The sequence below is a fragment of the Burkholderia sp. B10 genome, from assembly GCF_004368385.1.
Taxonomy (GTDB): Bacteria; Pseudomonadota; Gammaproteobacteria; order Burkholderiales; family Burkholderiaceae; genus Burkholderia; species Burkholderia vietnamiensis.
In genome coordinates this window covers 1-56,202 of the sequence record NZ_PQMX01000033.1, presented here as the reverse complement: position 1 = coordinate 56,202, position 56,202 = coordinate 1, and the positions used below count along the sequence as shown (strand labels likewise).

51 protein-coding genes and 2 pseudogenes (1 of these 53 only partly in view) are annotated in these 56,202 nt (G+C 67.2%); 26 read left to right on the top strand and 27 right to left on the bottom strand.

Features of this window, described 5'->3' with window-relative positions; genetic code table 11:
- The 3 genes in view from C3Y15_RS17790 to C3Y15_RS17780 are tightly spaced (each overlapping or abutting the next) and all read left to right on the top strand, a layout consistent with a single transcriptional unit that may run on beyond the window.
- A protein-coding gene (locus tag C3Y15_RS17790) for an ABC transporter ATP-binding protein (RefSeq protein ID WP_172820474.1) crosses the window boundary here: on the top strand, positions 1 to 428 show its 3' portion. It extends 277 nt beyond the left edge of the window; only the last 428 of its 705 coding nucleotides appear in the window; its start codon lies beyond the left edge, outside the window; its stop codon occupies positions 426 to 428.
- Positions 425 to 1,510: a biotin/lipoyl-binding protein gene (locus C3Y15_RS17785; protein WP_059461654.1), complete on the top strand. Its 1,086-nt coding sequence runs from the start codon at positions 425 to 427 to the stop codon at positions 1,508 to 1,510. The genes C3Y15_RS17790 and C3Y15_RS17785 overlap by 4 nt, the downstream gene beginning before the upstream one ends.
- Positions 1,488 to 2,990, top strand: a complete 1,503-nt coding sequence (locus tag C3Y15_RS17780) for an efflux transporter outer membrane subunit (RefSeq protein WP_059461655.1) — start codon at positions 1,488 to 1,490, stop codon at positions 2,988 to 2,990. The genes C3Y15_RS17785 and C3Y15_RS17780 overlap by 23 nt, the downstream gene beginning before the upstream one ends.
- Before the next feature lie 44 nt (positions 2,991 to 3,034).
- Here the strand turns inward: C3Y15_RS17780 and C3Y15_RS17775 are convergent, their stop codons facing one another.
- On the bottom strand, positions 3,035 to 3,475 hold the full coding sequence (locus C3Y15_RS17775) for a hypothetical protein (RefSeq protein WP_059461656.1): 441 nt from the start codon (positions 3,473 to 3,475) through the stop codon (positions 3,035 to 3,037).
- A gap of 285 nt (positions 3,476 to 3,760) precedes the next feature.
- On the opposite strand from C3Y15_RS17775, the gene C3Y15_RS17770 reads away from it, so the two are divergent.
- A complete protein-coding gene (locus tag C3Y15_RS17770) occupies positions 3,761 to 5,206 on the top strand; it encodes an MBL fold metallo-hydrolase (protein ID WP_011880383.1) in 1,446 nt (481 codons plus the stop codon).
- A gap of 154 nt (positions 5,207 to 5,360) precedes the next feature.
- Here C3Y15_RS17770 and C3Y15_RS17765 read toward each other — a convergent pair whose 3' ends face one another.
- The 6 genes from C3Y15_RS17765 to C3Y15_RS17740 all read right to left on the bottom strand — a co-directional run bounded on the left by C3Y15_RS17765 (position 5,361) and on the right by C3Y15_RS17740 (position 11,597).
- The gene (locus tag C3Y15_RS17765) at positions 5,361 to 5,672 is read right to left on the bottom strand and encodes a cyclic-phosphate processing receiver domain-containing protein (protein ID WP_011880384.1); all 312 of its coding nucleotides are present in this window, start codon (positions 5,670 to 5,672) and stop codon (positions 5,361 to 5,363) included.
- A complete protein-coding gene (locus C3Y15_RS17760) occupies positions 5,656 to 7,056 on the bottom strand; it encodes a PD-(D/E)XK nuclease family protein (protein WP_059461657.1) in 1,401 nt (466 codons plus the stop codon). The genes C3Y15_RS17765 and C3Y15_RS17760 overlap by 17 nt, the downstream gene beginning before the upstream one ends.
- Before the next feature lie 266 nt (positions 7,057 to 7,322).
- Entirely contained in the window at positions 7,323 to 8,363 is a 1,041-nt protein-coding gene (locus C3Y15_RS17755; RefSeq protein WP_011880386.1) for a zinc-dependent alcohol dehydrogenase family protein, read from the bottom strand.
- A gap of 19 nt (positions 8,364 to 8,382) precedes the next feature.
- Positions 8,383 to 10,197, bottom strand: a complete 1,815-nt coding sequence (locus C3Y15_RS17750; protein WP_011880387.1) for an alpha/beta fold hydrolase — start codon at positions 10,195 to 10,197, stop codon at positions 8,383 to 8,385.
- Positions 10,198 to 10,330: 133 nt separating this feature from the next.
- Positions 10,331 to 11,077: an acetoacetyl-CoA reductase gene (gene phbB / locus C3Y15_RS17745; RefSeq protein ID WP_011880388.1), complete on the bottom strand. Its 747-nt coding sequence runs from the start codon at positions 11,075 to 11,077 to the stop codon at positions 10,331 to 10,333.
- Positions 11,067 to 11,597 (bottom strand): hypothetical protein, encoded by a 531-nt coding sequence (locus C3Y15_RS17740; protein WP_011880389.1) that lies wholly within the window; start codon positions 11,595 to 11,597, stop codon positions 11,067 to 11,069. The genes phbB and C3Y15_RS17740 overlap by 11 nt, the downstream gene beginning before the upstream one ends.
- Positions 11,598 to 11,785: 188 nt before the next feature.
- Here C3Y15_RS17740 and C3Y15_RS17735 point away from each other — a divergent pair, with 188 nt between their 5' ends.
- The 4 genes from C3Y15_RS17735 (at position 11,786) to C3Y15_RS17720 (ending at position 15,236) form a co-directional block, all read left to right on the top strand.
- On the top strand, positions 11,786 to 12,625 hold the full coding sequence (locus C3Y15_RS17735) for a universal stress protein (RefSeq protein ID WP_011880390.1): 840 nt from the start codon (positions 11,786 to 11,788) through the stop codon (positions 12,623 to 12,625).
- A gap of 8 nt (positions 12,626 to 12,633) precedes the next feature.
- On the top strand, positions 12,634 to 13,833 hold the full coding sequence (locus tag C3Y15_RS17730; protein ID WP_011880391.1) for an acetate/propionate family kinase: 1,200 nt from the start codon (positions 12,634 to 12,636) through the stop codon (positions 13,831 to 13,833).
- A gap of 69 nt (positions 13,834 to 13,902) precedes the next feature.
- The gene (locus tag C3Y15_RS17725; protein ID WP_011880392.1) at positions 13,903 to 14,406 is read left to right on the top strand and encodes a universal stress protein; all 504 of its coding nucleotides are present in this window, start codon (positions 13,903 to 13,905) and stop codon (positions 14,404 to 14,406) included.
- On the top strand, positions 14,403 to 15,236 hold the full coding sequence (locus C3Y15_RS17720) for a universal stress protein (RefSeq protein WP_011880393.1): 834 nt from the start codon (positions 14,403 to 14,405) through the stop codon (positions 15,234 to 15,236). Before C3Y15_RS17725 ends, C3Y15_RS17720 begins: the two co-directional genes overlap by 4 nt.
- 60 nt (positions 15,237 to 15,296) lie before the next feature.
- Here the strand turns inward: C3Y15_RS17720 and C3Y15_RS17715 are convergent, their stop codons facing one another.
- A complete protein-coding gene (locus C3Y15_RS17715) occupies positions 15,297 to 15,767 on the bottom strand; it encodes a universal stress protein (protein WP_011880394.1) in 471 nt (156 codons plus the stop codon).
- A gap of 612 nt (positions 15,768 to 16,379) precedes the next feature.
- On the opposite strand from C3Y15_RS17715, the gene C3Y15_RS17710 reads away from it, so the two are divergent.
- Entirely contained in the window at positions 16,380 to 17,027 is a 648-nt protein-coding gene (locus C3Y15_RS17710; RefSeq protein WP_011880395.1) for a response regulator transcription factor, read from the top strand.
- 382 nt (positions 17,028 to 17,409) lie between these two features.
- Entirely contained in the window at positions 17,410 to 18,183 is a 774-nt protein-coding gene (gene fnr, locus C3Y15_RS17705; RefSeq protein WP_011880396.1) for a fumarate/nitrate reduction transcriptional regulator Fnr, read from the top strand.
- 125 nt (positions 18,184 to 18,308) lie between these two features.
- On the opposite strand, the gene C3Y15_RS17700 is transcribed toward fnr, so the two are convergent.
- Positions 18,309 to 19,298 carry a zinc-dependent alcohol dehydrogenase family protein gene (locus C3Y15_RS17700; RefSeq protein ID WP_011880397.1) on the bottom strand — a complete coding sequence of 330 codons (990 nt, stop codon included), beginning with the start codon at positions 19,296 to 19,298 and terminating at the stop codon, positions 18,309 to 18,311.
- 176 nt (positions 19,299 to 19,474) lie between these two features.
- On the opposite strand from C3Y15_RS17700, the gene C3Y15_RS17695 reads away from it, so the two are divergent.
- From C3Y15_RS17695 to C3Y15_RS17670, 6 genes are all read left to right on the top strand, one after another.
- Complete coding sequence (locus C3Y15_RS17695) at positions 19,475 to 20,476, top strand: nitroreductase family protein (RefSeq protein ID WP_059461658.1); 1,002 nt, start codon at positions 19,475 to 19,477, stop codon at positions 20,474 to 20,476.
- Positions 20,477 to 20,495: 19 nt separating this feature from the next.
- Positions 20,496 to 20,831 carry a c-type cytochrome gene (locus tag C3Y15_RS17690; RefSeq protein WP_011880399.1) on the top strand — a complete coding sequence of 112 codons (336 nt, stop codon included), beginning with the start codon at positions 20,496 to 20,498 and terminating at the stop codon, positions 20,829 to 20,831.
- Between the two features lie 70 nt (positions 20,832 to 20,901).
- Positions 20,902 to 21,894, top strand: coding sequence for a TIGR00730 family Rossman fold protein (locus C3Y15_RS17685; RefSeq protein ID WP_059461659.1), 993 nt, complete (start codon positions 20,902 to 20,904; stop codon positions 21,892 to 21,894).
- Between the two features lie 173 nt (positions 21,895 to 22,067).
- On the top strand, positions 22,068 to 22,256 hold the full coding sequence (locus C3Y15_RS17680; RefSeq protein WP_224019903.1) for a hypothetical protein: 189 nt from the start codon (positions 22,068 to 22,070) through the stop codon (positions 22,254 to 22,256).
- Between the two features lie 201 nt (positions 22,257 to 22,457).
- On the top strand, positions 22,458 to 24,215 hold the full coding sequence (locus C3Y15_RS17675; protein ID WP_011880402.1) for a SulP family inorganic anion transporter: 1,758 nt from the start codon (positions 22,458 to 22,460) through the stop codon (positions 24,213 to 24,215).
- A gap of 401 nt (positions 24,216 to 24,616) precedes the next feature.
- On the top strand, positions 24,617 to 25,780 hold the full coding sequence (locus C3Y15_RS17670) for a GGDEF domain-containing protein (RefSeq protein ID WP_011880403.1): 1,164 nt from the start codon (positions 24,617 to 24,619) through the stop codon (positions 25,778 to 25,780).
- Between the two features lie 287 nt (positions 25,781 to 26,067).
- Here the strand turns inward: C3Y15_RS17670 and C3Y15_RS17665 are convergent.
- A pseudogene (locus C3Y15_RS17665) lies at positions 26,068 to 26,355 on the bottom strand (integrase core domain-containing protein); the annotation flags it as partial.
- Positions 26,356 to 26,999: 644 nt separating this feature from the next.
- Here C3Y15_RS17665 and C3Y15_RS17660 point away from each other — a divergent pair.
- Together C3Y15_RS17660 and C3Y15_RS17655 are read left to right on the top strand one after the other, a co-directional pair.
- Positions 27,000 to 27,638 (top strand): response regulator transcription factor, encoded by a 639-nt coding sequence (locus tag C3Y15_RS17660; RefSeq protein ID WP_011880404.1) that lies wholly within the window; start codon positions 27,000 to 27,002, stop codon positions 27,636 to 27,638.
- Positions 27,639 to 28,375: 737 nt separating this feature from the next.
- Positions 28,376 to 28,915 (top strand): annotated as a pseudogene (locus C3Y15_RS17655) (aldo/keto reductase); the annotation flags it as partial.
- A gap of 430 nt (positions 28,916 to 29,345) precedes the next feature.
- Here the strand turns inward: C3Y15_RS17655 and C3Y15_RS17650 are convergent.
- Positions 29,346 to 29,996, bottom strand: coding sequence for a BON domain-containing protein (locus C3Y15_RS17650; protein WP_011880406.1), 651 nt, complete (start codon positions 29,994 to 29,996; stop codon positions 29,346 to 29,348).
- 229 nt (positions 29,997 to 30,225) lie between these two features.
- Between C3Y15_RS17650 and C3Y15_RS17645 the strand changes: the two genes are divergently transcribed.
- Positions 30,226 to 30,891, top strand: a complete 666-nt coding sequence (locus C3Y15_RS17645) for a nitroreductase family protein (protein ID WP_124260130.1) — start codon at positions 30,226 to 30,228, stop codon at positions 30,889 to 30,891.
- 137 nt (positions 30,892 to 31,028) lie between these two features.
- Here C3Y15_RS17645 and C3Y15_RS17640 read toward each other — a convergent pair whose 3' ends face one another.
- The 4 genes from C3Y15_RS17640 to C3Y15_RS17625 all read right to left on the bottom strand — a co-directional run bounded on the left by C3Y15_RS17640 (position 31,029) and on the right by C3Y15_RS17625 (position 33,001).
- Complete coding sequence (locus C3Y15_RS17640; protein WP_011880408.1) at positions 31,029 to 31,463, bottom strand: Hsp20/alpha crystallin family protein; 435 nt, start codon at positions 31,461 to 31,463, stop codon at positions 31,029 to 31,031.
- 181 nt (positions 31,464 to 31,644) lie between these two features.
- Positions 31,645 to 31,920, bottom strand: a complete 276-nt coding sequence (locus tag C3Y15_RS17635) for a DUF1488 domain-containing protein (RefSeq protein ID WP_011880409.1) — start codon at positions 31,918 to 31,920, stop codon at positions 31,645 to 31,647.
- A 41-nt stretch (positions 31,921 to 31,961) separates the two neighbouring features.
- Positions 31,962 to 32,432 (bottom strand): universal stress protein, encoded by a 471-nt coding sequence (locus C3Y15_RS17630; protein ID WP_124260129.1) that lies wholly within the window; start codon positions 32,430 to 32,432, stop codon positions 31,962 to 31,964.
- Positions 32,433 to 32,560: 128 nt separating this feature from the next.
- Positions 32,561 to 33,001 carry a hypothetical protein gene (locus tag C3Y15_RS17625; RefSeq protein WP_011880411.1) on the bottom strand — a complete coding sequence of 147 codons (441 nt, stop codon included), beginning with the start codon at positions 32,999 to 33,001 and terminating at the stop codon, positions 32,561 to 32,563.
- 372 nt (positions 33,002 to 33,373) lie between these two features.
- Here C3Y15_RS17625 and C3Y15_RS17620 point away from each other — a divergent pair, with 372 nt between their 5' ends.
- The gene (locus C3Y15_RS17620) at positions 33,374 to 34,975 is read left to right on the top strand and encodes a bifunctional aminoglycoside phosphotransferase/ATP-binding protein (RefSeq protein WP_011880412.1); all 1,602 of its coding nucleotides are present in this window, start codon (positions 33,374 to 33,376) and stop codon (positions 34,973 to 34,975) included.
- A 46-nt stretch (positions 34,976 to 35,021) separates the two neighbouring features.
- Here C3Y15_RS17620 and C3Y15_RS17615 read toward each other — a convergent pair whose 3' ends face one another.
- The 5 genes from C3Y15_RS17615 to C3Y15_RS17595 form a co-directional block, all read right to left on the bottom strand.
- A complete protein-coding gene (locus C3Y15_RS17615; protein WP_011880413.1) occupies positions 35,022 to 35,471 on the bottom strand; it encodes a CBS domain-containing protein in 450 nt (149 codons plus the stop codon).
- 228 nt (positions 35,472 to 35,699) lie between these two features.
- Positions 35,700 to 36,164 (bottom strand): hypothetical protein, encoded by a 465-nt coding sequence (locus tag C3Y15_RS17610; RefSeq protein ID WP_011880414.1) that lies wholly within the window; start codon positions 36,162 to 36,164, stop codon positions 35,700 to 35,702.
- 147 nt (positions 36,165 to 36,311) lie between these two features.
- Entirely contained in the window at positions 36,312 to 36,863 is a 552-nt protein-coding gene (locus C3Y15_RS17605) for a hypothetical protein (protein WP_124260128.1), read from the bottom strand.
- A 48-nt stretch (positions 36,864 to 36,911) separates the two neighbouring features.
- Entirely contained in the window at positions 36,912 to 37,382 is a 471-nt protein-coding gene (locus C3Y15_RS17600; protein ID WP_224019637.1) for a hypothetical protein, read from the bottom strand.
- A gap of 66 nt (positions 37,383 to 37,448) precedes the next feature.
- A complete protein-coding gene (locus tag C3Y15_RS17595) occupies positions 37,449 to 37,898 on the bottom strand; it encodes a CBS domain-containing protein (RefSeq protein ID WP_011880417.1) in 450 nt (149 codons plus the stop codon).
- A gap of 494 nt (positions 37,899 to 38,392) precedes the next feature.
- Between C3Y15_RS17595 and C3Y15_RS17590 the strand changes: the two genes are divergently transcribed.
- Positions 38,393 to 38,608: a hypothetical protein gene (locus C3Y15_RS17590; RefSeq protein WP_043292689.1), complete on the top strand. Its 216-nt coding sequence runs from the start codon at positions 38,393 to 38,395 to the stop codon at positions 38,606 to 38,608.
- A gap of 286 nt (positions 38,609 to 38,894) precedes the next feature.
- A complete protein-coding gene (locus tag C3Y15_RS17585; RefSeq protein ID WP_011880419.1) occupies positions 38,895 to 39,911 on the top strand; it encodes a Crp/Fnr family transcriptional regulator in 1,017 nt (338 codons plus the stop codon).
- A 19-nt stretch (positions 39,912 to 39,930) separates the two neighbouring features.
- Here C3Y15_RS17585 and C3Y15_RS32320 read toward each other — a convergent pair whose 3' ends face one another.
- The gene (locus tag C3Y15_RS32320) at positions 39,931 to 40,464 is read right to left on the bottom strand and encodes a hypothetical protein (protein ID WP_230945401.1); all 534 of its coding nucleotides are present in this window, start codon (positions 40,462 to 40,464) and stop codon (positions 39,931 to 39,933) included.
- Positions 40,465 to 40,816: 352 nt separating this feature from the next.
- Here C3Y15_RS32320 and C3Y15_RS17575 point away from each other — a divergent pair, with 352 nt between their 5' ends.
- On the top strand, positions 40,817 to 41,803 hold the full coding sequence (locus C3Y15_RS17575; protein WP_224019639.1) for a histidine kinase: 987 nt from the start codon (positions 40,817 to 40,819) through the stop codon (positions 41,801 to 41,803).
- A gap of 88 nt (positions 41,804 to 41,891) precedes the next feature.
- Here C3Y15_RS17575 and C3Y15_RS17570 read toward each other — a convergent pair whose 3' ends face one another.
- Together C3Y15_RS17570 and C3Y15_RS17565 are read right to left on the bottom strand one after the other, a co-directional pair.
- Complete coding sequence (locus C3Y15_RS17570; RefSeq protein WP_011880422.1) at positions 41,892 to 42,782, bottom strand: amino acid ABC transporter substrate-binding protein; 891 nt, start codon at positions 42,780 to 42,782, stop codon at positions 41,892 to 41,894.
- A gap of 307 nt (positions 42,783 to 43,089) precedes the next feature.
- Entirely contained in the window at positions 43,090 to 46,467 is a 3,378-nt protein-coding gene (locus tag C3Y15_RS17565; protein WP_011880423.1) for a YadA-like family protein, read from the bottom strand.
- A gap of 986 nt (positions 46,468 to 47,453) precedes the next feature.
- On the opposite strand from C3Y15_RS17565, the gene C3Y15_RS17560 reads away from it, so the two are divergent.
- The gene (locus C3Y15_RS17560; RefSeq protein ID WP_011880424.1) at positions 47,454 to 48,269 is read left to right on the top strand and encodes a DNA-binding response regulator; all 816 of its coding nucleotides are present in this window, start codon (positions 47,454 to 47,456) and stop codon (positions 48,267 to 48,269) included.
- 328 nt (positions 48,270 to 48,597) lie between these two features.
- Complete coding sequence (locus tag C3Y15_RS17555) at positions 48,598 to 49,506, top strand: LysR family transcriptional regulator (protein WP_011880425.1); 909 nt, start codon at positions 48,598 to 48,600, stop codon at positions 49,504 to 49,506.
- A gap of 360 nt (positions 49,507 to 49,866) precedes the next feature.
- Here C3Y15_RS17555 and C3Y15_RS17550 read toward each other — a convergent pair whose 3' ends face one another.
- The 3 genes from C3Y15_RS17550 to C3Y15_RS17540 form a co-directional block, all read right to left on the bottom strand.
- Positions 49,867 to 50,292: a DoxX family protein gene (locus C3Y15_RS17550; RefSeq protein WP_059548728.1), complete on the bottom strand. Its 426-nt coding sequence runs from the start codon at positions 50,290 to 50,292 to the stop codon at positions 49,867 to 49,869.
- 191 nt (positions 50,293 to 50,483) lie between these two features.
- Positions 50,484 to 52,280: a winged helix-turn-helix domain-containing protein gene (locus tag C3Y15_RS17545; RefSeq protein WP_011880427.1), complete on the bottom strand. Its 1,797-nt coding sequence runs from the start codon at positions 52,278 to 52,280 to the stop codon at positions 50,484 to 50,486.
- 320 nt (positions 52,281 to 52,600) lie between these two features.
- Positions 52,601 to 53,026, bottom strand: coding sequence for a DUF3331 domain-containing protein (locus C3Y15_RS17540; protein WP_059496383.1), 426 nt, complete (start codon positions 53,024 to 53,026; stop codon positions 52,601 to 52,603).
- Positions 53,027 to 53,443: 417 nt separating this feature from the next.
- On the opposite strand from C3Y15_RS17540, the gene C3Y15_RS17535 reads away from it, so the two are divergent.
- Entirely contained in the window at positions 53,444 to 54,424 is a 981-nt protein-coding gene (locus tag C3Y15_RS17535) for an alpha/beta hydrolase (protein WP_011880429.1), read from the top strand.
- 92 nt (positions 54,425 to 54,516) lie between these two features.
- Here C3Y15_RS17535 and C3Y15_RS17530 read toward each other — a convergent pair whose 3' ends face one another.
- Positions 54,517 to 56,094: an MFS transporter gene (locus tag C3Y15_RS17530; RefSeq protein WP_011880430.1), complete on the bottom strand. Its 1,578-nt coding sequence runs from the start codon at positions 56,092 to 56,094 to the stop codon at positions 54,517 to 54,519.
- Between the last annotated feature and the right edge of the window lie 108 nt (positions 56,095 to 56,202).

Below are 56,202 nucleotides of genomic sequence, written 5' to 3'. Positions count from 1 at the left end.
TCGTGTTCCAGGACTATCACCTGTTCCCGCGGCTTACCACCGCCGAGAACGTCGCGATTCCGTTGATCCTGAAGCGCCAGCCGTGGGACGACGCGATCCAGGCCGCGCACACTTATCTGGGCGTGGTCGGTCTCGCCAATCGCGCGCAGCTGCCGCCTGTCAAGCTGTCCGGCGGCGAGCAGCAGCGCGTGGCGATCGCGCGCGCGATTGTCAGCCAGCCCGACCTGCTGATCCTCGACGAGCCGACCGCATCGCTCGACGGCGACACCGGCCGCATGATCATGGAGTTCGTCAAGCACGAGGTGCTGAACGACACGCGCTGCATCGTGATCGTCACGCACGACGCGCGGATCTTCGAATACGCGGATCGCATCCTGCGCATGGAAGACGGCAAGCTGACCGGCATCGAGCGCGGAGGCGTGCGATGAAGCGCCGGCTCGTGTTCGTCGCGGCCGTGCTCGGCTTCCTGGCGAGCGTCGTCGCCGCGTGGCTCTACGGCCGCCAGGAGCCACCGCAGCCGCCGGTGTTCAAGCCGGCCGCCAATCCGTACGCGCGCGGCGTCTATGCGAACGGCATCGTCGAAAGCGAGCAGCCGGCCGGCGCGAACGTGAACGTCTATCCGGACGTGTCGGGAGCGGTGACGCGCATCTACGTGCACGACGGCGATCCGGTGAAGGCCGGCGACGTGCTGCTGACGATCGACGACGCCGTGCAGCGCGCGAGCGCCGCGCAGCTCGCCGCGCAGGCCGATGCGGCGGCTGCGCTGCTCGACGAGTTGAACGCGCAGCCGCGCCGCGAGGTGCTCGACGTGGCCGGTGCGCAGACCCGGGCCGCTCAGGCGAGCCTGAAGCTCGCGCAGGATCAGTACGACAAGCAGCGGAGCGCGTACGACATCGATCCGAAAGCAGTGAGCCGCGACGCGCTCGACACGGCCGCGAACGCGGTGCGCGTCGCGGCCGCCAACCTGGACGTCGTGACGCGCCAGTATCGTCTGACCAAGGCCGGCGCATGGAGCTACGACCTGCGCAACCAGCGTGCGCAGGTCGTCGCGCTGCGGCGCGCGGCCGATGCGGCCGCCGCGCTGCTGGCCCGCTACACGCTGCGCGCGCCGGCGGACGGCACCGTGCTGGCGATGAACGCGGCGCTCGGCTCGTACCTGAGCCCGCAGGGGATCTACGACACCTACACGCGGGCCAGCGCGCCGGTCGCGGTGCTCGGCGCGCCGGTCGACCGGCTGCAGGTGCGCTGCTACATCGACGAGATCCTGATCCCGCAACTGCCCGACATGCATGCGATGAAGGCGCACATGTTCGTGCGCGGCACGTCGGTCGAGGCCGATCTGCAGTTCGTGCGCGTGCAGCCGTACGTGACGCCGAAGATCGAATTGTCTGACCAGCGCACCGAGCGCGTCGACGTGCGCGTGCTGCCGCTGATTTTCCGTATCGTGCCGAACCGCAACGTGCGGCTGTTCCCCGGGCAGATCGTCGATGTGTACGTCGCCGGCAAATGACCGCGCGTGCGGCGGCCGTACGTCGCGGCGCCGAACCGCTGCGCGCTTGGCCGCCGGGCTGCTCGCCGCGCTGCTCGCGGGCGGCTGCACGGTCGGGCCGAACTTCGTGCCACCGCCCGCGCCGCGCGTCGAGCGCTTCATCGCGCCCGACGATCCGCACGCGGCGTCCGGCCCGTGGACCGGCGACGGCCGCACGCAAGCGTTGTCGCCCGACGCGCCGCTCACGCGCGACTGGTGGACGCGCTTCGGCAGCCGCGCGATCGACGCGAGCGTCGACGCCGCGCTGACCGGCAGCCCGACGCTCGCGCTCGCCGAAGCGACGCTGCGGCGCAGCGAGCACGCGTTGCGCGCCGGCCAGGGCGTGTTCTTCCCGCAGATCGACGCGCAGGCCGGCGCGGCGCGCGAGCGCGCGACGCCGTCGCGCGGCCCGGCGCTGCCGGCGTCGATCTTCAACCTGTTTACGCTGTCGGCGACCGTCAGCTACACCCTCGACCTTTGGGGCGGCGAACGGCGCCAGGTGGAGGCGCTGGCCGCCGGCGTCGACGCGCAGCGCCACGCGCTGGCCGGCGCGTATCTGATGCTGAGCGCCAACGTCGTCAACACGATGATCGCGCGCGCCGCGTATCGCGACGAAGCCGCCGCCACGCGCGAGACGATCGGTCTCGTCGACGAGCAGATTCGCCTGACGCGCGCGCAGGTGACGGCCGGCGCGGCGGCCTACGTCGCGGTGCTGACGCTCGAGTCGCAGCGGGCGACGCTGCAGGCAACCTTGCCGGCGCTCGACCAGAAGCGCGCGCAAGCCGACGATCTGCTGGCGCTGCTGGCCGGCCGATATCCGGCCGACTGGCGGACGCCGGAGCTGTCGCTCGCCGCGATCGAACTGCCGGCGAGCCTGCCCGATACCGCGCCGTCGTCGCTGGTGCGCCGCCGTCCGGACATCCAGCAGGCGGAAGCCGAACTGCACGTGGCGAGCGCCCAGGTGGGCGTCGCCACCGCCGCGCTCTACCCGAACCTGACGCTGTCCGCGTCGGGCGGCTTCGACAGCGGCGTCGCGGCCAATCTGTTCTCGCCGGCCGGCCGTGCTTGGAGCGTCGGTGCCGGCGTCACCGCACCGCTGTTTCACGGCGGCACGCTGCTGAACCAGCGGCACGCCGCCCAGGATGCCTACGACGAGGCCGACGCGTCCTACCGGCAGGTCGTGCTGGCCGCGTTCTCCCAGGTGGCCGACGCGCTGCGCGCGCTCGCGAACGACGCCGCGGCGCTCGATGCGCAGGCTCGCGCGATGGCCGCCGCCCGCGATGCGCTGCGGCTCGCGCAGGCCGGCTACGACGCGGGGATCACCGGCTACGTGCCGTTGCTGGTCGCCGACGTGCAATATCACCAGGCCCGCATCGCGTGGCTTCAGGCGCTCGCGCAACGCCTGCAGGATACGGTCGCGTTCTACGTCGCGCTCGGCGGCGGCTGGGGCGAAGCTGGTTGACGGACATGGCGCGGGCGGGCCGGCTGCTCGACGGTGCGATGCGCTCAGGCGATGATGTCGGGCCGTTCCCAGCGCGGCAGTTCGGCCCAGCCGAGCGGCGCGTACACGGTGCCGCCGGCCGCGTCGATCGTTTCGACGAATGCGGCGAGCGTCGCGCCGGCCGGTACCGTGAGCGTGGTCGCATCGACGAAATCCTCGCTGCGCAGCCACGGCGCCGCGCCGCGGTTGATCTGCTGGACGCTCCACGCGTGGCCGTGGCGCCCGGCTTCGGGTGACAACAGCCCGGGCGCGTCGAACGCGACCCGCAGCAATTGCGCGCGCGAATCGCTGTACGGCGGTTTCGCCGCGTTCTGATACGGCACGTCGGCCCAGTTCTCGCCGCATTGCTGATTGAGCGGCAGGCACGTGAACCACGCCCATGGCGAACGAACGAAGCACAACCGGTACAGGTGCGCGGCGCCGTCCAGATTGGCGATCAGCGTCATGATGGATCGATCCCGAGAGACTCGCGATGCCGATGCGCAGCGCGCGCACGGCAGGCGCGGATCATCGAATCATGACACCGCGTCCGCGCGCCGGACCGCCATGCGCGGGCCGACGCGACTGACGATTGATCGTAGTCAAACCGCGCGAGCAGCCTCATTGGGCGGCGCCGGCGGTACGGCCGGCGGGGCATGGAATCCTGCAATTGCTGACTTCGGTCAAGCGGCGCCCGCGCGTTCGCGCTGTAATCGCCTTACCGATCCGTCGATTCCCGGCGAGGCTATCTCATGAAACTGACTTTTCTCGGCGCGACCGAAACCGTGACCGGCTCGAAATACCTGGTCGAGCACGGCAGCCGGCGCATCCTGGTCGATTGCGGCCTGTTCCAGGGCACCAAGAACCTGCGACTGCGCAACTGGCGGACGCTGCCGTTCGCGGCCGACACGCTCGACGCCGTCGTGCTCACGCATGCGCACATCGATCACACCGGCTATCTTCCGGTGCTTGCACGTGAAGGATTTCGCGGGCCCGTGTACTGCACGGCGGCCACGGCCGAACTGTGCGACATCATGCTGCGCGACAGCGCGCGGCTGCAGGAGGAAGAAGCCGACTTCGCGAACCGCCACGGCTATTCCAAGCACCATCCGGCGCAGCCGCTCTATACGCTCGACGATGCGCAGCGCGCGCTGCACCTGCTGAAGCCGGTGGCGTTCGACGAATGCACGTCGCTCGGCGGCGGCGTGTCGTTCCGGCTGCTGCCGGCCGGGCACATCCTCGGCGCGGCGAGCGTCGTGATGCACTGGGATCACAAGGTGCTCGCGTTCTCGGGCGACCTCGGCCGCTACAACGATCCGATCATGCAGCCGCCACGGGCGCCCGCGCATGCCGACTATCTGGTGGTCGAATCCACGTACGGCGACCGGCTGCACCCGGCGTCGGACCCGGAGATCGAACTCGCCGCGATGTTCGACAAGACCTTCGGGCGCGGCGGGGTGGTCGTGATGCCCTGCTTCACCGTCGGCCGCGCGCAGGAAATCCTGCACTACATCGCGCGGCTAAAGGCGTCCGGCCGCATGGCGCGCGTGCCGGTGTTCCTCGACAGCCCGATGGCCACCGACGTGACGGAGATCTATCGCCACCATATCCTCGAACACCGGCTGACCGTTTCGGAAGCGAACGCGCTCGGCCACGCGGCGACGATGATCCGCTCCGTCGACCAGTCAAAGGCGATCTCCGATCACCACGGGCCGATGGTCATCATCGCCGGCAGCGGCATGGCGACCGGCGGACGCGTGCTCCATCACCTCGCCCGCTATGCGCCCGATCCGCGCAACACGATCGCGCTGGTCGGCTATCAGGCCGCCGGCACGCGCGGCGCGGCGCTGGCCGCGCACGAGCCGACGGTGAAGATTCACGGCGAATACGTGCGCGTGCGTGCGCAGATCGAATCGATCACGACGCTGTCGGCTCATGGCGATTACGAGGACGTGCTCAAATGGCTCGGCACGATGCAGGGTGCGCCGGTGCGAACCTTCGTCACACATGGGGAGCCGGCTGCCGCGGATGCGCTGCGTCGGCGCATCGCTGATACGCTGCACTGGACTTGTGAGGTGCCGGTTTATGAGCAGTGTGTCGATTTGAATGAGGGGGATGAGATGGGCGGGCGCGACGAAGGCGGAACCGCAGCCGCGCCGGCCGATGGCACGCAGCAGCCCGCTGCGCGCTCGTCCTGACGCTTAGCGGCGCCGGTGAAGCGCCGCATACGCATGACGCGTATAGGCCGAGACCTGACCGGTCAGTCAACGTCAGGTTAAGTCTCGGACAATACGACTGTTCGTCGCCGTTGGCGGTGATCGACCCGTTGCTGCCGTTGGACCAATTCTCTCGTCAATGACGGCTTTCGGGGGGCACCTTCACAAGCGCCTCTATGGCGCGGATTCCGGCATTCATTCTCACTGCTGCTGCCGCGTTCGCAGAATGAACGAGAATGCGAGGCGGCCTAAAACCCCGAAGCGCCACTGCCTCTTCGATCCACAAAATGACGTCGTAACCTGTCCCTCGCTCGTCGTCGCCGAGATCATGATCGAGACTCAGTTCTTCGACCGCGCCTGTCTCCAGCAAGCGAATAACGTCGGCTGGCCAGTAAGCCCTCACCCATCCAACCGGTGTCGGACGCAGGTCGTCAAGAAAGACCTTCATGTTCCATCTTCGGTTGTCGCGCGAGTGAAGCACTCCCATGGAGTATATGTTCCAAAAGTCCTTTGGTGACGGTCTCCTGCCGGCTTCCCGGAAACCTGGCCAGATTCTCGATCTCGTCCTCGAGAGGGACTGCCCAAGAGACCAAGCCTGGAAGAACCTTGTTTATCGGTGCGTGCCGTCTGAATTCGAAAACCTGATTGGCGAGGACTAGCTTGAACTCGTTGATGCCTTGCGACTTATCGAGTTCAACGACACCTACACCGCTAACTCGAACGGGCAGAACACCAATATGCAGATTCCTGGCGCCAAACAGCACAGCTAGCGCGACTGAGTTTGACAATGGTCCCGCTAAGATGCGCCAAAACCTGCCCTTGTCCTTGACGTCTCTGCCGATTTTTTCAGCAAAGAATAGATCGGCATGCTGCCGCGCAAATTGGAAACGCTCAAGCTCCTTACCATCACCAGCGGTAATCGGGGCCAGGAGCCCCTTGTCTATGTCTTCGCCCAGCAAGTTGATCAAGCCTTCCTCGAACATACTTGCTAGCCAGTTTGCCTTGATCAAGGGAATCTTCTTGGCGATCTCAAGCGCGTGGCGGATACGCGAACGGCTGTCCAACTCCTGAGAGTCTTCCAGCAAAAAAGCTTCGAGGCTCATGACGCGACTCTTATATGTTTTTGTAACTCGTTCAACGACGAGACGATACTCCGTGAATGCGTTGTGCAAGTTCGTGATGTCACGGACCACATCGAGGCACGTCGAAATCCACGACAAGACGTGATGGCGATAATGAGCATTCACGAAGCGAGCGAGCTTCCGCTGCCCTTCGTCCACAACGTATAACCCGGAGGGCGACGCGCATATCTTGTACGGGTGCAGACTTGTCCGCGTCGGAGCCGCCCGTCCGTTGGAAAGGTATACAAACAAGATGTCGTCGGACTCCGTCGGCATCTCGCGCTCGTCATTTACTGCCCTGACCCAGTCGATATATCGGCGAACTTGACCATGTTGGTCGTTCGCGTTGAGCTTGTTTTCGACGAGTACATGACGCTTTCCGTCAGTGAGGTAGATGTCGACGTAGTTGTACTCGCGAAAGACGCGTACCTTGGACCAGTCCAGCCAATCTGGGTATCCAAGTGCCAACATAAACGCTTCGCCGAAGGCGCTATTTCGGAAATGCTGTCCAGCTGGATTGAGCATCGAGAACAGGAAGCGCGAATGCAAGCGTACTTCGTCGCTAAAGCGCAGCACGGAGCCAAGAAGGCTGTAATCGTTCAATCCGATGTACTTTTGATTTTTTCGCTGCCGGTCGAAGCTTTCAAAATGCTCGAAGAAAGTCGACCACGCACCGTCCCGGGACGAATTCCCGGTGTTTTGTGTGACCATGGGCTAGCCGTATGTCGTCAATTTCGACCAATTATGTCGTTTCTCGTTGCTCGCGTCGATGGTACGCAGCGGGCGTACCCGGGAAGAGTGACTTTCACTGGTGAAGCGGACACACGAACGTCTCGTTTCAGCGCGACGCAACGCCCGCTCCTGGCCGAACGGAGTCAGCCAACCCGCCACTGCTCGTTTAATCCAGTCCAAGCGCTTTCCGCATGCGCCCTACGACCCGGCGCAAGCACCGGCTCGTATCGCACCCAGCCCCGTCCTCAACTAACCTCAATAATCACCTTCAACGCATGCGTTTGCGCCGCGCGCCCGAACGTGTCATAAGCGCCCTCGACATCATCGAGCGCGAACCGGTGCGTAATGAGTTGCGCCGGATCGAGGCGCCCCGCCCGCACCGTTTTCAGCAGCATCGGCGTGCTGACCGTATCAACGAGCCGCGTCGTGATCGCGATGTTGCGATCCCACAGCTTCTCCAGATGCAGATCGGCCTTGACGCCATGCACGCCCACGTTCGCCACGACGCCGCCCGGCGCCACGATCGACGTGCACAGCTCGAACGTCGCCGGAATGCCGACCGCCTCGATCGCGCAATCCACGCCGATGCCGTCGGTCAGCTTCATCACGTCCGCCGCCGCGTCGCCGCTGCGGCCGTCGACGCAGTCCGTCGCACCGAAGCGCCGCGCGATGTCGAGCCGGTTGCTGTCCGGGTCGATCATGATGATCTGCCCCGGCGAATAGAACTGCGCCGTCAGCAGCGCGGCAAGCCCGATCGGCCCGGCGCCCACGATCGCCACCGAGCAGCCCGGCTGCACCTTGCCGTTCAGCACGCCGCACTCGAAGCCGGTCGGCAGGATGTCGGACAGCATCACGAGCGCGTCCTCGTCGGCGCCGGCCGGGATCGGATAGAGGCTCGTCTGCGCATGCGGAATGCGCACGTACTCGGCCTGCGTGCCGTCGATCCGGTTGCCGAGAATCCAGCCCCCGGTGGTGCAGTGCGAATACAGGCCGCGCCGGCAGTATTCGCAGCGGCCGCACGACGAAATGCAGGAAATCAGCACGCGGTCGCCCGGCTTCAGCGCATCGACCGCAGCGCCAACCTGCTCGACGACCCCCACCCCTTCGTGGCCGAGCACGCGCCCCGGTTCGCAGGTCGGCACGTCGCCTTTCAGGATGTGCAGGTCGGTGCCGCAGATCGTCGTGCGCGTCACGCGGACGATCGCATCGGTCGGCGACTGCAGCTCGGGTTTCGGACGTTGTTCGAGCGCCATGCGCCCAGGGCCGTGATAGACGAGTGCTTTCATCGGTGTTCCTCCATGGAAATCAGGTTTCTAGCACGTATGCGCCAGGCGCCGCCGCGAAGCCGGCGGCCGGCACGCGGGCCGGCACGTCGCCCGACGAATGCGTGCGCAACCAGCCGCTCCAGCAGGTCCACCACGAACCTTCTACGGGCGGCGTGTCGCGCACGAAGTCGTGCCCGCTGCGGTAAGGCGCGCCGTGCTCGCGCGTCGCGCAGCGGTAGTGGCGGCCGGGATGGCCCGGTTCGGACACGATGCCGGCGTTGTGGCCGCCCGACGTCAGCACGAACGTCAGCGCGTGGTGCGTCATCAGATGGAGCTTGTACACGGAACGCCACGGCGACACGTGATCGCGTTCGGTGCCGACCACGAACGTCGGCACGTCGAGATCCGACAGCGCGACCGGCCGCCCGTCGACGCAGTAGCGGCCGGCCGCGAGATCGTTGTCGAGAAAGAGCCGCGTCAGGTATTCGGTATGCATCCGGTACGGCATGCGCGTGGTGTCGGCGTTCCACGACATCAGGTCGTTCGGCTTGGTGCGCGTGCCGAGCAGGTATTCGCTCATCATGCGCGACCAGATCAGGTCTCGCGCATTCAGCAACTGGAACGTCGCGGCCATCTGCGCGCCGTCCAGATAGCCCTGCCGCCACATCAGCGCATCGAGCGCGGAGAGCTCGCTCGCGTCGATGAACAGGCCCAGCTCGCCGGGTTCGCTGAAATCGGTCTGCGCGGCCAGCAACGACACCGAGCGCAACGCTTCGTGCTGCCGGCCGTCACGCGCGAGCGCGGCCGCGGCGATCGCGAGCAGCGTGCCGCCGAGGCAATAGCCGACCGCATGCACGGCCTCGCCGCAGATCGACCGCGCGGCGTCGAGCGCGGCCATGCAGCCGTCGCGCAGATAATCGTCGAGCCCGAGCCCGCGCGCTTCGGCGCCAGGGTTGTGCCACGACACGGCGAACACCGTGTAGCCGGAATCGACCAGGAAGCGGATCAGCGAATTGTGCGGCTGCAGGTCGAGGATGTAGTACTTCATGATCCACGACGGCACGATCAGGATCGGCTCGCGTGCGACGTCGGTGGTCGTCGGGTCGTATTGCAGCAGCTCGCACAACGCGTTGCGCCACACGACGCGGCCCGGCGTGACCGCGACGTCGCGGCCCGGCAGATAGGGACGCGCATCGTGCGCGCGCTGCTCGCCGGTGTGCTCGAACAACGCGCGCGCGTCGTCGGCCCAGTGCCGCAGACCAGTCGCCAGATTCGCCCCGCCGCTGCGCATCGTAGTGTCGAGCACGACCGGATTGGTCGCGAGAAAGTTACCGGGCGAGCACGCATCGAGCCACTGCCGCGCGGCGAACCCGACCAGCTCCTCGTGATGGCGCTCGACGCCCGGCACGCCGCTGGTCGCGTCGCGCCACCAGCGCTGAATCGCCAGGAAATTGTCGCGATAGACGTGAAACGGCCAGGCGTCCCACGCGGGCGCGGCGAACCGCGGATCGGCGTCGCCCGCGTGCACGGCCAGGCCGCCGGGGTCGGCCGCAGCGGCGTCGCGCACCTGCGACGACGGCGCGACGGCCGCCTGCCACGCCTGTGCCGCAAGCTCGAAGCACTTGCCGGGCGCGACCGCGAGATGCGCGCCCCAGTCGAGCATCGCGAGCGCCATCGACACCGGAGACAGGCCGAGCGTCAGCGCGGCCACGTTCGCGTGCGCCGCGCGATTCCATTGTTCGGCCGGCGTCGCATCGGCCGGCGCAGTGGCGAGCGCACACGGCGCCGGTTCGTTCGGCTGCGGCAGCCGTATCGCTTCCTGCGCGAGCGGCGCGCGCATCGCGGGTGCATTCATCAGATTTGCTCCGGGAAACCGGCCTGCCGGTCGCAAGACGCGTGCAGTGGAGCGCGTATCGCGCCGGACCTTCAACGCGGCGCACGCGCATCGCCGGATGAGGAAAGCCTGCGTCCGCGGACGCAGGCACACGTCAATGCATGTGCATCCCGCCGTTGACGTCGAATTCCGCGCCGGTCGAGAAAGCGCCGGCGTCGGAGCACAGAAACGCAATGAGCTCGGCGATCTCGTCCGGGTGGCCGAGCCGGCCGACCGGAATCTGCGGCAGGATCTTGGAGTCGAGCACTTCCTTCGGCACCGACTCGAGCATCGCGGTCGCCAGATAGCCGGGCGCGACCGTGTTGACCGTGATCCCGTGGCGGGCCAGCTCGAGCGCCAGCGCCTTCGTGAAGCCGTGAATGCCGGCCTTCGCGGCCGCATAGTTGGCCTGCCCGAACGCGCCGCGCGAGCCGTTCACCGAGCCGATGTTCACGATCCGCCCGAAGCCGGCCGCGATCATGCCGGGCACGAACGGCTTGGTCATGTTGAACATGCTGTCGAGATTGGTGCGCAGCACCGCATCCCACATGGTCTTGGTCATCTTCACGAACGTCGCGTCGCGCGTGATGCCCGCGTTGTTGACCAGCACGTCGACGTGCCCGAACTCCGCCAGCATGCGCGCCGCGCAGTGCTGACACGAATCGTAGTCGGCCACGTCGACCTCGAACGCATGAAACGTGCGGCCCGCCTCGCGCTCGCGTGCGATCCACGTCGCGAGTTGAGCGTCGCCGTTCATGTACGACACGGCCACGGTGATGCCGGCATCGTGCAGGCGCCGCGCGATGGCGGTGCCGAGGCCACCCGTCCCGCCGGTGACGAACGCGACTCGTTCAGCGCCCATGGCCGTTCTCCGGTGCGTCGACCTTGCCCTTCAGGCGGCGTACGGCAGTCGGTGCGCCGTCGGTCGCGTCCTCGATCCCGTGCTCGAGCGCCGTCATCCATTCCGCCCACGGCATGCTCGCTTCGTTGACGGCGGCGAGCCGCTCCAGGTCAGGCAGCCAGTCGGTCTGACTGCGCGACAGCACACCCGCGCCGTATTCGCGCAGCCAGGTACGCCACACGCCGGCATGCTCGAACTGCGCACGCATCGACAGCTCGCTGGCGTCCTGCCACAGCGCGACGCTCGCGAGCGCGTAATCGCTCATCACCTGCCGGCTCGCTTCGCCGAACGCGGTCCATTCGCCGCTGCCGGCGAGCGCCTGCTGCAACCGGCGCACCGCGTCGCGGTCGCGCTCGATGCCCCGGCCCGCCAGTGCGTGCCATTCGTGCTGCCAGTCGCGGTTCAGCGCCGCCATCCGCAGCGCGAGATCGCAGCTCGCGCGGCAAACGTCAATCGGTGTCGTCAAAGCGTAGGTGCTCATCGGCTTCCCTCGTTCGGTCCGGTCAATCGGTTGGCATGCGCCCGGTGCCCGTACGTGGCCTCGGCGGCGCGACCGCCTAACTGTGCGGGCAAGCCGCGCAGCGCCCGTTGATCTGAGTCAAGCACGCGGAAAGCCCGCTCCGTAGACTGGATTGCACTGGCGGATCACCCGTCGATGGAGCGATTCCGATGAGCTACAAGAGCATAGTCGTGCACCTCGATACGAGCGTCCGTGCGCATGCGCGCCTCGAGTTCGCACTGCGCGTCGCGCGGCGCTTCGGTGCCCATCTGACGGGCCTGTTCTCGGTCTACACGGCCGAGCCGCATTCGTTCTACGTGATGGCCGGGTCCGCCGATTACTTCCGCGAGCATCGCGCGCAGCGCGACGAACGCCGCGCCGCGCTGGAGCGGCTGTTCCATGCCGAGACCGCGCGCGCGAAGGTGCACGCCGCGTGGGTCGAGGCGGACGCGCGCGCCAACGTCGCGGTGCCGCGCGCCGCGCGCGTGGCCGATCTCGTGATCGTCGGCCAGAGCGACCCGAACGATCCCGAGAGCTTCGTCGACAACCAGTTTCCGGAGAGCCTCGTGTTGTCGGCCGGCCGCCCGGTGCTGTTCGTGCCGTATGCCGGCGCCTTCACGTCGATCGGCGAGCGCGTGTTCGTCGCGTGGGACGGCAGCCGCGAAGCGGTCCGCGCCGCGCACGACGCGATCCCGTTTCTCGCTCATGCGAAGCGCACGACGGTCGCCGCGGTGGTCGACGGCAATTCGGCGGCGGCGGCCATGCGCATTCCGGCCGCCGATGCCGCGCTGATGCTCGCGCGCCATGCCCGCGACGTGAGCGTGCTCGACATCGATGCGGGCGACGGCCGCGCGATCGGCGACACGTTGCTGTCGCGCGCGTACGAGACGGGCTCCGACCTGCTCGTGATGGGCGCGTACGGCCATCCGCGCTGGCACGAGCTCGTGATGGGCGGCGCGACGCGCACGGTGCTCGCGTCGATGACCGTGCCGGTCCTGATGTCGCACTGAGCCGGCCGATGCGCACGCTTGCGTTGCTCGTCGTCAACGCCGGTTCGTCGAGCGTGAAGTTCGCGCTCTTCGCGTATCCGCCGCACGGCGATCCCGCGCGGCGGCCGCTGCACGACGGCGAGGCTGTCGCGGCCGGCAACGGCATCGCGATCCGCTTCGACGCCAATCGGGACGGCACGCTGCCGCTCAGCGCCGGCGACCCGTACCGCGCCGTGCTGGCGCAGGTCGCGATGTGGATCCGCGTACGCTTGCCGCACGTCACGCTCGCCGCAATCGCGCATCGCGTCGTGCACGGCGGCGCGCGCTTCGCGGAGCCGGTGCTCGTCGACAACGACGTGCTGGACGCGCTGCGCACGCTGACGCCGCTCGCGCCGCTGCATCAGCCGCACAGCATCGAAGCGATCGACGCGCTGCGCGATGCGTTCCCCGACGTGCCGCAAGTCGCCGTATTCGACACGGCGTTTCATCGCACGCTGCCGCGCACCGAGCAACTGCTGCCGTTGCCGCACGAATGGTTCGACCGCGGCGTGCGCCGCTACGGATTCCATGGGCTGTCGTACGAATATCTGTCCGTCGCGCTCGATGAAGCGTTCGGCGCGCAGGCGCACGGGCGCGTCATTGCGGCGCACCTCGGCAGCGGCGCGAGCCTGTGCGCGATGCGCGACTGCCGCAGCGTCGCGACGACGATGGGCTTCTCCGCGCTCGACGGGCTGATGATGAGCACGCGCTGCGGCACGCTCGACCCCGGCGTCGTGCTGCACCTGCTCGATGCCGGCCAGTTGTCCGGCGACGCGCTCGGTCAGCTGCTCTATCACGAGTCGGGGCTCAAGGGCGTGTCGGGCGCGTCCGGCGATCCGCGCGTGCTGCTCGCATGCGAGGCGGCCGGCGACGCGCGGGCGCACGACGCGCTCGCGCTGTACGTCCACCGCATCGTGCGCGAAGTCGGCGCACTCACTGCGCTGCTCGGCGGGCTCGACATGCTGGTTTTCACGGCCGGCATCGGCGAACACGCGGCGGTGCTGCGCGAGCGGATCTGCGCGGCGCTCGGCTGGCTCGGCGTCGAGCTGGACACGCGCGCGAATGCGGCCCATGCGCAGGTGGTGTCGACGGCGGCGAGCGCGGTCACGGTCGTGGTCGAGCCGACCAACGAGGCGTGGGTCGCGGCGCGCGCGGCGGTGCGCGTGCTGCGCGGCAATCGCGACGGTTGATCCAGATCAGCGCGACCGGCGTGCATGCGCCGATGATGATTGCATCGATCTCCGTTCAAGGAAAACGCCATGTACTCGAACATCCTGGTTGCGCTCGACGGCAGCGACACGTCGTCCCGCGCGCTCGACGCCGCCCTGGATCTCGCGGCGCAAACGGGTGCGCGGCTGACGCCGGTCTACGTCGTCGATTTCCTGGTGCCCGCGTACGACACCTACGGCTACGATCCGTCGATCCTGGTCGACGCGTTCCGTGAAGAAGGACTGCGCGTCACCGACGACGCAGCGCGGCGCATGAAGGCGCGCAACGTGGCCGGCACGCCGCAGATCTCGAACGTCGCGCCCGAGGGCGACGATATCCCGCAGCGGATCGTGACGGTCGCCGGCGAGATCGGCGCCGATCTGATCGTGCTCGGCACGCATGGCCGGCGCGGCTTTCGCCGGCTCGTGCTGGGCAGCGTCGCCGAGCGCGTGCTGCGCCACGCGAAAACCCCGGTTCTGATGATTCCGGCCGGTTGCATGTCGAACCACCCGGCCGAAACCGCCACCGCATCGACCGAAAAGGAGCCGTCATGAGCTACAAGACCCTGCTCGTCCATCTCGACGATAGCGCGCGCTGCGCGACGCGCGTCGACCTCGCGCTCGAACTCGCGGGACGCTGGAACGCGCATCTGATTGGGCTCTACGTCGTCTGCCAGGATCTGTTCGAGCCGCTGCGGCGGCCCGACGAGCCGCTGAAGCTGGCCGTCTACGAGCGCCTGTGCGAGGAGCGCCGCAAGGAAGCCGAGCAGCGCTTTCTGACGGCCGCCGAACGCGCCGGGCGCAGCGTCGAATGGCAGGCGCCGACCGGCAACGCGACCGAAGCCGCGATCCTGCATGCGCGCCACGCCGATCTGCTGGTCCTCGGCCAGGTCGATCCGGACGATCGTCTGACCTATGTCGCGCGTAATTTCGTCGAGGATGTGGTGATGGGCAGCGGGCGCCCCGCGATCGTCGTGCCTTACGCGGGCGACGTGCGCACGCTCGGCGAGAACGTGCTGATCGGCTGGGACGGCGGGCGCGAAGCCGCGCGCGCCGTGGCCGACGCCGTGCCGCTGCTCACCCGCGCGCGCTTCGTCAACGTCGAGACCGTCAGCCACGGGCAGCCCGCTACCGACGAGACGCCCGCCGGCGTGGACGTCGCCGCCTATCTCGAACGGCACGGCGTGCGCGCGTCGTTCTCGACGACGCCGCGCGAACCGTCGGTCGGCGTCGGCGCGACGCTGCTGAACCGCGCGACCGATCTGCATGCGGATCTGCTCGTGATGGGCCTGTACAGCCATACGCGCATGCACGAGCGCGTGCTCGGCGGCGCGACGCGCACGATCCTCGAGACGATGACGGTGCCGGTTCTGCTGTCGCACTGAGCGGGTCTACCGGGCGGCCGTCTGCTGGCCGCCCGTCTCTCCTTTGACGAAGCGTCGCCGTCACAGCATGCCGGCGCCCGCACCCGGCCCTTCCCGTACCACCAGCACCGGCCGGTCCGCGTCGCGCAGCAATGCTTCCGCGACGCTGCCGAGCACCGCCCGACGCACGCCGCGACGGCCGTGCGTGCCCATCACGATCAGATCCGCATCGCATTCGGCGGCCGCGCGCGCCAACACATCCGAGATGTCCTGGCCGTTCGCTTCGACCGTTTGCGCGATGCCGCGCACGCCGGACAGCTGAAACGCCGTTTCGGCGTCCGCGACCGCGATCGCGGCCTTGTCCGCATCCAGCCCGGCCGGGTCGCGCTGCTCGACATAGCCGCTGTCGACGTCGGTCAGCCGCGGCGCATCCGACACCACGCACATCGCGATGACGAGGCCGCCCGACTCGCGCGCGAGCGAAATCGCCTCGTCGAGCGCGAGCCGCGAGCCGCGGCTGCCGTCGAGCGCCGCGAAAATTCTTCGATACATGGTGCCTCCCTGCCGTCATGCGGATTCGATGGATTCGTGGAGCCAGTCTGATCGCGGCCGGCGGCGCGCGATTGACGCCGGTCAAGCAGATACGGCGGCGCCCGTATCCGTCGGTCCCGATTGGCGAACGTCACCGTCACGCGCATAATTCCGACGACATCGCAGTTCCGGGCGGTGCCGCGTGTCGTGCCACGCGCCGCCAGCCCGCCGACGACCCGCTCCGTCAGGATGAACGGCAATGACAGTGAATCCCCGCGCCTTCAGGGCCGGACCGGTTATGCCCGGTGCCCGGCCCGCCCGACGTGCCGCGACGGCCATGCCCCGTACTCTCGCGGCGCGCCATCTTCAATTCACGCGCCGCCGCGCTGCTGCCGTATCGGGCGGCGGCACGCGTGCTTCCGCGTTGCCGCCTGTCGGGCCGCGATCCGGGGCCGCATCACGTAGCCGGTTTATGAGTCTCACGTCGGATGACCGGCGCGCGATTGTCCACATCGGCACTTCGCAGCCGGGCGATGCGCCCGACGCTCAGTCAATGCGGCGGCAGCCACGCACGGCGCGAACGCGGCCGGCGGCGCCGGCCGCAAACGATATCCGGCAGGAGGACGCGCCGACATGATCACGGTACTCATCGCCGACGACCACGCCCTCGTCAGGGACGGCCTGCGGCACATCCTGAAGAGCGCCAGCGACTTCGAGGTGGTCGGCGAAGCGCGGGACAGCGCGTCGACGATCGCGCTGGTGCGCGACCGCGACGCGGACGTACTCGTGCTCGACCTGTCGATGCCCGGCCGCAACGGCGTCGAACTCATCAAGCAGATCAAGGACGAGAAGCCGGCGCTGCATATCTTGGTGCTGACGATGCACGCGGAGCAGCAATACGCGGTGCGCGCGTTCCGCGCGGGCGCGGCCGGCTACATGACGAAGGAAAGCGCGAGCGCCGAACTGGTCGCGGCGCTGACCAAGATCGCGGCCGGCGGCGTCTACGTGAGCCTGACGATGGCCGAGCAGTTCGCGCAGAGCCTGAACGAGCCGACCGATCTGCTGCCGCACCAGCGCCTGTCGGACCGCGAATTCGACGTGTTCCGGCGCGTGACGACCGGCGAGTCGATTTCTGAAATCGCGCACGCGCTCAACGTCAGCGTGAAGACCGTCAGCACCTACAAGATGCGGATCCTCGAGAAGATGCAGATGGCGAACGACACGGCGCTCGTGCGCTACGCGATGCGCCACAAGCTGTTCGACGACCCCGACGAACTCTGACAGGCGGCGCCGGCCGCCCGCGCCGGCGCGCGCCTTCCGCCACGGCGCCGCTCCCGAGGCCGCGGCGGCGACCCGCGCGGCAACGCGCCGCGCGCGTGTAGGAAACGCCCTACACGGCTTCCATCTTGCCTACCGCAACTTCAATTCCGGCTGATTTCCTTGACGTCGCGCAACATCCATACTCCATTCCAACAAAAACACTGAACGTGCCTCGCCGAGCATGGGCGGCATCGAGGAGACCGGCGTAGCGGTCTCCCGGCTCGCCGGACGCGTCAGCGGGGCATCCCCCACAGGAAGGCGGCAGAAACCAAGGCCGCCGGTACAACGGTCAGCGCGAGTCCGCCCGATGGCGGGCCGACGCTGCCCCCAACTGGAGCCGATCATGCAAACCATTGCGAATGTTGCGACGAACCTGCCGTCCCGCCCGTTCATCCCGCTGCACCGCGTCGAGCCTGCCGACCAGCCGAAGCGCGCCACGTCCCGCTGCTCGTCGTGCGCATTGCGCACCGTCTGCATGCCGGCCGATCTGTCGACCGAAGAATTCGCGCGCATCGACGCGATGATCTGCACGACGCGCAACGTCAAGCGCGGCGAGACGCTGTTCCGCGCCGGCGATGCGTTCAACAGCATCTATGCGGTGAGAACCGGTTCGTTCAAGACGATCGTCATGCATCGCGACGGCGACGAGCAGATCACCGGCTTCCAGATCGTCGGCGAATCGCTGGGGCTCGACGGCCTACACGCGGGGCAGCACAACGGCGACGCGATCGCGCTCGAAGACAGCACGGTCTGCATCATCCCGTTCGGCCAGCTCGAGCAGATGTGCCGCGAAGTCCGGCCGATGCAGCACCACCTGTACCAAATGATGAGCGGCGAAATCGTGCGCGAATCGTCGCAGATGCTGCTGCTCGGCACGATGAGCGCCGAACAGCGCGTGGCCGCGTTCCTGCTGAACCTGTCGGCCCGCTTCAAGGCGCGCGGCTACTCGGCCGCCGAATTCGTGCTGCGGATGACGCGTGACGAGATCGGCGAATATCTCGGGATGAAGCTCGAGACCGTCAGCCGCATGCTGTCGAAGTTCCAGCACAAGGGGCTCGTCGCCGCGCAAGGCAAGCAGATCCGGATCGTCGATTCGGCGGGCCTCGGGCAAATCTGAGCGCGCGGCGCCAAACGGATCCACGAGGATCCCAACGGCGCCGAACCACTCGGAGCGGACCGAAACGGCGCGCGCGGCGCCGTTCAACCAATCGGCCCACTCGGCCCATTCGGCCACTCAACCGCTTACCCGCCCATCCCGAGCACGGCCGCGCCCGACACGCGGCCGGCGCGCAGATCGTCGAGCGCGCGGTTCGCATCGGTCAATGCATAGCGCACGGCCTCGACGCGCAGCGGCATCGCGTCGGCGAGCCGCATGAATTCCACCGCATCCACACGCGTGAGGTTCGCCACCGACGCGATCCGGCGCTCGCCCCACAGCCACGCGTACGGAAAGCTGGGGATGTCGCTCATGTGAATGCCGCCGCACACGACGATCCCGCCCTTGTCCACCGCGCGCAGTGCTGCCGGCACCAGCGCGCCGACCGGCGCGAAGATCAGCGCGGCATCGAGCGGCTCGGGCGGCATTTCGTCACTGCCGCCGGCCCACACCGCGCCGAGCGACAGCGCGAGCTGCTGCGCCGCGGCATCGCCGGGGCGCGTCAACGCGAACACCTTGCGTCCTTCGAAAAACGCGACCTGCGCGACCAGATGAGCGGCCGCCCCGAAGCCGTAGATGCCGATGCGCTGGGCGTTGCCGGCCATGCGCAGCGTGCGGTAGCCGATCAGCCCCGCGCACAGCAGCGGCGCGGCTTCGAGGTCGGAATAGCGCCGCGGCAGATGCACGCAATACCGATGGTCGGCCACGGTGCGTTCCGCATAGCCGCCGTCGATCGTATAGCCGGTGAAGCCGGGGCTGTCGCACAGGTTTTCGCGGCCGGACGCGCAATACACGCAGTGTCCGCACGTCGCGCCGAGCCAGGGCACGCCCACGCGATCGCCGACGGCGAAGCCCGTGACGCCCGCGCCCAGCGCGCGCACCGTGCCGACGATCTCGTGCCCGGGAATCAGCGGCCGCTTCGGATGCGCGAGTTCACCGTCGACCACATGCAGATCGGTCCGGCATACGCCGCACGCATGGACGTCAATCAGCAACTGGCCGGCTGCAGGCACCGGGTCCGGCACGCGCGCCTCGCGCAGCGTGGGCGTCGTGCCGTCGAACATCATCGCAAGCATGCTTTTCTCCTTCGCGCGAATCGCTTTCGCGCGCTTCGTGTTGCAACGCTAATCGCAGCGCAGCCGGTCTGCACGGCGCGGTGACGCGCGCTTGACGTGGGTCAACGGGCACCCGCCCGTTCCTGACACGATGAAGTGGCGTGACGCCGCCCGAGCGACGCGTTGGAGATGACCGAATGATATCCGTTCCCCCCCTTGCCGCGAGCGCCCATCCCGAAGACCAGCTGAAGGCGCTGCTGGCCTATGCGGTGCTGGCCCCGTCGAGCCACAACTCGCAGCCGTGGCGCTTCGTCGTCAACGGCGCGACGATCTTGGTGTGCGCCGATCGCATGCGTGCGTTGCCGGTGGTCGATCCGTTCGACCGCGAGCTGATCATCAGTTGCGGCGCGGCGCTGCTCAATCTACGCGTCGCGCTCGACCACGCCGGCCTCGCGCACACGATCACGACGTTTCCGTCGGAAGTCGATCCCGATCTGCTGGCGCTCGTGCGCGTGTGCGACGACGGCTATTCGGACGCCGCGCTCGGCGCGCTGTTCGAGGCGATCCCCGAGCGCGTGACGACGCGTGCGCCGTTCGAAGCGAGCGCAGTGCCCGACGACCTGCAGCAAGCGCTGATCGCGGCCGGCGTCGCGGAAGGCGCCGAGGTCGCGTGCATCGATGCGCTCGCGAATCGCGCCCGAGTGGCCGAGCTGGTCGCCGAAGCCGATCGTCAGCAGTTCGCCGATCCGCGCTTTCGCCGCGAGCTGGCGAGCTGGATCGATCCGCGCCGGCATACCGACGGGATGCCGGCCTTCGCCGCGGGCGTACCGACCTTGCTCGACTTCGCCGCGCCGGTCGTCACGATGGCCGTGCGGACCTTCGATATCGGCAACGGCCTCGCCGCGCTGCATCACCAGCTCGTCGACGCGTCGCCGTTGATCGTCTGCATCGCGACCGCGCGCGACGACCGCGACGCGTGGCTCGCCGCAGGACAGGCGCTCGAGCGGATCCTGCTGGTCGCGACGCGCGCCGGCTACACGGCGTCGTACCTGAACCAGCCGATCGAGACGCCCGCTTTGCGCGCGCACCTGTGCCACGTGCTGGGGCTGCACGGCGAGCCGCAATTGCTGCTGCGCGTCGGGCGCGGCCCGCAGGCGCCGCGTTCACCGCGCCGCCCGCTCGACGAAGTGATCTCCTGATTCCTGCAAGGACCACCAGATGAAACTCCTGCGTAGCGCAGCGTTGTGCGCGTTCGCCGCGACGGCCGGCCTGGCCGCCGCGCAGACGGCCGTGCCCGAGCCGACCGAGCTGGTCGAAGCGCAGCACTGCATGTTCTGCCACACGGGCGACATGGCGTTCCTCGGGCCGTCGTTCCACGCGATCGCCGAGCGCTACCGCGACGATCCGCACGCCGCCGCCGAACTCGAACGCAAACTGCGCGTCGGCGGCCGCGCGCATTGGGGCGACACGCCCATGCCGTCGGCGATCGATCGCGGCGGCCCGCTGTCCGCGGACGACGCGCATCGGCTCGTGCAATGGGTGCTGAGCCAGTGACCTTCGCATTGCCTTTCCGCTCATGTCGACCGTAGTCAAACCCCCGCTCAAACGCGGGTCCGCCGCTGCCGTGCAGAGCAAGACCGCGCGCCGCACGCCGCGCGACCGGCCTGCCGCGAAGGCGCGCCGCAAACGCGCATGCCGGCGCCCCGGCGCGCTGGTCGGCCACGACGATCGGCTCGGCATCGCGCGCCAGGTCCGGCGCATCACGAAGCGCGCGGCGCGTACGCCCGTGGAAGATGACGCGACGCTGCTGCAAGGCGCCGGCATGCGCGGCATCCGGCTGCAGCTCGACTACTGGAAAGCCGAGGAGCGGCTGCAGATGGAGCGCATCGGCCATGCAGTCGTGATCTACGGCAGCACGCGCATCGTCGCGCCGTCGGTCGCGAACGCGCGGCTCGACGACGCGAACCGGCTGCTCGCGGCACGCCCGCACGACGCCGTCCGGCGCCGCGCGGTGACGGCCGCCAGCCGGCTCGTCGAACACAGCGCGTACTACGGCGTCGCCCGCGAATTCGGACGCATCGTCGCCCATGCGGACCGGTGCGCGCGCAGCGCACGGCTCGCGATCGTCACCGGCGGCGGCCCCGGTATCATGGAGGCCGCCAATCGCGGCGCGTACGAGCGCGGCGCGCCGAGCATAGGCTTCAATATCGAGCTGCCGCGCGAGCAGAGGCCGAATCCGTACATCACGCCGTCACTCTGCTTCAGCTTCCACTATTTCGCGATTCGCAAGCTGCACCTGCTCGAGCGTGCGAAGGCCGCGGTGTTCTTTCCGGGCGGCTACGGCACGTTCGACGAGCTGTTCGAGGTGCTCACGCTGCTGCAGACGCGCAAGATCGCGCCGCTGCCGGTGATTCTCGTCGGCGAGGCGTACTGGCGTCGCGCGGTCGACCTGCCGTTCCTCGCCGACGAAGGCATGATCGATCGCCGTGATCTCGAGCTGTTCACCTACTGCGAGACTGCGCCCGAGATCTGGCATGCGATCGGCAACTGGTACGCGCAGCGCAGGCCGACACGCGCGGTGCGGCGCAGGGCTGCGCCGAAGCCGCGGGCCGTGTAGGAATCGGCCGACGCGCCGGGCACGATTCCTACCGCGACTTCGGGGCGCGCTGATTGAATCGCGCACGCGCGGCGCCGATACTGAATTCAAGGATACCGGCCGCCCGGCACCCCGCTCGCACGGCAACCAGGAGAGACGCCATGTCTTACGCCGACTATCGTTCCGATTCTGCGATGCAGGCCGACACGCGCGCGGCTGCACTCGACACGGCCGCGCTCGTCGCGCTCGCGCGCGACGCCGGCATGCTCGTGACGCTCGACGGACAGATCGGGCGCGAGCGCTACGAAAGCGTGACGGGTTCGATCGCGACGCTGGCGCGCTTCGCGCAGGCGCTGCGGCAGTCGGTGCTCGAGGCGACGTGATGCCGCGCTTCACGCTGCCGCGCCGCGGCCTCCACGACCCGCGCGATGGCGCCGCGCGCCACGTGCGTGCGCGCACGCGTCGACCTGCGCGCGGAAGCTGGCGCCGGCTCCGCTGCGCGGTGCGGGCCGCGTCGCGCTGATGCGACTGCCCGTCGGAGCACGTATCCCATTGCACGCCCATCCCTGCCCGTCGAACCCGCGATGAACCGGCCTTGGTCCGCGCGCGTCGCGCGCATGCTCCCCGGCATCGCACTGCTTACCCACTACCAGCGTGCGTGGCTGTCGCGCGACCTGTACGCGGGCCTCGCGCTGTCGGCCGTGCTGCTGCCGGTCGGCATGAGCTACGCGCAGGCGGCCGGCCTGCCCGCCATCACCGGGCTCTACGCGTCGATCGCCGCGCTGCTCGCGTATGCGTTGTTCGGCCCGAGCCGCATCCTCGTGCTGGGGCCCGATTCCGCGCTGGCCGCGCTGATCGCCAGCGCGATCACGCCGCTCGCCGCTCACGATCCGCAGCGCGCGATCGCGCTGGCCGGCGCGCTGGCGCTGTCGGCCGGGACGATCTGCATCCTGCTCGGTGCGCTCGGGCTCGGCTTCGTCACCGATCTGCTGTCGCGCCCGATCCAGTACGGCTACCTGAACGGCATCGCCATCGCGCTCGCGATCGGCCGATTGCCGGAGCTGCTCGGCATGCAAACGTCGGGCGGCGACGTGTTCGCCGGCGTGCAGCACATCGCGCATGCGCTCGTCGATGGCCGGTTTTCCGTCGCGGCGGGGCTGCTCGGCGCCGGCGTGCTGGCGGCCATTTTCCTGATGAAGCGCGCGCTGCCGCGCTGGCCCGGCGTGCTGCTCGCCGTGATCGGCGCGACGATCGCGACGCGGCTGTGGCCGCTGCCCGGCGTCGCGACGATCGGCGCGTTGCCGGCCGGCATCCCCGCGCCGCGCCTTCCGGCCGTGTCGCTCGCGGACCTCGGCGCACTGGCGTCCGGCGCGTTCGCCGTCGCGCTGGTGTCGTTCGCTGACATTAGCATGCTGTCGCGCGCGCTGTCCGCCCGCGCGGGCGACACGCCGGACCGCAACCAGGAGCTGATCGCGCTCGGCGCGGCCAACCTGCTGACCGGCGTGACGCAGGGCTGCGCGGTCAGCAGCAGCGCGTCGCGCACGCCGGTCGCGATCGCCGCAGGCGCGCAAAGCCAGCTGACGAACGTCGTCGCGGCGGCGTGCATCGCGATCCTGCTGCTCGCCGCGCCGACGCTGCTCGCGTACGTGCCGCGCACCGCGCTGGCCGCCGTGGTGATCTACGCGGCATGCGGGATCGCCGACTTCCGCAGCGTCGTGCGGCTGTACCGGATGCGCCGCGGCGAATGTCTGATCTCGGTGCTGTGCTTTGCCGGCGTGATCGCGATCGGCGTCGTGCCGGGCATTCTGCTCGCGAGCGGGCTGTCGCTGCTGTCGTTCGTGTGGCGCGCGTGGCACCCGTACGATGCGGTGCTCGGGCGGCTGACCGGCGTGCGCGGCTATCACGATGTCGGCCGGCATCCCGACGCGGCGCAGACGCCGGGGCTCGTGCTGTTCCGCTGGGATGCGCCGCTGTTCTACGCGAACGTCGAGATCTTCTGCGAACACCTGCACGCCGCAATCACGCGCTCGGCGAGCCCGGTCACGCGCATCGTGGTGGCCGCCGAGCCGGTTACCGACATCGACGTGAGCGCCGCCGACCGCCTCGTCGCGCTGCACGCCGAACTGGCGGAGCAACGCATCGAACTCGATTTCGCGGAGATGAAGGGGCCGGTGAAGGATCGGCTGCGCGCTTACGGGCTGTTCGACGTGTTCGGCGCCGCGAGCTTCTTTCCGACCGTCACCGATGCGGTTGCCCGGCACGTTCAGCGAACCGAGGGGCATGCGCGCGCGTGCAAGAAGAAACGCGCGATGCGCAAGCGTGCGGCGCGGAAGGCGCGTTAGGGTGCTGGAGGTGTCGGCTGCGTCGAACATGATCTGCGTAAGGGAAGACTCGATCTCTCGGTCAGCGGGAGCTCAGGTCCGGGATTGCCTGGTCGTCACTTCGTCACGGGCCGCGATCGACCCGGCGCCGCCGTTCGACTCGAGCACAAGCGATCACTCGAAGGCTGCTAAAAACCGGATCGCGCGATGCCTGATTCTGCCCCGGACCGGGAACGCGACTCCAGCGATGGCAATGCCCGCGCATGATCCATACATGCTTTTCAGACCCGCACATGCGATACGATGCGCACTCGCCGCCGCAGCGGTGCCATCGAGTCGATTCGTTTTCGTATGACTTTCATTCGTCGAGCGCCGTCTCGTTTATCCTGCTGCGTCCTTCTCTTGTCACCTGCCCCGATCTCATGCTCACCCCGCTCGCTCTGATAGGTATCGTGATCCTGTCTTGCCTGATGAGCGTCGCCGTCCTTGGTTCGCTGCTCCGGACTGCGGTGCCGGGCATAGGCCGCTGGTGCGTGGCTCACGCGCTGCTTACCGCTGCATCGTCGTGGGTGTTCATCGCAGGCGCTCAGCCTGGACAGATCGTGACCCTCGGCGCTGCGCTCATCACGCTTGTGGCGGTGCTGCTGCTCGTGCAGGGGATGCGTCAGTTTTTCGGCAAGGATCCGGCGTGGCATGTAGAGTCGGCGACGTTCGCCATCGTCTGCGTCGCTTTGGTGTACTTCACGTGCGTGTCGCCGAACATCGACGCGAAGGTCGCGCTCACATCGAGCCTCCTCGCCTATGCAAGGATCGCCGTGGGTACGTTGGCGCTGCGTCACGCGCCGCGTGACGGAGCGCGCTACCCCTATCGCTTCGTCGCCGCCGCCGCTTATCTGGGTGCGTTGTTCCACGTCACGCGAGCCGTCGCGGCCGCCTTCGGCATGCCGCACATGGCCTTTCCGCAACCGTCGCCCTGGAATGTCCTGTTTCTTGGGCTTGCGATCGTCACGTTGCCGTGCATGTCGACCGGCATGGTGATGCTCGCGCACGATCGGCTCGTCCGAAAAATGGAACAGTTCGCGAGTATCGACGAACTGACCGGCGTACTCATGCGGCGTGCGTTCATGGCGAGGGCGAGCGTCCTGCTTCGCGAAGCGCCGGAAAAGGGCAAGCCGTTGTCGATCGCCATTCTGGACATCGACAAGTTCAAGGCCGTCAACGACGGCTTTGGCCATGCGGTCGGCGACCGAATCCTCAGACATGTCACGTCGGTGGTGTCCGCACGGCTGCGGTCGTGCGACCTTTTCGGGCGTCTGGGTGGAGAGGAGTTCGCGATCGTGTTCGTGGACGCAGGCATGGCCGACGCAGCGGCGTTGACGAACGAACTGCGGCTTGCGGTCGAACGATCGCCAAACGAAGGCGTGCGCTGCACGTTCAGCGCGGGGGTCGAATGCGTCACGCCCGGCGATACGCTGGCGGGCGCCCTGGCGCGGGCGGACGCGGCGCTTTACATGGCAAAGGCAACAGGGCGCAATCGAGTCGTGACGGCGTCCGAGGTCGACGAGCGCGACCTCGAAACGCATTGAACCACAGCCACGTCAAAACCAATCCACCCCGTTATTATCGCTGCGGCGGACTGAAGAGCCAGATTTGCGCGAATCTGGCCGCGTCAGTTCAATGAGTGGTTGTGGCCGACAGCCGCCGGCGGCGATCCGCGGCAACTGGCCGAACGGCGAACTTCGCGCTTTTCGGTCGGGGCTTCAAGTACGCTGGTTTCCAGCTGCGTTGCCGATACACCGAATTGCATCGCGTGTTCGAAAAAACTGCGTAGCGGGGTAATCCCCCCGCTTTTAACGCGAGTCAGAAGTAGAGACTATGCCGCGGCCATGAGCCGCTGTTTCGGCGTCACGCCGCCAAGGCCCATGTTAGGGCGCCCGTGATTGTATTGCCACATCCACTCGGTTGCGAAGTGCTGCACGTGCGCGAGGTCGTCCCAGTAGTACTGCGACAGCCATTCATAGCGCACTGTCCGGTTGAATCGCTCCACGTAGGCGTTCTGCTGCGGCTTGCCAGGCTGGATGTAGTTCAATGCAATGCCCTGTCTGGTGGCCCACTGCGTCATCGCATCGCTCAAATACTCTGGACCGTTGTCGCAGCGTAACGCCATCGGGCTGGCCACCCCATTACAGCCCATAGGCTCTTTTTGAAACCATCTCTTAGTACAGAACCGCGCTCGGAGCTACGCCGAGACCTACGCGCCCCCTCTGGGGTGGGACCGATACCGACCGAGGCTGTGTAAAACGTGTGCCGGAGCCGGCCAACAGAGAAGGCGACCCATCAGAATGCTCGGTACCGGCCTCGTGGGCCTTCGCGAGGGATAAAGTGGCACCCGAAAACCGACGAATTTCGCGTTTTGACACAGCCTCGCCCCGAACCGACCAGTCAGCAGACCGCAAAGCCGAAGGCTGTTGCTCTGGATCACTGAACGAGAACGACCGTGCGTTCTGAACACGCCATACGAGCGACGCGGTCTGTTTGCAATTTGTCAAACTGATAAACTATAGTGGAAATCGGCACGTCTTCTGCGAGGAGATATGCTTGACTTGCGGTTTCACGTACCACAACAGTGCCAGTCATGCAAAACCGCCTGACAACACTGCGAGTAAGCTTCCTTGACGAGCTTCCCTTCAGGTACTCGGGGACCAAAAATGCCGCGTGCCGCTACGGTATGACGACAATCCTGCGCATGCAAATTGATGTGCTCGGTTGCGGCAAGCGTATGAGAAAACGCTACGAGGCTTGAGTATGAAGAAAGTACTTCTCGCAGAACGCCATGCGATTACGCGTGACGGGATTCGGTACATTCTTCAAAGGACCGGTGAGTATCAGGTTGTGCGCGAATTGTCTGACGGCGACGCATTGATTGTGGCAGCAAAAAATGAATCGTTCGACGTTGCGATTGTGGACCTCACTAGCCTCGGCAACAGATCCATTGAACTGATCAGCCAACTGGTCGCCTGCGCCCCCAAGATGCGAATACTCGCGCTATGCAGCAAGGCTGAACCGACTCGCGCAAAATCAGTGTTCTGCGCCGGTGCCTCTGGCTTCGTCACGAAAGACAGCACCGCGGCCGAATTGGTACAGGCGATACACGCCGTGCTAGCCGGGCACAAGTACATGAGCGCGCAGGTGGCAGAGTGCATCGTGCGTACGATAGACATCCCTCCCGATGCGCCGTTGCACACGCGCCTGACCGAACGAGAGGGTGAAGTGCTCAAACGTCTCGCATACGGTGACGGAATATCCGATATTGCGAAGGATCTGGGCCTCAATTCCAAGACCATCAGTACATACAAGGCACGCCTGCTCGCAAAGCTAGACTTACGAAATGACGCCGCGCTGATCCGTTACGCAATTGAGCAACAAATAATCGAACCGGACTGACAATGCTGCCTTCCGACCTGCGCAGTCATCGGACGCTGAACTCCCAAAGTGCAGTCGGAAATAACTTTTTTAGTCAAATCAAGTGTGCCGACCAAGCGTCGTTGCACGATTGAAGAAAATGCACTCGGGGTAGATATGTACTGGTACAACAGTCTCGAAAAAGAACTTGATCATGTGCAAAACGCTCTTCAAATCCTCGGAGGAAAGCGGGACCAATTTCCACCCGGAACCGTAGTCTGCAATCCAAAGTACTGGAGCACGAGACTGAAGGACATTCGTGAGAGGGCCGAGCGGAATAACCAGAAACCGCTCAAAGCCCGAGCGGACGAGTTGCTTGCCGAGGTCGAAAAGCTTCAGCGTTAAGGCGCGCATGAGTATGGCTTTGCACAAGATTCCCTGCGCGCCCTCTCGCACAGCTCGTTGAGGAACCACTCACGTTTGAATCTGGACGACCAGCACGAACGGTAGTAGTAGCGGCGACGGCGGCTCAGTGATTGAAGTTGGGTAATGGGCAATTCACCGGTACTGTGAGCGGGTTCGACGTCCGAATGTATGGTCAACGCTGCGGGCGAATGTCGCGTCTCGGCCGGTAATCGCCAGCTTGACTGCTGGAAACTGGCCAGAGAGCGAACTTCGTGCGACCCGGTCCGGCCCACTGTTAAACTCGGGCGGCCAAAGCAACTTTTTACGGTCACATGAGCACGCAACCCGCAGCATCACCTGCAACCGTCACCCCAATGATCCATCAGCCGTTTTCGGAAGTTTACGGCGCATGGCGAGCTATGGAGGAAGCGTATCGCGCTGGCAAACTGCGGGCGATAGGCGTGAGCAACTTCCAGCTGGATTGACTCATGGACATCACCGCGTTCGACGAGGTCACGCCGGCCGTCAATCAGATCGAGGTAAATCCTTTTCACCAGCAGGCCGATAGCGTCGAATTCATGCGTGGGCTCGGCATCTAGCCGGAGGCTTGGGCACCCTTCGCCGAAGCACGGAACAACTTGTTCCAGAACGAGCGACTGGTGTCGATTGCCGAGCGTGACGGCAAGACCGTGGGACAAGTCGTACTTCGTTGGCTGGTTCAACGCAGCATCGTCGCTCTTGCGAAGTCTGTGCGGAAGGAGCGCATGCTGGAGACCCTGGCCGTTTTCGACTTCGAGCTGTCTGATGACGATATGAAAGCCGTCGCGACGCTGGAGACGGGCGCGCGCAGCTTCTTCTCGCATCGTGACCCCGCGATCGTCAAGTGGATGAGCGAAAGAAGGCTTGACCTCTGAGGCCGGGTTGAAGCAGTGCTACAGGAAATCTGCTTACCGGAAACCAGCCATTGACACGGAGTGGAAGATACCTTGGCTCATTAAATTGGATTGCGACCTCGATCGGCGGCCCCCTAGCCGAAATGAATCAGACGATCTGGCACTGTCTGTTTGGTCTACTCCGGCCATATACACATGATCCGACGTGACAATCGGCGCAGCGTGCCGATTGCCGCTCCGCACTCGTTGCGCTCAGTGTGTCTTCCGCAAGCATTGGCTCTCAAGAGCCACCATCCGATCCGATCATGATGGATATTCCGCAGCGGAAACCGCCCGCTTCGGTCGCGATGGTGTCCATCGCGACCGACCGGCTCACATGCCGCCTACGCACGAAAGCATCATCCGTCCGACGTAACGTCTCGCCGCGAGCTACCTTTCACCAGTGCGCGCATTACTCGACCACCAGATCGTCGACGACCGCACGCACGCCGCGCGCCGACCACGCAGCGCCGCGCACGGCTTTGCGCTCGGAAAACGAGCCAACCTTGCCGGACAGCCGCACGGTGCCGTCGTGCACGTCGATCGAGATGTGCTTCGCCTCACGCTCGGCGTGGCGCATGATCGCGCGCTTGATGTTGCCGCCGATGTCGTCCGCGCCGACCGTGCCCAGCACCACGATGTGGTCGGTCACGCCCGTCACGCTGCGCATCTGCGAGATCGCACGCACGGCCAGATGGCTCTGGTAGGCCCAGTCGACCGTGCCCGACAGCGTGATCCAGCCGCGCTCGACCTGCACCTTGATTGCGTCGTCGTGCACCCCGACCGTCCAGTGCAACACCGACCGCACCGCCTTCGCGATGTCCTCGTCAGTGCGCACGTCGTCGTCTAGCAGGTGCACGGTCATGTCGACGACGAGCGCCTTCACGCCGGCCACGCGATTCGCTGCACGTTCGATTGCCAGCTTCTCCGCGTAGCTCGGCGGATGCCCCGAAAGCGTCACGATCCGGTCGGCCACCTCGACGCCGACGCGTGTCGCATCGATCGACGGGTCTGACTCTAGTTCGTCCTGGACGTCCTGCTTCAACTGCTTGTCGGTTTTCATCGTTGCTCTCCTGTGAGCCGCGGCGCGCCTGTTCGCCGCACTTAGCCAGATTTGCACACGCGCGGCGGCGCCTCGCTGACGCAGGTCAACGGATGCGTCGCGCGTCTTCGTGCGCCGGGCCGGCGCGTCGGTTGACGGAGGTCAACGCGCCGCGGCGCCGCCGCCGTATCGTGAAATCGAAAATGCGCGCCGTTCCGGGCACGCGCACTCACGCCTGAAGGAGACTCGAATGACCGAACCGCAACGATTGGCCTACTCGCCGGCGCCCGCTGCACTGCCGGCCTCCGCGCACGGAGAGTCGCCGGAGATCATCGATCTGCCGAGCCCGATGCTCGACAACGACGTGCCGCTGATGGCGGCGCTCGCCACCCGGATGAGTTCCCGCGAATTCGCGGCCGCGCCGCTGCCGCCCGCGACGCTCGGCACGATGCTGTGGGCCGCGAACGGAATCAACCGTCCTGCGAGCGGCGGCCGCACGGCGCCGTCCGCGCACGCGTTCAATGAAATCGACGTGTACGTCGCGCTGCCGTACGGCGTCTATCGCTACGACGTGCCCGCGCACCGCCTCGTGCTGAAGCACGCGGTCGATGCGCGCAACCTGACCGGTTATCAGGACTTCGTCGGCCGAGCGCCGCTCGACCTCATCTATGTCGTGCGCACTTCCGCGATTCGCGACATGCCGCCGCAGCAACGCGACGTGTTCGCGGCAGTCGCGGCCGGCGCCATCTCGCAGAACGTGTCGCTGTATTGCGCGTCGGCCGGCCTCGGCACGGTCGTGCGCGGCTGGATCAACCACCGCGCGCTCGCCGATGCGCTGCGGCTCAACGAGGACGAGCTGCCGATCCTCGCGCAGACGGTCGGCTTCCACGTCGGCAACACGGCGATGCACGGCTGACGCATGCGTCGGCCGCCGCAACGAAAATGAAATGAAAAACGGCGCACGGATCGCTCCGTGCGCCGCTTCTCGTTGCTCGTTGCTCGTTGCTCGCGACGGGCGATGCGCAGATGCACCCTCCCGCCACGCGCTTGCGCTCAGCTGATCGCGAGCTTCTTCTGCCCGACCGGCGCCTTCTTCGGCAACGTCAGCGACAGCACACCATCCTGGTACGTCGCCGTCGCATTCGCGTCGTCGATGTCCGCGGCCAGCGAGAACGAGCGACTGATCGCACCGCTATAGCGTTCGCGCCGGATCACGCGCTCGCCGTCCTTCTGTTCGTTGTTGCGTTCGACCTTCGCGTTGATCGAGACGGTATTGCCGGTCACCTGGACGTCGATGTCGTCCTTCGCCACGCCGGGCAGCTCCGCCTTGACCATGTACGCGCCGTCGTTCTCGGTGACGTCGATCTTCATCGACGCCAGGTCGGGCTGGTCGGCAAGCGTCATGCCGCGCAACGGCCTGAACAGCCCATGGAACAGGTCGGAAACGGGCTCGATCGAAAACGGATCGTAACGGGTCATATTGCTCATGGTTCGTAACTCCTGAGACAGTTGACGTGCGGCCGAAGCTTGCGTCCCGACAGGCTCGGCCGCGCTGAAGATCGAATAGCGCGACAACGCTGCCGCGCACGGGACGAATGATCGTTCGAAACGCAACGTACCGGACCGCCGCCGCGCGCGCTCGAAGCGCGCCGACGGCGGCGGCCGGCACTCATCTGCAGAACCTGAAATAGCCGCTATGCAGCAGGATCGGCCGCCCGTCCATCTCCTCGAGCAGCGCGCGCGCGGCGCGCTCGATCGCGGGACGATGGCGCGCGAACGCGTCGACCAGATCCTGCTCGCGCGGCGAGGCCGCGCGAAAGTGATCTTCCAGCGCTTCCGCGGTGATCGCGCAGCGCACACGCCGGCCTTCGACGAGCGCCGGGAAGCTCAGCGCGGGATCGAGGCCGGAATACGTCGGATGTTCGGATGGAAACGAGATCTGCATGATGGTGACCTGACCAGGTAGCGCGCAGTTCGTCGCGGCCGCTAGCCGGCCGTCTTGGCCGGCGCGGGATCGTCGCTGCGCAGCAGCAGGACCGGGCAACTCGAGCCGCGCAGGAAGCGCTCGGCGACACTGCCGAGGAACAAGCGCCGGACCCCGCGTCGCCCGTGCGTGCCGATGACCGCGAGGTCGATCGCGTGCTCGGCGACATAGCGTTGCAGCCGCTCGGCGACGTCCTGCCCGAGTTCCGTCTCGATGAGCTCCGTGTCGCCGTTGACGGCCGCATGCGAAATCGCGCGTTCCGCGTCGTGCAGCACGGCCGTGCCGTCGCGGCGCACGTCGTCGAGCAGCGCGTCGGGATCGATGCGCCCGCCGTACGCGAGCAGGATCGACTTGTCGACGGCGAACACCGCGAACAGGCGCGCGCCGCACGACGCAGCGACCTTGAGCGCTTCGTCGAGCGCCCGTTTCGAAGACGGACTGCCGTCCACGGCGACCATGACGTTCTTGTACATACCGACCTCGCTGGGAGAACCGACGCGCCTGTGGCGTTCGGTGCAATTCCATCATCGGCGCTTGCCGCCGGCGGGCGTTGACCGAAGTCAACGGTTTGGAAGCGTGAAGCGATCGGCGGCGCGGCGCGTTAGCCGGGCAGATTCCCGTCCGCGCGGAAGCCGCGCTCGATGTCGAGAATTTTCCGTGCGCATGCGTCGTATTGCCATCCGGGGCCGCCGGCGCTGTCGTACATGCCCTTGCACATCGCCTTGAGCCGGATCACCGACGCGCCGTCGCCCGCGGCGGTGCGCGATGCCCACAGATAGACTTCGCCGGCCAGATGCGGCTGCGCCGTTTCGATCCTGTCGGCGCTCGCGCGCGTGATCCGCGTCGCCGAATGGGTTTCGATGTAGCGCCGCACGCGAGTCCACTCGCGGTCGCATTCGGATGCCGTCGAACATTGCACCGCGGCGGACTGACGCGCGGCCAGCAGTTGCGTCTCCGACTTCCTGAACACGGTCGCCTGCTCCGTGTCCGCACACGCGGCCAACGCGAGCAGCATGCCGATCGCCAATACCCGTCGCTTCATCGCCAACGCCTCTCCATACCAGGAATTCCGCGCACGCTCGCGCGGCGTGAACGCGTACGGCCGCGGCCGTGACGCAACGCACATGCCGCCGGCGTGCACGCTCGCGCATCGCTGCGCGACTACTGGCACCGACTGTATTGCCGCCGCGCGGAATGCGGTTGACCTGCATCAAGCGTGCCTCTGCACGGCGGCGTTGACCCGTATCAAGCCGGATCGCGCGCCGATCGGCTGCAATAGCGAGGTCGCGCGCCGGTCGCCCGATGTCGATCGAACCGGCCACGTCCATCCGACACGAGCACGCTGCGGCTTGCGTGCGAATTCCACCCGCGAGGCGTCGACGAACACGCGCCTCGTCCGACCGATCCGTTCACCATGTCCCGAACGCGTCACGTATCGTTCTCGCTGGGCCGCGCCAACGCACGACGCAAGGCGATCCAGTTCGATCGCGCATTGCGCCGCCCGGCAACCTATCCGCACCCCGCAGGCCGCATCGAGCGGATCGAAACGCATCTGTCCGTCGTCTATCTGGCCGGACGCTACGCGTACAAACGCATCAAGCCGGTGCGCTTCGCGTTCGTCGATCTCGTGCGCCCCGCGCAGCGGCGCCGTTGCGCGCTCGCGGAATACACGCTCAATCGCGCGCTCGCCGGTCCGCTGTACCTCGGCGTCTGGCCGCTCGTCGCGCGCGGCCGCCGCTGCGCTTTCGGCGAGCCGTTGCAGACCGGCGCGCGCCGGCAACGGCAGCCAACGCCCGGCGAGTACCTCGTACGCATGCGCCGGTTCGACGCGCACGCGATGCTGTCGATTCGCAGCGCGGCGCACGACGCCGGCCTCGCGGATGCCGATGCGCTCGCCGCCACGCTGGCCCGCCATCATCTGCACGCGCCGCGCTGCGCCCCGCGCAGCCACTTCGGCAGCGCGGCGAGCGTGGCCGCGCAGTGCCGGCCGCTGCTCGATACGCTCGACGTCGCGGTGCCGCGCGAAGCCGCGCTGCACGCGTGGTACGAAGCGGAACTGACGCGCATCGCACCGCTGCTCGCCGAGCGGCACACGCAGGGCTTCGTGCGCGCATGCCACGGCGATCTGCATCTCGACAACATCGTGCGCTGGCGCAACCGCATCCTGATGTTCGACTGCATCGAATTCGACGACGCGCTGCGCTGGATCGACGTGGCGAGCGACCTCGCGTTTGCGTTGATGGACTTCTCCGCGCACGGCCGAGACGATTGCGCGCACCGCTTGCTGTCCGGGTGGCTCGCGCGCACCGGCGACTACGCGGCGCTCGGCGTGTTGCCATGCTATGTCGTCTATCGCGCGCTAGTGCGCGCGCTGACCGCGCGACTGCGCGGCGACGACGCGGCACACGAGCTCTATCTGCGCATTGCAGCGGCGATGGCCGACGCACGTCGCGATGCACAACCGCTGCTGCTCCTGTGTCATGGCGTATCGGGCTCGGGTAAATCGCTGGCCAGCCGCGCGCTGGCCGAGCGGCTCGGCGCGATCCGGCTGTCCAGCGACGTCGAGCGCAAGCGGCGCGCGGGCGTACCGGACGAAACGCACCTGTCGGCCGGCGCCTATTCGGACGCGGCGATCGAACGGATCTACGAACGGCTGCTGGCAGCGGCCGCGACCGTCATCGACAGCGGCTACACGGCGATCGTCGATGCGACGTTCCTGCGCGAAGCCGATCGCGCGGCGTTCGTGTCGCTCGCCGCACGGCGCGGTGTGCGCATCGCGATTCTGGATTTCACCGCGAGCCCGGCCACGCTCGCCGCACGCGTGGCCGCAAGGGCGGCACGCGGGAACGACCCTTCCGATGCCGACACCGCCGTGCTGGCGCAGCAGCTCGAGCATGCGGACGCGCTGACCGACGCGGAGACCGCGATCGCGATTCGCTTCGACACCGACTGCGATGCCGCGGCATACGAAAGCCGCGAGTTCTGGGCGCCGTTGTTCGAGGCGCTGCACGCGTAAAAGCGGGCGGCGCGGGCCGCGCGCCGCCGCAAGGTTTACGCCTGGCTCACGTGCGGAACCGGTGCTCCTCGATCTGCTGCAGCTTGCCGACTTCCGCGACGCCGCCGAGCAATCCGGCGAGATGCTCGACGAGGTCGTCGAGCGTCACGATGCCGACGAGGCGGCCTGCGTCGTCGACGACCGGCAGCCGGCGGATGCCGGACCGGCGCATCTCCTCGAGCGCGACGCCGATCTCGTCGGTCTCCGCCACCACGACCAGACCGCGCGACATGATCTGCCCGGCCGTCACGTCGGCCGGATCGTCGCCGCGCGCCATCACCTCGACCACCAGATCGCGGTCGGTCACCAGACCGATCGGGATGGCCTCGCCGTTTCGGTACTCGATCACGACGATATCGCCGACATGCCCGTGCCGCATCCGGTCGGCCAGTTCGAACGCGCTGCATTCGGCCGTGCACGACTCGACCGGCTGGGTACAGATTCTTCCGATGTGCATGATGACGCTCCCGTTGCCCGATGCATGGACGATCCCCGCGCCGCGACGACGCGTGCCCACGAATTCAGAGTAAGCGCGACACCCGCGGCCGGGTTGACTCACGTCAACGTGCGTCCGGCGTGCGGGTTTTGGCGGGGTTCGGGTGGCGATGCGGCGCCGGCTCCGCCTCGCGTGACGAGTGTGCGCGGCGTGTGTCGTCGACCACGTACGCGCTCCGCCCGGTGCGGCCTAGATGCTGAGATAGCCCTGGAATAGCCACGGAGGGCCGCTTCGCTCGCCTGTCGCGCGGCCGCTGGCTGTCGGTGCGCAGATTCCCGAGAAGCCCGGTGAACCGTCCTGCCAGAACGTCGGCACGAACGAAAACTCGCCGTTGACGGTCATCACGAAGTCGGAGTTGAACGGCGACGGCGCGAAGATCGTCACCTCATGGAAGAACGATGCGGTGTCGTCTCGCGCCGTGCTGCGCGCGGCGAACAGCCCGCGTGCGTCGTAGCGCGCCGGCAGCGTATAGATATTGCCGTCGCGCTCGACCGTTTCGCCCGGCGTATACACGAGTTCGACGCCCGGATAGGGCAACCGGTACGGCTCGCGACAGACCGGGCCGTCCGGCCCGAGCGCGAGCGGCGGATGCGCCCACATGGAAAGCGCCAGCGGGCTCGTGCGCTGCGCGAAGTATTCGGCAAGCCAGTTCATGATCATTCCTCCCGTAGGCGGTTATTGGAATCGGATGACGCGGATGACGCGCCGTCGTCGAACGATGCAGTGAGGCTCGCGTGCATCGACGCTTCGGGCATCGGGAAGCGGCGTTCGAACGCGCTGCAACGGCGTATCTGTACCTACTCATCCTTGCGTCTCTCTTCGTTGCTCTCGCGCTTTTCGCTGCGGATCGATGCGGCCGGCATTCATGATGCGCAGTTCCACCGTGACCTCATATGCGTATGCGGTTTCGGCCCGACATGTCGAGCGGGTGTCTGAACGAAGCCGTCGACGAACGCTCGGCGCGGGCCGCCGTCGGCTGCGTTGGCAGGAACCGCACATGTCGCCGCTACTGCGCGAGAACGCTGTGATCATTCTCGATCGCGCTGCGCGATGGGGGTTGACGGAGGTCAATGTACCGACCCGCATGCCGCGCGCGTGTTCGAACGCGCTGGAACGCGCGTGCCGATGCGTTACAACGTGAAGGCGTCGGACTTCTTCGTCTCGCACCACGTCATGCAGTTGCGCAAGGTCTTCAGCGCCGCGCTCGGCCTTGAATATCGGTGACGTGTCGTACTTGCCGTTTGGCGTGGGACGCATCACACGGATGCGGCAGCGATAACGTCCCGCCCCGACGATGCTCGTCTCGATCGCCATCAAGCAATGCGCGTCGTGCAATTCAGCTGAAATCGTCACGGTCGTTCCGGCGTTCGTGCCGTCTGGCCGATGCCACAGCGGCGATGCTCACGTATCGATACCTGCGCCGCGATCAAAACGCCGCAGCCACCGCCGGATCAGCATGACCGTCCCCGCGACGACGACCAGAATCGTCGCGCACAGCAACAGCACATAGCCGACCAGATACCGGAATTCGGCGATGCGCTGCTGGAGTACCCACGTGCGGTACGACGCGACGTCGCTCGCGGCGTCCGGATACGACGCGCGATACACGAACAACGGCATGCACAAGTCATTTTCCGGAAGCGGTGTGGTCAGCAGCGAGCCGGCCGGGCGCACGCCCACGCGCGCACATTCCGACGCGTTCATGCCGGCGACGACACCTTCGCGTACAGGATGGTCGTAGATCGCACCGAGCCATGTGATGGCCGCCGACAGCAGCACGCAGAGACCGACGCAGCCGAGCCACCAGCGCAGCCGGGCGGGCGTAGCGGTATCGGCCTCCGTATCGGGATCGCGCGTCATCGCATCGCGCACGCACGGTCGATGAGGCGCGCCGTTATCGAGCCGGCTGCTGCGCCGCACACCGCGCACCGCCCCCGCTCACCCACGCTGCTTCTCCTCGAAATACACCTGACGCGCAGCGACGAGACGCAATTCATCGAGCAGCGCCGCGGCCGCGCGCAGCATGTCGTCGAGCGACACGACGCCGACCAGTTCCCCATCGGCGCCGACGACCGGCAAGCGACGCACGCCGTGCTGGCGCATCCGCTTCGCGAGCAACCAGATGTCGTCGTCGGCGTTCGCGAGCGCGACGGGCGCCGACATCACGTCGCCGACGAACAGCGCGCCGGGCGCCGCGTCGGCGCGCACCACGGTCAGCACGATGTCGCGATCGGTGACCATCCCGACCGGCACGAGCTTCCCGTCCTGTTCGCTCACGACCACGAGATCGCCCGCGTGGGCGTCGCGCATCATCGCGGCCGCGTCGACGACGGTAGCCTGCGTCGTACACGTGGCGACATCGCGGGTGCAAAGCATCGCGGCATTCATGTCGATTCTCCGTCAGCAGTTCAGCGCAACACCGGTCGATGCCCGTCGCGACGCGCTGTCGCAATTCACGGCCACCGGCTCGTGTCCGCATCGGATACGAACAACGGTACGTGCGGCGTCGGAACGCAAAATCGTCGGGCGATTCGGCACATTCGCGTGCAACGCGCGCACGATCCATGCCGCCTCGTCGAGGTGCATGGGAAGACGGCACCCGACATGCCGACGCGCATCGCGATCGACATGCGGGAACGTCGATCTTCGCTCCGGCGTGCCGATCGACCTTGACGCAGGTCATCCGGCGAGCTTCGGCGATCGAAGCGATCCAAGCCATCAACGGATCCGACGCGACGACAGCCGAGCACTGCGGCGATGCAGCATGCCGATTCGGCTGAACGTCGCCGCGAAAAATCGGATGAATCTCTGCGTTGAGCGGCATCAAGACACGACGGCGTCGCGAGGCTCAGCATGCACCGGTCAACCTCGGGAGACCACGAATGAACTGGTACTGCGACGTCGAACGCGAGCTGTCCCATATCGAAGGTTCCATTCGTCTGCTCGAGCAGACACGCTCCTACTTCCCGAGCAGCGCATCGGTGAGCGATCCTGCGTACTGGCGCGCGAGGCTGCATGCGGTCAGAGAGAGCGCCGAGCGCAACAACGCGCTGCTGCGCCGCACCGACGAGATCTTCGCGCTGCTCGACCGGCTTTGAGCGTGACGCGCGAGTCGGGCACGACGTCGCCGTCCGGCGTTTGCGCAACGCGCGTACGCGCACTGCGAAAGCCGTGTGAAAGACACATGAAAGCCGGTAGCGACGCACGGTGGAACGAAGCCGCCCCCGGCCCGACGCTGCCATCACGCGATTCGCGTCCCGGTCGACCGCGCGGACCATTCGCGCGCGCGCGATCGCGGATTCATGCGTCATTTATGCTATAAATGGGCGCCTGATCCGATTCCCTGTTGCCCTCGCGACGGGACTGCGTCGCAGGCTGAACATCGTGCACGACTGGTATGCATTATTCGACGAAGTAAAGAAGCTGGGCGGCTATCCCAGCGACGCCCAACTCGCGGAGGCGCTCGCGTTGACCCGCGCCCAGATATCTGCGTGGCGCACCGGTAAGAGCGACCTCGGCACGCTGTCGAAGCTGCGCATCCTCGATGCGCTCGGTCAGGACGACGTGCGCTCCGCGGTCCTGAGTCTCCTGCCGGAAAGCAACCGCGACATCCTGATCCGTCAGCATCTCGAACTCGTCGCGCGCGTGGCGCAAGGCACACAGTCCGATCGCGGCAGTCGCGACGGCGCGCGCGCAACCGGTGCCGCGCCTTCGGACAACCGGCTGCTGCGTGCGCTGCCGGCCAACGAACTCGACCGGCTAGCACCGCATCTCGTACCGGTGGATCTCGCGCCCGGACAAGTGCTCCACAAGCAAGGCGACAGCCTGAGCCACCTGTATCTGCCGACCACCGCGGCCTGCGTCGTCTTCCATTCGACGAAAGCGAGCGCACCGCTCGGCCTGGCCATGATCGGCAACGACGGGCTCGTGGGCTTGTCTGCATGTATCGGCGAGCCGCGCGCGGCCAACCGCGTGGTCGTCCAGGGCGCGGGCCATGCATACCGGCTCGACGCCGACGTCGCCAAACAGGAATTCTCGCTCGGCGGCACGTTCCAGCGACTGCTGCTGCGCTATACGCAGGCATTGCTCGCGCAGATGTCGCAACTCACCGTGTGCGGGCATCACCATTCGCCGCTGGAGCAGCTGTGCCGCTGGCTGCTGCAAACGCTCGACCGGCTGGACGGCAACGCGATCCAGTTCAGCAGGAAAGTCTTTCCGGGGGTCCTGGCGTTCGACGGCGCGCTCGCCCGCAATACGCTGCGCAAACTGGGGACCGACGGCGCGATCCGCTATCGTCCCGGCCTAATCACGATCGTCGATCGCGACGCGATCGAGCACCACGCGTGCGAGTGCCACCGCATCCTGTGTCGCAACGACGCACGCGTGTTCGCCGTGCGCTGACCGAAGACGGAAAACGCGTTCAGGCGGGCGGCGTGTCGCGCACCGCACTGTGCCCGCGTGCCGCGAACACCGCGTCGATGATCTGCTGCAGCCGCATCAGGCAGCCTTGAGCATCGCCCGGGGAGTTCAGTTCGAGCGCTTCGAGCACGTTGACGATGCCGGCCAGGAAGGCGTCCCCGACCGGGTCCTCGCGGCCGCACGCGCGCAGATACTCGGCGCGCCCGTACAGCGAACAGATGAAATCGACCTGATGGGCCGCAAACGATTCATCGTCCTGCGCGTCGACCTCGAAACGCTCGTGCGCGTGTCCCTGCAGCGCGATGGGCAGACGAAAAAACATGTTCATACCACTGGCCTCGAATGAGAAGGGACCGCTAGGCCGGAGCGCCTGCGACACCCCTCTCTGCCATTGAAACTTTCGCCGGACCCCGCCGGCTCGCCATTTTTCTTCCGCGGCGATCCCTTCGTCAAGTATATTTGACACTCGGAGACTCGCGAAGATGATGCACAACGATTCGATGGACGTATTGACCGTCGCCGGGCTGTTCGTCACGCTCGGAACCTGGGCCTGGGTTTTCTGCAAAATGCAGCGCGTCGCCGCCACGGACCATCAGACGAATGCCGCGTGCGATACGCCCGTCGCGTCCAGCAATCGCGATCACGTCGTTCTGTTCAATCCGGCAGCCGAGCGCATGGTCGGACGCAGCGCGCGCATGCCGGCCCACCCTACCATCGCGACGTGTCGATCCGCTGAAACAGAGCACGCGCGCCGTATCGAACCGGACTCGGCACCGCTCGCAAACGCCGCCGGCATCGCGACGTGCGTTCGCGCCATCGACGCATCGCCTGCGCGCGCCGCGCACCCGCGCGCATGTGCCGAACACAACCCCGTTGCGACGTGGCTGATGCGCGACGGCGTGATCGTCGGGGTGAACGACGCATGCCTCGCGCTGCTCGGCGCGCTCGCGCCGGCAGACGTGATCGCCACAGCGGCATCCGCGTGGCTCGACGCGGACGGCCTGAAAGGCGTGCGGCGGCAACTGGCGATGGCGCCAGTCGCGCCGCACGGGCGGACCGAGCCGACGGCTGGCGTCCTCACGCGCCGCGACGGTCGGACCCGCGACGTCGACGTGTTGGCGACCGTATCGAGCGACGCAGTTCATGCGCCGGTGCTGTTGACGTTCCACGACGTCACGCGACGCAATGCGACCGAGCGCGAGCTGCGCGAATCGCGCCATGCGTTGCGCGAACTCGCGCGCGGCGTGCAGCGTGAGCGCGAAGCCGAATTCGCACGCGTTGCCCGCGAGCTTCACGAAGGGCTCGCACAACCGCTCGACGCGTTGAAGATCGAGATCGCCGCGCTGAACGCACGTTATGCTCAGTTGATGCAGCAAGACGGAACCGCGAACGAAGCCAGCCGGAAGATCGACGCGCATCTGGACCATCTCGCCGCACACGTGCGGCAACTCACCGCCGACCTCAGGCCGCCGATGCTCGACGAGCTCGGGCTCGCCGCCACGCTCGAGTGGCTCGCGCAAGATCTGTTCGCCCGATACGGCGTGAAGATCGACACCGACCTCAGCGCGACCGTGGTGGACGATGCGGCCGCGTCGGTGCTTTATCGGATCGCACGCGATGCGCTCGAATCCGCGCGGCTGCGCGTGCCCGTTGCGCGCATCGGCGTGCAGTTGCGGCAGGCCAGCGGTTTCGTCAGGTTGACGATCCGGGAGGACGGCGCGCTCGACGACGCCTTCGTCGACCGGCAGCGCCCTCCGGCGCTGTTCGCGATACGCGAGCAGGTCGCGACGATCGGCGGCGACGCCGACTGGAAGACGCTCGCCACCGGCGGGCAGGAACTCGTCGTGCACTTGTCGTCGTTGTCGCGCCGCTAGCGCACACCGGAGGCCGTTCATGACGGTGAGGCGAGCGTAGCGGCAGTTGCGCGTTCGACCGCTGCGCGCACGTCGCCTTCGTCGTCGATCATTGGGCCGGCCGATCGCTGCGCGTGACGAGATTCGCCTTCAGCGCCGCGCTCATCGGCATGTCGAGATTCGCGCCGCGCGGCGGAATCGGCGATTCGAACCACTTCGCATAGAGCCGCGCGAACTCGCCGCTTCTGATGAGCCGCGTGAGCGTGCCGTCGACGAGCCGCTTGAACGCCGGATCGTCCTTGCGCACCATGCATGCGTAAGGCTCGACCTGCAGCGCGTCGCCGGCGACGACCCAACTGCCGGGATCGTCGGCATTCGCCCGCAGTCCGTACAGCAGAACGTCGTCGAGCGCGAGCGCGGCGACCTTGTCGGTCGCGACCATCTGCAGTGCATCCGCATAGTCCTTCGCGAGCACCACGTCGGCATCGATGTGCCGCGCGGCGAGTTCGCGCCGCAACGTCTTCTCGTTCGTGCTTCCGGCAACCGTCGCGACGGCCTGGTGCGCAAGGTCCGCGTAGTCGCCGATGTGCGACGCGCGCTTCGCCATCAGCCGCGTGCCGGCATAGAAGTAGTTGATCGAGAACGCGACGTCCTTGCCGCGCGCCGACGTATTGGTCGTCGATCCGCATTCGAGGTCGTAGCTGCCATCGACCAGCAGCGGAATGCGGTTCTGTCCGGTCACCGGCACGTAGGCGACCCGCAGGTCGGGCCTGCGCAGCGTCTTGCGGACGTCGTCGACGATGGCTTCGGTCACGTCGACCGAAAAGCCGACGGCCTTGTGCGGCGTCAGCAGATAGCTGAACGGCACCGCGGCTTCGCGGTACGACACGACGATCCGGCCGGACCGCGAAATCTTGTCGAGCGTCTGCGCGCATGCGGCCGTCGACGCGACGCACGCCGCGAGCAATGTGGCGAGCACGGCAAAGGACCGATGTCTCATGACTCCCCCTTTCCACGATGGGCACCCCGCGGGCGCGGTGTCGCGAGCCGTCGCGGCCACGGGCGGAACGCATTCCGCATCCGTCGCCGCGCGTGTTCGAGACCCGACGTGAATTCACTGTAGGCGCCGCCCCTCGCGTGCCCTTGACGCAAGTCAACGGCGCGGCGGCGCCATGGCGCAGGGCCGTCCGGATTTTCCCGATCGACAATGCAAACGGCCCGAGGTCGATCGACGACCTCGGGCCGCGCACGCGCCGGGCATCCCGCCTGCCCGCCGCGCGCCGCCGTTCAACGGGCTCGCGCCCGCATCAGAACTGGTAGCCGGCGCCCACGACCGCACCGAAGTCGGAGCGCGTATTGCCCGTCACCGACGCCTTGACGACCCAGCGGTTGCTCTCCGTCACGTACGAATAACCGGCCGCGAACCCTTGCTGCCCGTGATAGTTTGACGTCGCCGCCGACACCATCGAGCGGCCCGCGCCGGTCGGCTGCGGCAAGCCGGCCACGGCCATCGCCGAGGCAACGCCGCCGTACATGTCTTTCTTCAGATCGTTGAACGCGTTGTACACCTGTCCGACGCGCTGATCGGTGTAGCCCTTCGCCTGCGTCGACGCAGCGTTCAGGTTGTCGTTCAGCTGCTGCACGTTCACCGCGTCGGTCGGCGCCGTGCCGGCCGCGACGTTGGTGATCTGCCGCTCGTTGCCCTGCGCGCCGACCGAGAACGAATTGTCGCGATCGGCCACCGAGCCCTGCCCGACCGCCACCGCGTTCTTGCCGGTCGCGGTCGCCGTCGAGCCGATCGAACCGGCATCGGCGCGCGCGATCCACGTGGTGTTCGCATCGGTCGCCGCCGCACGGATCCGGTCGTTGGCCGCCGCGGTGTTCAGCGCGCTGTTGAACTGCGCCATGTTGACCGCGTCGTTCGCGTTCACGCCGGCCGCGACGCCGCTCAGCACGCGGTCGCCCGACGTGCCGGCGAAGTTCACGCTCGTGCCGCCCGAGTCCTTGCCAACCGTGATCGCGCCGTTCGCGTCCTGCTGTTGCACGAGCCCGGCCCGGCCGTTCGCGATGTTGGTCACGTTGCTCTGCAGGTTCGAGATGTCGGTCGTGTTCTGTGCGACCTGCTGGTTCGTCGCGTACAGTTGCGAGCCGTTCACCGCGTCGGTGCTGGTCGCATTGAGCGCGCCGGCCTTCACGTTGGTGATGCGCGTGCCGCCCGCGCCGCCGAGCGTGATCGAGCTCTTCGACGCATCGTCGTACTGCACCGCGAGCGCGCCGAGCTGGTCGAGGTTCGACTGCACCGACTTCAGCTGCTTCACGTTCACCGCATCCGTATCGTCGGTGCCCGCCGCGACGTTCTTCAGCACGACCGCCGCGTTGGCGTTGCCGCCGACCAGCGACACCGAGTTCAGCCGGTTGCCGTTGCCGTCGACGTCGTACTTGACGACGTTCTTCACGGCCTCGCCGGTCTGGTTCGACACCTGGGTGATCTGCTGCTCGAGATCGGTCTTCACGCCGTACAGCTGGCCACCGTTGACCGCATCCGTGCTGCCGGCCGCGATCCGGCCGTCGGCGACGTTGGTCAGCTGCGTCGGCGCGCCGTCGCGTGCGGCGCTGTAGGCGCCGAGCGTCGGGTCGAACTGCAGCGCGTCCTTCTGCAACCCGGCGATCGCGGTCGTATTGCCGGCGATATGGGTTTCGGCGTCGCCGAGGCGCGTTTCGTGATTCTCGAGCGTCGTCGTGTTGCTGCCGACGCGGCCGTCGAGGTTCGTCAGCGCGTCGCCGACGTTGTTGAACGCGTCGCCGCCGACCCGGTACGACGGCGCGCCGAGCGAGCCGTCGGCATTCGCCGTTGCACCGCCGCCGAGCGCGGCCGCCGTGGCGTCGGTCGCGCGGCGCAACTGCGCGCCGTTGACCGCGTCCGTGCTGCCGGCCGACACGCTGCCTTCCGCGACGTTGGTCACGCGCACCGGCACGCCGCCGTTGCCCGCGCCGAGCGACACCTGGCGCTTGCTCGCATCGTCGTACTTCACCGCGAGCGCGTCGAGCTGGCTCGTGCCGTCGTGGATCGCCGCATTCAGCTGGTCGACGTTCACCGCATCGGTGCCGTCTCGGCCGGCCGCGAGGTTGCCGATGCGCTGCGGCCCGTTGCCGCCGTGGCTCGCGTCATAGGTGCCGAGGCCCGCGTTCCATTGCAGCGCGTCCTGTTGCAGCGCGGCGATATTACCGGTGTTCACGTTCACCTGATCGCCGAGCTTCGTCACGCTGTTGCCGACGTTGGCGATCGACTGGTTCAGCGTATCGGTCGCCTTGCCGAGCTGGCCGACGTTGACCGCGTCGTTCGCGGCCACGCCGTCCGCGACGTTGTGCAGCGTCGTGCCGTTCGGGCCGGCGAACGTGACCGAATCGAAGCCGCTCGCGCCGTCGTACTTCACGTTGCGCGCGTCGGCCGCCTGCAGGCCGCCGATGTTCGACGCCGCGGTGCTCAGCGACGCGCTCAGGCCGGTCACGTTGTTCTGCAGGTTCGTGATGTTCCCGACCGCGGTCGACAGCGACGTCTGCAGCGGCGCGACGGTGCCCTTCAGTTGCCCGACGTTCACCGCGTCGGTATCGGCAACGCCGGCCGCGAGCCCGCTGATCGTCGTGCCGCTCGCGCCGTCGAGCGCGATCGCCGCATGCGAATCGTCGGTGTATTTGACGACGTTCTGCGTCGCGGTGACGATGCTGGTGCTCAGGCTGTTGCCGACATTGGTCACGCGCTGGTCGACGCTGGCGATCGACGTCGACAGCGTATTGCCGACGGAGGTCACGCGCGCATCGACGTTCGCGATGCCGGTGCTCAGCGTACCGTTGACGTTCTTCAGCTGCTCGACGTTCACCGCGTCCGTATCGGCCGCACCGGCCGCGACGTTGCGGATCTGCCGTTCATGGCCGACCGAACCGAACGACACCGCACCGCCGACCGGCGCAGCGGTGCCGCCGAACACGGGCGTACCGCCGTTGTTCGCGCCGATGCTGCCGGAGCCAATGGCCACCTGGTTGTTGTCGTTCGTCTGCGCGCCCGCGCCGATCGCGACCGACTGCGTGCCGCCCGCACGTGTCTGCGTCGCCGCGTCGTAGGAAGCGCCGTTCGAGACGCCGTCGCTGGTGGTCGGATTCGCGCCGCCGATCGCAATCGAACGATCGCCGCTCGCCAGCGCCGAGTGACCGAGCGCGATGGAGCTCGTGCCGTGCGCGTCGGCGACGTTGCCCAGCGCCATCGAGTAGTCGCCGATCGCGGCCGACTGGCGGCCCATCGCGAGCGCCGTGTTGCCTTGCGCGAGCGCCACCGTGCCGATCGCGGTCGCCGAGTTCGCGAGCGCCTGCGCGCCGACGCCGATCGCAATACCGCCGCCGCTGCTCGAGCCGCCCTGGCTGCCGGCGTTCGACTGGTCGCCGATCGCGATGCCGCTGGAACCGGCCTTCGCGTTCGCGCCCGACGTGAAGTTCGTGCTGCTGGTCGCGACGTACGTGCCGCTCTTCGTCGCGACGCACAACGGGTTCGTGCCGTCGATGCATTGCCCGGTCAACGCGTTGTCCGGATTGCCGCGGTCGACGAAGTTGTCGGCGTGGGCAGCCCCCGCGACCAGCACACCTGCGCTTGCGAACATGGCGGCGACGAGCGCCGAGATCTGGTTCCTCTGCATTTTCTGCTCCGTTATGTGGCTTATGGTTTATGGACTACTTACGTTCATTCACACCGTCGAATCCGACTTCTCGTTGCTCGGGCGGCGCACCGGTCTGTGTTTCACCCTTTACCAGAACATCAGTAATGCGAAGTTCAGGTTATGGACGAGTTCGTCCCGGCCGATTCTCGCGATTCAGCCTGCTGCAATTGACAATCCGAATGGGACGCACCGCGCGGCGCGACTAACCCCGTATTTTCTATTTCATCCGTCGCGCCCCGACCGACTGCTTTACGCGACACATTGTTACCAAGGCAATTCGTTCTGCACCGCTAATGCAGATGCGAAGATTGCCGCGCCGAATATGTATCGCGGTACACACCGATTAGCGGAACCGATTTGGTTTCCTCAGCGCCGGACTCCTTTACCAGACCGACCGACCCGGTGAATCGATTCGCCATCCAAAGTTCGGACGAATTATGGGACAGCACCTTGCGTTCGAGAAGATGCCATTCTTTATAAAATGACAAATCCTTAATTTTCAATGCCTTACGTTACAAAAACGGCATGCGCAAACGATTGCGCATTTCCGCGATCAATAAAAATGTTTTCTGAAGCGGACAAATACTTTGCCAGAGCGAATCCGAGGGAAACGCAATCAAGTTAAAAAACGTAAAACCGAAAGACCTTCCTGCGGCACTTTCGCTACGCGTCCGAATAATCCATGCCGTTACTCTGGTGAGGATTCGAATCTCCCCCTACAATTCCATTCGCATCGATTCAGGTCGCGACCATGATCTGCCGCTTTATCGCGTCAGCAATAGAAAGAGACAACGCCGGGTATTGGGCCGAGATACTGCCTGCCGTGCAGACCGGCCGATTCTGTTTGTCGATGCGCGCGTGCCGCGCCCGTTCGTGAAGCCATGTCGCAGCTTCCGACGATTTTCCCGCAGTGGAATCGATACGCACGGCAACGCAGCCCGCGGCACTTCCCGAACAGGTAAACGATGCAGCCCTCGACATCCGTATTGAGCAATGCCCATATCCTGATCGCCGACGATCAGCCCGACCAGTTGCGCTTGCTGGTCGACCTTCTGCGCGACACCGGGTGCCGGATCAGCATCGCGCACGACGGCGTGCAGGCGTGCCAGCGCGCGCAGGCGCTGTTGCCCGATCTCGTGCTGATGGACGTGCGGATGCCGCGCATGGACGGGTTCACCGCGTGCCGGCGGCTGGCGGCCGACCCGCTGACGAGCGCGATCCCGGTGATCTTCCTGACGGTGGCCGGCGAACTGCACGAGCGCATCGAAGGGCTCGAGATCGGCGGCGTCGATTACATCGTCAAGCCGTTCGAGCCCGCCGAAGTCATCGCGCGGATCCGCGTGCAGCTGATGCGGATGCGGCGCCCGCTGCCGGGCGAGGCATCGGCCGCGCCCACCGTGGCTGCGGCCGGCAGGGACGACGGCATCATCGTGCGCGCGGCGATCCGCCACCTGTCGCGCTCACTGCACGAGCCGCCGACGGTGGAGCAACTGGCGCGCGCGGTCGGCACGCACGAGAAGCGCCTGTCGCGCGCGTTTCGCGACAATCTCGGGCAAACGGTGTTCGAATACGTGCGCCACGAGCGGCTGCGCGTCGCGCGCGATCTGCTGGATTCGACGTCGCTCAGCATCGCCAGCATCGCGAAGGAGATCGGCTTTGCGACGCCCGCGAATTTCGCCACCGCGTTCCGCGAACGGTTCGGCATCACGCCGACCGAATGGCGCAGGCAGCGCGTCGCGGCAGCGCCCGCGACCGGCCGCAAGCGGGAACGCGACGCGTAACCGCGGCAGCAACGACGGCCGCGGCTGCCCGCCCTGTTTCGCCCTTGGCAGCCCGTGCGTGCATTGCCGAATCCCCACACCGCGAACGAGTGATAGCCGCTCACGACGAGACGCGCGAACAAGTTGGCGACTTTCATCGCGAAGCGCCGTTGGCATAGCTCGTAGTGCACACCTGCGCCCGCCATCGGCCGAATGAAGTCGTATGAAGAAGTGTCCGATCAAGCGAGCCGAAGACGGCGCGCACCAGCCCCATGAATCACGACGCCCGATGCTGCCCGCGCCGCGCTGGCGCTGGTACCATACGCCAGCCTCTCTACCGGAACCCGCGATGAAGCTGTCATTCGAAGCGCTCGAAGCCCTGGACGCGATCGACCGCACCGGCACGTTTGCCGAAGCGGCGGAGCTGCTGCACCGCGTGCCGTCCGCGCTGACCTATCAAGTGCAGAAACTCGAGAGCGACCTCGGCATCGCGCTGTTCGACCGCAGCGGACGACGCGCGAAGCTCACGCATGCGGGCCGCGTCGTCGTCGAGGAAGGCCGGCGCCTGCTGCGCGCGGCCGAACAGCTCGAGCTGAAGGCGCTGCGCGTGCAACAGGGCTGGGAAACGGAAGTGCGCGTCTGCATCGACGAAATCCTGCCGTTCGACTCGCTGTGGCCGTACGTCCATCGCTTCTATGCGCTCGGGATGGACACGCGGCTGCGGCTGTCGACCGAAGTGCTCGGCGGCGCGTGGGACGCGCTGATTTCGCGTCGCGCCGATCTCGTCGTCGGCGCGGCCGGCGAGCCGCCCGAGCTGCCGGACATCATCGCGCGGCCGATCGGCTCGCTCAAGCACGTGTTCGCGGTCGCGCCATCGCATCCGCTCGCCGCGCTGCCCGAACCGCTGTCGATGGCCTCGGTCGTCCAGTATCGCGGCGCGGTGATCAGCGATACGTCGCGCGAATTGCAGCCGCAGTCGATCGGGATCGACCCCGGCCAGCCGTACCTCGCCGTGCCGACGCTTACCGCCAAACTGGAGGCGCAATGCGCGGGCCTCGCGGTCGGCACGCTGCCCGAATGCATCGCGGCGCCCGCGATCGCCAGCGGCAAGCTCGTCGCGCGCGAGGTGACCGGCATGCGCGATACCACGCACTGCTATCTCGCATGGCGCGGCGACGAAGCCGGACGCGCACTGCACTGGTGGGTCGAGCAACTCGACAAACCCCACCTCGTCGATTGCTTCACGGCGCCGCACTGACGCTGCCGTTCGACGGCCCGCACGCGGGCGCGTTCGCCCTGCGGGGCACGCATGATGCGCGACCACGCCCGCTTCCACGCACGGCCTCGTGCGCCCCATGCCGATCGTCTGACACGCCGCTCAGGGCTTTAATCGGCGTGACCTCTGCCCCAGCTGCATCACGCTGCTCTCAGCTCCCGCGTGTGCCCGGCCGACAGCGCCGCGCGACCCTGCCGGCGTCAGCCGAGCGTATCGTGCAGGCGCTTCATCTCCTTCTCGAGCCACCCGATCAGGCTGAACGACGCGTGGGGCTTCTCGGCCGGCGGAACCAGCATCCTCTCCTCGGCAGCGTTATGTTTCGCAGCCGCGCCTGCGCTCGCGCTACGCGCGTCGAAGCGGGATGCGCGGCAGCGCATAGCGGCCGGCGCCGGCGATCGCGATCGTGCCGAATAGGATCAGCAGCATCCACGCGAACTGCCCGTCGCGCAGCGACCAGTCGGGATGCACGAACACCAGCGCGACGACGGTGATGATCATCACCGGCAACGCGGCGAGCCTCGGCCACAGGCCGACGATCATGAAGATCGGGCACACGACTTCCGCGAAGATCGCGAACAGGATCGACAGCGTGCGCCCGAGATGGAACGGGTCCTCGATCGCGGCCGCTTCGGCCGTGTAGTGGACGAGCTTCGGCAAGCCGTGCACGACGAGCAACAGCAGGCTTGCGCTGACGCGCAGGAACAGCAGGCCGAGATCGACGGCCACGCGGGCGGGAGCGGGAGCGGGAGCGGATTGAGCAGGATTCATGTAACGGTCGTCCGGATGGGCGGATGAGGCGCCGACGCGCCCGTTCGGTGGCGTCACGCCACCGCGAGCGAACGCGGGCGATCGCGGCACGCACGCCGACATGCGGCCTGCGTGCGCCGTTCGCACAATCTACGCGCGCGAACCGGCGCCGTCCTGTAGCCGGACTGAAACGTCCTGAAGCCTGCGCGGCGTTACGGTTCGCGCGACTGCGCGTCGGCGTCGAGCGCATCGTGGCCGAGGCGATGCACCTGCAGCCATGCGTGATGTGCCGCCTGCGTCGAGCCGCCGGTATGAGCGAGCGCCGCCGCGTACGCGGCGAGCAAGCGCACGCGCGCATCGGCGCAGGCCGGCGTCACGTCGGCGTCCTGCATCGCGTCGAGCGCCACGCGTGCGCGTTCGCGGCATTCGTCGACGAGCGACAGGTCGAACAGGCACGGCACCGCCACCGCGGCGAGGTCGATGCCGAGCGCGCGGTCGCCGCCCGTCGAGAATGCCCAGTCGAGCGCGGCGCGCAGGTTGCCGAGCTCGCGCCGCACGACTTCGAGCCGCACGCTGCCGCCCGCGCCGTTGCCGCGGCCGCCGGGCGCGTGCCTGAACAACTTCAGGAAGTAGCACAGATGCGAGCGCGCCGCGGCCGCATACTCGCCGTGCGCCTCGAGCTGCTGCCGTGCATAGGCGCGGGTGGTCGTGAGCAGCCGGTAGCGTGGCCCGCCTTGCGAGGTCTCGAGGATCAGCAGCGACTTCGACACAAGGCCGGCGATCGTATCGAGCAGATCGGTGCCGGCCGGCCCGTTCGCGCCGACGACCTCGCGCACGGCCTCGATCGTGAAGCTGTCGCGGAACACGCCGAGCCAGCGCAACAGCAGCTGCTCGTCGTCGCCGAGCAGCCGGTAGCTCCAGTCGTACATCGCCTGCAGCGTCTGGTGGCGCGGCAACGCCGTGCGAAACCCGCCGGTCAACAGCCTGAAGTGATCGTCGAGATGCGCGGCCAGCACGTCGATGCCGAGCACGGCGGCGCGCGCGGCCGCCAGCTCGATCGCGAGCGGCAGCCCGTCGAGCCGGCGACACACCGATGCCATCAGCGCGAGGCTGCGTTCATCCAGCGGAAAGCGCGGATCGGCCGCACGCGCGCGCGCCGCGAACAACTGCACGGCGCTCGCGTTCATCGCATCGCGCGGGTCGGCGTCGGCAGCGGGCACGTCGAGCGGCGGCACCGGGCACACGCGCTCGCCATGGATGCGCAGCGCCTCGCGGCTGGTCGCGAGCACGCTCAGCCCGTCGTCGGCATCGGTCAGCGCGCTCGCGATCCGGGCGGCGGCGTCGAGCAGGTGTTCGCAATTGTCGAGCACGAGCAGCATCCGGCGCCGCGCGACACTGGCCAGCACGGCTTCGAGTGTCAGCGAGCCGGCCGGCTGCGCGATGCCGAACGCGCTGGCGAGCGCGTCGGGCACGAAGTTCGAGCAGGCCACCGTGGCCAGCGACACGAACACCGTCCCTTCCGGGAACCGCTCTTGCGCACGCGCGGCCGCCTCGATCGCGACGCGCGTCTTGCCGATCCCGCCGGCGCCCACCAGCGTGACGACGCGCGCGACTTGCAGCGCGGCCTGCACGTCGGCCAGCATCGTTTCGCGGCCGAACAGCGCACCGGGCACCATGGCCGGGCGCAGCGTCTCCGTGCGCACCGGCGGCTCGGCGTCGTCCCGCTCGACCACCAGCCGGTAGCCGCGGCCCGGCACCGTCACGATCAGGTTGCGGTCGGCGGCCAGCGCCTTGCGCAGCGACGCGATATGCACCTGCAGGTTGTTTTCTTCGACCACGGTATGCGGCCAGACGCGCTGCATGATTTCATCTTTCGATACTAGCGCCCCGTCCGCCCGAATCAATAATTCGAGAATTTCGAATGCGCGGCTGCCGATACGCAGCAGCGTGCCGTTCGAACGAATTTCACGTCTGTCGAGAAAAACGTGAAGTGTTCCAATCCGGATCATGAGAATTTCGCGTTGGTGACGGTCAACCGCGCGCCGCGGGGGCAGCGCGCGTATCCGGCGTCAATGCTACGGTATTTGCATGATCGAATGATTCAAATTATCCGAATGGAACGATCGCATTTTTTGAAATGACCGGAAATTGGTAAATACCGGTATTGGATTCGCCGAATCGGCCAGCGCCCCGCGCAGGCGCGTTTCACGCATGAAAGCGGGGCTGCGTCGATGAATTTATCGGCCAATATGCGATGAAAAGGCATTCGGCCGAATGCCGATTTTTATTCGTCCAACGAATACCGGTCGATCGGCTCCCCAGCGTCGCGTCACGCGTGCGGCTGCCGCGCGGCGAAGCGGTCGAGCGCCGCCGCGAGGATCATCTCGCGGCAGTTGGCCGGGCGCTTCGCGCCGCGCCATTGCGGCTTGTAGATCGCGTCGCCGGTCGCGATCGGCAGCCCGGTCAGCGCGCAGCGGCCGCGCGAGCGCGCCTTCGCGCTGATCCAGCGCTGCTCGTCGTAGCGGCAGTGGGTCGAGTCGCTCCACGATACCAGCACCGACGAATCGGTCTGCCGTTCGGCGGCGATGATCGCGCTGCGGCGCCGCGCGTCGCCGCTCGACGGGATCGGCGGGTCGTCCCGATGAAGGCGGCTGCGGCCGTCCGTCTGCGCGGTGCGCGGCATCGGCCGCAGCCCTGCGACGGGCGACGGCCCGAGCGATGTGATCATCAGCTCCCAACGAGTGAACGCGTCCATGGCGGCATATCCAGGCAAGTAACGGGCGGGCCCGCGATTCGGTGATCCGGGCGATCCGGGCTCGTTCGCGTCGCGCGGCGCGGGTTGCGGCCGACGCCAGCTGACGCCAGCCGACGCGACGTGCGCCGGGCGGCCCGATGTCGACGATAGTCGCCGTCCGCTGAAGAGTCTCGGTGACGGACTGAATTGTTCTGCAGCGCGGCCTCTCGCTCGCGCGCGGGCGCGTTCAAGAAAATTCAGCCGGATTTCAGTACGGCGCTCGCGGCGCCGGGATACGCTCCTGACGGCATTCGCTCGTCCGCGCCGCCTCGGCCGGCACGTGGCGGCGCAGACCGGCCGCACGACGGGATGGCGGGGGCCGGTCGCACCGATTCACCATCCCGTGCGGCACCGCCGCCGCATACCCCAGGAGTCCAGATGCATCCCGAACAAACCGATGCCGTACCGTCGGCGCGCCGCCGCGACATGCTGCTTGCGGGGGCCACGGCCGTTGCGGCAGCCGCGCTGCCCACGATGGCGGCCGCGGCCGGCAAGCCGGCCGGCAACGCCTCTTCAGCCCACCCAGGAGCTCATACGATGAACACGATCACCACGAAAGACGGCACGCAGATTTACTTCAAGGACTGGGGCGCGGGTCGCCCGGTCGTGTTCTCGCACGGCTGGCCGTTGTGCGCCGACGCGTGGGATGCGCAGATGCTGTTCCTCGTCCAGCACGGCTATCGCGTGATCGCGCACGACCGTCGCGGCCACGGCCGGTCGAGCCAGCCGTCGCACGGCAACGACATGAACACGTACGCGGACGATCTCGCCGCGCTGCTCGACGCGCTCGACGTGCGCGAAGCCACGCTCGTCGGCCACTCCACCGGTGGCGGCGAAGTCGCGCGTTACATCGGCCGCCACGGCACGAAGCGCGTGTCGAAGGCCGTGCTGATCGGCGCGGTGCCGCCGCAGATGGTGAAGTCGCCGACCAATCCGGGCGGCCTGCCGATGGACGTGTTCGACGGCATCCGCAAGAACGTCGCGGAGAATCGCTCGCAGTTCTACAAGGATCTCGCGGTGCCGTTCTTCGGCTACAACCGTCCGAACGCGAAGGTGTCGCAAGGCACGATCGACGCGTTCTGGTCGCAGGGCATGATGGGCGGCATTCACGGCCAGTACCTGTGCGTGAAGGAGTTCTCCGAAGTTGACTACACGGACGACCTGAAGAAGTTCGACGTGCCGACGCTCGTGCTGCACGGCGACGACGACCAGATCGTGCCGATCGACGATTCGGCCCGGCTGTCGTCGAAGATCGTCAAGCACGCGGTGCTGAAGGTGATCGAAGGCGGCGCCCACGGGATGTGCGTCGTCAACGCCGATCGCATCAACGCGGAGCTGCTCGCGTTCCTGCAGGCGTAAGCGTGACGTGCGTCGTCGCGGCGGCGAACCCGCCGCGACGACGCACGCCGCCACAGATTTTTTCAGGAATTTTCAGATGCGCGGCCGCGCGCTCACGGCGCACGCGCCGGGCGCAGCACCAGGCCGATCGCCGCGCCGACGAGCGCGAACGCCATCGCGACGCGGAAGTTGTCGGCGAGTGCGAGCGTGGTGGCCTGCACGCGCACCGCGCGATCGACGAGCGCGTAGGTGGCCTGGTTGCCGGTCGCGAACGTCGCGCCGTGCGCCACCAGCGACGCCGCCCCGGCCCGCAGCCGCTCGAGCGTCTCCGGATCGGACAGCGACACGTGCAGACCGACGAGATTCGAATGGGTTGCCTCCCTGATACGCTGGATCACCGCAATGGCCGTCGTGCCGAGCTGACCGCTCAGCAGGCGCGTGGTCTGCACGACCGCGCCGAACGTCAGCGCATGCTCGGCCATCACGTGCCGGCCGAAGAACACGATGACCGACGTGAGCGCCATCGTCTGCCCGAGCGCCTGCAGCAATTGCGACGGAATGAAGTCGGGCTCGGCCCACACCGGCGTGAGCTGCGCGCCGAGCGCGAACGCGATCGCCACCGTCACGAACCCCGCGACGATCAGCCGGCGCGGATCGACGCGTTGCAGCAGCAGCGCGACGCACGGCGCGAACAGCAGTTGCGGTATCGCGATCCAGTGCAGCGTATCGCCAATCTGCAGCGGACGCAGCCCGTAGGTGCTGGCCAGGAACAGCGACGGGATGAAGCTCGTGTTCAGCACGGTGAAGCGCACGAGGCCGACCAGCACGATCAGCAATGCGATGTTGGGGCGCACGAGATAGCTCAGATCGATGCCCGCGCGCGGCGACACCAGCTCGTGAATCAGGAACGCGGCGATCATCAGCGTGCCGATCGCGAGCAGCGCGACGATCAGCGGCGACTGCAGCCAGAACAGCCGCTCGCCCTGGTCGAGCGCGATGCACAGGCACGTGAAGCCGCCCGCGCCGAGCAGCATGCCGCGCGCGTCGATGCCGGATGCGAAGCGGCGGACCGGCTCGTCGGCGAGCGACACCATCAGGCACGCGATGAACGGCACGGTCAGCGCCGCGTTCTGCCAGAACAGCCAGCGCCAGCTCAGGTGTTCGCTGTACCAGCCTTCGAGCGTGGCCGACAGGTTCAGCGACATCTCGAGATTCATCGCGTACGCGGCAATGCCGAACGGAATCAGCCGCGGCGGCAGCGTGCGCACGACGAAGCCGATCGTCAGCGGGACGAACACGCCCGACGCGAGCCCGGCGATCGCCTGGCACACGATGAACGCGCCGAACTGCGTGCACAACGGCAGCGCGGTCTCCGCGCACAGAAACACCGCGGCGCCTGCGAGCAGCACGCGGCGTGTGCCGAACAGGAACGCGGCCGCGATCGCGAGCGGCCCGACGAACATCTGCGATGCGGTGAATGCGGTGTTGATCCACGCGCCTTCGTCGAAGCCCGCGCCGAGCGCGCCGCGCACGTCGGCGAGGCCAAGCGACGTGATGCGCGACGTCAGCGTCGCGATGATCGCGCCGAGCAGCACGGCCGCGATCGCCGCGATCGAACGAAACGTCGGAATGTCGGAAGCGGGGCCGGCTGCCGGCGCCGCGGCACTACCGGGGGCGAACGTGGTGTTCATCGTCGAGCGGCTCCCGCCTGTCAAGCTGGCGCAAGCATAACGCGATGCGCCGAAACCTGCCCGTACGATGGAGTTTGCCGAATATGACGCCGCCCCCGTCCCCCACCC

Bases quoted from the DNA above. Each gene is read 5' to 3' on its own strand.
- C3Y15_RS17640 (WP_011880408.1), bottom strand. From the start codon at position 31,463: ATGAGCAATATGACCCGTTACGATCCGTTTTCGATCGAGCCCGTTTCC.
- C3Y15_RS17560 (WP_011880424.1), top strand. From the start codon at position 47,454: ATGCAGCCCTCGACATCCGTATTGAGCAATGCCCATATCCTGATCGCC.
- C3Y15_RS17610 (WP_011880414.1), bottom strand. From the start codon at position 36,164: ATGAACTGGCTTGCCGAATACTTCGCGCAGCGCACGAGCCCGCTGGCG.
- C3Y15_RS17700 (WP_011880397.1), bottom strand. From the start codon at position 19,298: ATGCTTGCGATGATGTTCGACGGCACGACGCCCACGCTGCGCGAGGCG.
- C3Y15_RS17635 (WP_011880409.1), bottom strand. From the start codon at position 31,920: ATGCAGATCTCGTTTCCATCCGAACATCCGACGTATTCCGGCCTCGAT.
- C3Y15_RS17555 (WP_011880425.1), top strand. From the start codon at position 48,598: ATGAAGCTGTCATTCGAAGCGCTCGAAGCCCTGGACGCGATCGACCGC.
- C3Y15_RS17760 (WP_059461657.1), bottom strand. From the start codon at position 7,056: ATGGTCACACAAAACACCGGGAATTCGTCCCGGGACGGTGCGTGGTCG.
- C3Y15_RS17535 (WP_011880429.1), top strand. From the start codon at position 53,444: ATGCATCCCGAACAAACCGATGCCGTACCGTCGGCGCGCCGCCGCGAC.
- C3Y15_RS17730 (WP_011880391.1), top strand. From the start codon at position 12,634: ATGCGCACGCTTGCGTTGCTCGTCGTCAACGCCGGTTCGTCGAGCGTG.
- C3Y15_RS17690 (WP_011880399.1), top strand. From the start codon at position 20,496: ATGAAACTCCTGCGTAGCGCAGCGTTGTGCGCGTTCGCCGCGACGGCC.
- C3Y15_RS17695 (WP_059461658.1), top strand. From the start codon at position 19,475: ATGATATCCGTTCCCCCCCTTGCCGCGAGCGCCCATCCCGAAGACCAG.
- C3Y15_RS17680 (WP_224019903.1), top strand. From the start codon at position 22,068: ATGCAGGCCGACACGCGCGCGGCTGCACTCGACACGGCCGCGCTCGTC.
- C3Y15_RS17765 (WP_011880384.1), bottom strand. From the start codon at position 5,672: ATGAAGGTCTTTCTTGACGACCTGCGTCCGACACCGGTTGGATGGGTG.
- C3Y15_RS17715 (WP_011880394.1), bottom strand. From the start codon at position 15,767: ATGTATCGAAGAATTTTCGCGGCGCTCGACGGCAGCCGCGGCTCGCGG.
- C3Y15_RS17530 (WP_011880430.1), bottom strand. From the start codon at position 56,094: ATGAACACCACGTTCGCCCCCGGTAGTGCCGCGGCGCCGGCAGCCGGC.
- C3Y15_RS17550 (WP_059548728.1), bottom strand. From the start codon at position 50,292: ATGAATCCTGCTCAATCCGCTCCCGCTCCCGCTCCCGCCCGCGTGGCC.
- C3Y15_RS17625 (WP_011880411.1), bottom strand. From the start codon at position 33,001: ATGAAGCGACGGGTATTGGCGATCGGCATGCTGCTCGCGTTGGCCGCG.
- C3Y15_RS17545 (WP_011880427.1), bottom strand. From the start codon at position 52,280: ATGATCCGGATTGGAACACTTCACGTTTTTCTCGACAGACGTGAAATT.
- C3Y15_RS17670 (WP_011880403.1), top strand. From the start codon at position 24,617: ATGCTCACCCCGCTCGCTCTGATAGGTATCGTGATCCTGTCTTGCCTG.
- C3Y15_RS17595 (WP_011880417.1), bottom strand. From the start codon at position 37,898: ATGAATGCCGCGATGCTTTGCACCCGCGATGTCGCCACGTGTACGACG.
- C3Y15_RS17750 (WP_011880387.1), bottom strand. From the start codon at position 10,197: ATGAATGCACCCGCGATGCGCGCGCCGCTCGCGCAGGAAGCGATACGG.
- C3Y15_RS17725 (WP_011880392.1), top strand. From the start codon at position 13,903: ATGTACTCGAACATCCTGGTTGCGCTCGACGGCAGCGACACGTCGTCC.
- C3Y15_RS17645 (WP_124260130.1), top strand. From the start codon at position 30,226: ATGACCGAACCGCAACGATTGGCCTACTCGCCGGCGCCCGCTGCACTG.
- C3Y15_RS17780 (WP_059461655.1), top strand. From the start codon at position 1,488: ATGTGTACGTCGCCGGCAAATGACCGCGCGTGCGGCGGCCGTACGTCG.
- C3Y15_RS17770 (WP_011880383.1), top strand. From the start codon at position 3,761: ATGAAACTGACTTTTCTCGGCGCGACCGAAACCGTGACCGGCTCGAAA.
- C3Y15_RS17720 (WP_011880393.1), top strand. From the start codon at position 14,403: ATGAGCTACAAGACCCTGCTCGTCCATCTCGACGATAGCGCGCGCTGC.
- C3Y15_RS17650 (WP_011880406.1), bottom strand. From the start codon at position 29,996: ATGAAAACCGACAAGCAGTTGAAGCAGGACGTCCAGGACGAACTAGAG.
- C3Y15_RS17615 (WP_011880413.1), bottom strand. From the start codon at position 35,471: ATGCACATCGGAAGAATCTGTACCCAGCCGGTCGAGTCGTGCACGGCC.
- C3Y15_RS17740 (WP_011880389.1), bottom strand. From the start codon at position 11,597: ATGAGCACCTACGCTTTGACGACACCGATTGACGTTTGCCGCGCGAGC.
- C3Y15_RS17735 (WP_011880390.1), top strand. From the start codon at position 11,786: ATGAGCTACAAGAGCATAGTCGTGCACCTCGATACGAGCGTCCGTGCG.
- C3Y15_RS17675 (WP_011880402.1), top strand. From the start codon at position 22,458: ATGAACCGGCCTTGGTCCGCGCGCGTCGCGCGCATGCTCCCCGGCATC.
- fnr (WP_011880396.1), top strand. From the start codon at position 17,410: ATGCAAACCATTGCGAATGTTGCGACGAACCTGCCGTCCCGCCCGTTC.
- C3Y15_RS17660 (WP_011880404.1), top strand. From the start codon at position 27,000: ATGAAGAAAGTACTTCTCGCAGAACGCCATGCGATTACGCGTGACGGG.
- C3Y15_RS17565 (WP_011880423.1), bottom strand. From the start codon at position 46,467: ATGCAGAGGAACCAGATCTCGGCGCTCGTCGCCGCCATGTTCGCAAGC.
- C3Y15_RS17775 (WP_059461656.1), bottom strand. From the start codon at position 3,475: ATGACGCTGATCGCCAATCTGGACGGCGCCGCGCACCTGTACCGGTTG.
- C3Y15_RS17785 (WP_059461654.1), top strand. From the start codon at position 425: ATGAAGCGCCGGCTCGTGTTCGTCGCGGCCGTGCTCGGCTTCCTGGCG.
- C3Y15_RS17575 (WP_224019639.1), top strand. From the start codon at position 40,817: ATGCGCGACGGCGTGATCGTCGGGGTGAACGACGCATGCCTCGCGCTG.
- C3Y15_RS17630 (WP_124260129.1), bottom strand. From the start codon at position 32,432: ATGTACAAGAACGTCATGGTCGCCGTGGACGGCAGTCCGTCTTCGAAA.
- C3Y15_RS17710 (WP_011880395.1), top strand. From the start codon at position 16,380: ATGATCACGGTACTCATCGCCGACGACCACGCCCTCGTCAGGGACGGC.
- C3Y15_RS17540 (WP_059496383.1), bottom strand. From the start codon at position 53,026: ATGGACGCGTTCACTCGTTGGGAGCTGATGATCACATCGCTCGGGCCG.
- phbB (WP_011880388.1), bottom strand. From the start codon at position 11,077: ATGGGCGCTGAACGAGTCGCGTTCGTCACCGGCGGGACGGGTGGCCTC.
- C3Y15_RS17590 (WP_043292689.1), top strand. From the start codon at position 38,393: ATGAACTGGTACTGCGACGTCGAACGCGAGCTGTCCCATATCGAAGGT.
- C3Y15_RS17620 (WP_011880412.1), top strand. From the start codon at position 33,374: ATGTCCCGAACGCGTCACGTATCGTTCTCGCTGGGCCGCGCCAACGCA.
- C3Y15_RS17755 (WP_011880386.1), bottom strand. From the start codon at position 8,363: ATGAAAGCACTCGTCTATCACGGCCCTGGGCGCATGGCGCTCGAACAA.
- C3Y15_RS17570 (WP_011880422.1), bottom strand. From the start codon at position 42,782: ATGAGACATCGGTCCTTTGCCGTGCTCGCCACATTGCTCGCGGCGTGC.